This is a genomic window from Psychrobacillus sp. NPDC093200 (genome assembly GCF_050280345.1).
Classification (GTDB): Bacteria; Bacillota; Bacilli; order Bacillales_A; family Planococcaceae; genus Psychrobacillus; species Psychrobacillus faecigallinarum.
Window position 1 is genome coordinate 1 of the sequence record NZ_JBNNVC010000001.1, and the last position, 57671, is coordinate 57671.

58 protein-coding genes and 1 pseudogene are annotated in these 57671 nt (G+C 37.3%); 38 read left to right on the forward strand and 21 right to left on the reverse strand.

The window, feature by feature from the left end; translation table 11 throughout:
- The first annotated feature begins 639 nt into the window (after positions 1-639).
- Positions 640-1857, forward strand: a complete 1218-nt coding sequence (locus tag ACQKNZ_RS00005) for an alpha/beta hydrolase family protein (protein ID WP_427657353.1) — start codon at positions 640-642, stop codon at positions 1855-1857.
- Between the two features lie 103 nt (positions 1858-1960).
- Here the strand turns inward: ACQKNZ_RS00005 and ACQKNZ_RS00010 are convergent, their stop codons facing one another.
- Both ACQKNZ_RS00010 and ACQKNZ_RS00015 read right to left on the reverse strand, forming a co-directional pair.
- Positions 1961-2866 (reverse strand): EamA family transporter, encoded by a 906-nt coding sequence (locus ACQKNZ_RS00010; protein ID WP_144538268.1) that lies wholly within the window; start codon positions 2864-2866, stop codon positions 1961-1963.
- Positions 2867-2885: 19 nt separating this feature from the next.
- Positions 2886-3455 carry a GNAT family N-acetyltransferase gene (locus ACQKNZ_RS00015; protein WP_427657355.1) on the reverse strand — a complete coding sequence of 190 codons (570 nt, stop codon included), beginning with the start codon at positions 3453-3455 and terminating at the stop codon, positions 2886-2888.
- An 85-nt stretch (positions 3456-3540) separates the two neighbouring features.
- On the opposite strand from ACQKNZ_RS00015, the gene ACQKNZ_RS00020 reads away from it, so the two are divergent.
- From ACQKNZ_RS00020 to ACQKNZ_RS00045, 6 genes are all read left to right on the forward strand, one after another.
- Entirely contained in the window at positions 3541-3738 is a 198-nt protein-coding gene (locus ACQKNZ_RS00020; protein WP_225216048.1) for a PLDc N-terminal domain-containing protein, read from the forward strand.
- Positions 3735-4634: an ABC transporter ATP-binding protein gene (locus ACQKNZ_RS00025; protein WP_427657357.1), complete on the forward strand. Its 900-nt coding sequence runs from the start codon at positions 3735-3737 to the stop codon at positions 4632-4634. Before ACQKNZ_RS00020 ends, ACQKNZ_RS00025 begins: the two co-directional genes overlap by 4 nt.
- On the forward strand, positions 4631-5413 hold the full coding sequence (locus ACQKNZ_RS00030; protein ID WP_427657359.1) for an ABC transporter permease: 783 nt from the start codon (positions 4631-4633) through the stop codon (positions 5411-5413). The genes ACQKNZ_RS00025 and ACQKNZ_RS00030 overlap by 4 nt, the downstream gene beginning before the upstream one ends.
- 17 nt (positions 5414-5430) lie before the next feature.
- Positions 5431-6135: a CBS domain-containing protein gene (locus tag ACQKNZ_RS00035; protein WP_144538272.1), complete on the forward strand. Its 705-nt coding sequence runs from the start codon at positions 5431-5433 to the stop codon at positions 6133-6135.
- Between the two features lie 100 nt (positions 6136-6235).
- Positions 6236-6523 (forward strand): hypothetical protein, encoded by a 288-nt coding sequence (locus tag ACQKNZ_RS00040; RefSeq protein ID WP_229653977.1) that lies wholly within the window; start codon positions 6236-6238, stop codon positions 6521-6523.
- 121 nt (positions 6524-6644) lie between these two features.
- Positions 6645-7445, forward strand: a complete 801-nt coding sequence (locus ACQKNZ_RS00045) for a metallophosphoesterase (RefSeq protein WP_191697329.1) — start codon at positions 6645-6647, stop codon at positions 7443-7445.
- 52 nt (positions 7446-7497) lie between these two features.
- Here the strand turns inward: ACQKNZ_RS00045 and ACQKNZ_RS00050 are convergent, their stop codons facing one another.
- From ACQKNZ_RS00050 to putP, 5 genes are all read right to left on the reverse strand, one after another.
- Positions 7498-8097 carry a hypothetical protein gene (locus ACQKNZ_RS00050; protein WP_427657362.1) on the reverse strand — a complete coding sequence of 200 codons (600 nt, stop codon included), beginning with the start codon at positions 8095-8097 and terminating at the stop codon, positions 7498-7500.
- A 114-nt stretch (positions 8098-8211) separates the two neighbouring features.
- Positions 8212-8811, reverse strand: a complete 600-nt coding sequence (locus tag ACQKNZ_RS00055) for a response regulator transcription factor (RefSeq protein ID WP_144538275.1) — start codon at positions 8809-8811, stop codon at positions 8212-8214.
- 2 nt (positions 8812-8813) lie between these two features.
- Positions 8814-9944, reverse strand: a complete 1131-nt coding sequence (locus ACQKNZ_RS00060; protein WP_427657364.1) for a sensor histidine kinase — start codon at positions 9942-9944, stop codon at positions 8814-8816.
- Between the two features lie 86 nt (positions 9945-10030).
- Positions 10031-11071 (reverse strand): fatty acid desaturase, encoded by a 1041-nt coding sequence (locus tag ACQKNZ_RS00065; RefSeq protein WP_144538277.1) that lies wholly within the window; start codon positions 11069-11071, stop codon positions 10031-10033.
- Positions 11072-11226: 155 nt separating this feature from the next.
- Positions 11227-12720, reverse strand: a complete 1494-nt coding sequence (putP, locus tag ACQKNZ_RS00070; protein ID WP_427657367.1) for a sodium/proline symporter PutP — start codon at positions 12718-12720, stop codon at positions 11227-11229.
- A 146-nt stretch (positions 12721-12866) separates the two neighbouring features.
- On the opposite strand from putP, the gene ACQKNZ_RS00075 reads away from it, so the two are divergent.
- The 3 genes and pseudogenes from ACQKNZ_RS00075 to ACQKNZ_RS00085 all read left to right on the forward strand — a co-directional run bounded on the left by ACQKNZ_RS00075 (position 12867) and on the right by ACQKNZ_RS00085 (position 17622).
- Positions 12867-14033, forward strand: coding sequence for an exonuclease SbcCD subunit D (locus tag ACQKNZ_RS00075; protein WP_151111806.1), 1167 nt, complete (start codon positions 12867-12869; stop codon positions 14031-14033).
- The gene (locus ACQKNZ_RS00080; RefSeq protein WP_427657369.1) at positions 14030-17110 is read left to right on the forward strand and encodes an AAA family ATPase; all 3081 of its coding nucleotides are present in this window, start codon (positions 14030-14032) and stop codon (positions 17108-17110) included. Before ACQKNZ_RS00075 ends, ACQKNZ_RS00080 begins: the two co-directional genes overlap by 4 nt.
- Before the next feature lie 39 nt (positions 17111-17149).
- Positions 17150-17622 (forward strand): annotated as a pseudogene (locus ACQKNZ_RS00085) (nucleoside deaminase).
- A 591-nt stretch (positions 17623-18213) separates the two neighbouring features.
- Here ACQKNZ_RS00085 and ACQKNZ_RS00090 read toward each other — a convergent pair.
- Entirely contained in the window at positions 18214-19563 is a 1350-nt protein-coding gene (locus ACQKNZ_RS00090) for a M48 family metallopeptidase (protein ID WP_340843987.1), read from the reverse strand.
- Positions 19564-19685: 122 nt separating this feature from the next.
- Between ACQKNZ_RS00090 and ACQKNZ_RS00095 the strand changes: the two genes are divergently transcribed.
- The 4 genes from ACQKNZ_RS00095 to ACQKNZ_RS00110 all read left to right on the forward strand — a co-directional run bounded on the left by ACQKNZ_RS00095 (position 19686) and on the right by ACQKNZ_RS00110 (position 23099).
- Positions 19686-20513: an ABC transporter permease gene (locus ACQKNZ_RS00095; protein ID WP_144538283.1), complete on the forward strand. Its 828-nt coding sequence runs from the start codon at positions 19686-19688 to the stop codon at positions 20511-20513.
- Positions 20514-20517: 4 nt separating this feature from the next.
- The gene (locus ACQKNZ_RS00100; protein WP_144538284.1) at positions 20518-21297 is read left to right on the forward strand and encodes an ABC transporter ATP-binding protein; all 780 of its coding nucleotides are present in this window, start codon (positions 20518-20520) and stop codon (positions 21295-21297) included.
- A gap of 12 nt (positions 21298-21309) precedes the next feature.
- Positions 21310-22392: an ABC transporter substrate-binding protein gene (locus ACQKNZ_RS00105; protein WP_427657372.1), complete on the forward strand. Its 1083-nt coding sequence runs from the start codon at positions 21310-21312 to the stop codon at positions 22390-22392.
- Between the two features lie 260 nt (positions 22393-22652).
- Positions 22653-23099 carry a YaiI/YqxD family protein gene (locus ACQKNZ_RS00110; protein WP_340843989.1) on the forward strand — a complete coding sequence of 149 codons (447 nt, stop codon included), beginning with the start codon at positions 22653-22655 and terminating at the stop codon, positions 23097-23099.
- A 2-nt stretch (positions 23100-23101) separates the two neighbouring features.
- Here ACQKNZ_RS00110 and ACQKNZ_RS00115 read toward each other — a convergent pair whose 3' ends face one another.
- Complete coding sequence (locus ACQKNZ_RS00115) at positions 23102-23968, reverse strand: glycerophosphodiester phosphodiesterase family protein (RefSeq protein ID WP_427657374.1); 867 nt, start codon at positions 23966-23968, stop codon at positions 23102-23104.
- 220 nt (positions 23969-24188) lie between these two features.
- On the opposite strand from ACQKNZ_RS00115, the gene ACQKNZ_RS00120 reads away from it, so the two are divergent.
- From ACQKNZ_RS00120 to ACQKNZ_RS00150, 7 genes are all read left to right on the forward strand, one after another.
- A complete protein-coding gene (locus ACQKNZ_RS00120) occupies positions 24189-25319 on the forward strand; it encodes an ABC transporter ATP-binding protein (protein WP_427657376.1) in 1131 nt (376 codons plus the stop codon).
- A gap of 20 nt (positions 25320-25339) precedes the next feature.
- The gene (locus ACQKNZ_RS00125; RefSeq protein ID WP_144538572.1) at positions 25340-26251 is read left to right on the forward strand and encodes a carbohydrate ABC transporter permease; all 912 of its coding nucleotides are present in this window, start codon (positions 25340-25342) and stop codon (positions 26249-26251) included.
- Positions 26248-27060, forward strand: a complete 813-nt coding sequence (locus tag ACQKNZ_RS00130) for a carbohydrate ABC transporter permease (RefSeq protein ID WP_144538289.1) — start codon at positions 26248-26250, stop codon at positions 27058-27060. Before ACQKNZ_RS00125 ends, ACQKNZ_RS00130 begins: the two co-directional genes overlap by 4 nt.
- 34 nt (positions 27061-27094) lie before the next feature.
- The gene (locus ACQKNZ_RS00135) at positions 27095-28456 is read left to right on the forward strand and encodes an ABC transporter substrate-binding protein (protein ID WP_151111800.1); all 1362 of its coding nucleotides are present in this window, start codon (positions 27095-27097) and stop codon (positions 28454-28456) included.
- Positions 28457-28583: 127 nt separating this feature from the next.
- A complete protein-coding gene (locus tag ACQKNZ_RS00140; RefSeq protein ID WP_427657379.1) occupies positions 28584-29378 on the forward strand; it encodes an endonuclease/exonuclease/phosphatase family protein in 795 nt (264 codons plus the stop codon).
- Positions 29379-29741: 363 nt separating this feature from the next.
- Positions 29742-30686, forward strand: a complete 945-nt coding sequence (locus tag ACQKNZ_RS00145) for a rhodanese-related sulfurtransferase (protein WP_151111798.1) — start codon at positions 29742-29744, stop codon at positions 30684-30686.
- A 270-nt stretch (positions 30687-30956) separates the two neighbouring features.
- Entirely contained in the window at positions 30957-31394 is a 438-nt protein-coding gene (locus tag ACQKNZ_RS00150) for a GNAT family N-acetyltransferase (protein ID WP_342577801.1), read from the forward strand.
- Between the two features lie 72 nt (positions 31395-31466).
- On the opposite strand, the gene ACQKNZ_RS00155 is transcribed toward ACQKNZ_RS00150, so the two are convergent.
- Positions 31467-31670, reverse strand: a complete 204-nt coding sequence (locus tag ACQKNZ_RS00155; protein WP_144538294.1) for a hypothetical protein — start codon at positions 31668-31670, stop codon at positions 31467-31469.
- A 249-nt stretch (positions 31671-31919) separates the two neighbouring features.
- Here ACQKNZ_RS00155 and ACQKNZ_RS00160 point away from each other — a divergent pair, with 249 nt between their 5' ends.
- Positions 31920-32564, forward strand: coding sequence for an FMN-dependent NADH-azoreductase (locus tag ACQKNZ_RS00160; RefSeq protein WP_144538295.1), 645 nt, complete (start codon positions 31920-31922; stop codon positions 32562-32564).
- A 146-nt stretch (positions 32565-32710) separates the two neighbouring features.
- Here the strand turns inward: ACQKNZ_RS00160 and ACQKNZ_RS00165 are convergent, their stop codons facing one another.
- Complete coding sequence (locus ACQKNZ_RS00165; protein WP_427657382.1) at positions 32711-32938, reverse strand: hypothetical protein; 228 nt, start codon at positions 32936-32938, stop codon at positions 32711-32713.
- A gap of 50 nt (positions 32939-32988) precedes the next feature.
- Here ACQKNZ_RS00165 and ACQKNZ_RS00170 point away from each other — a divergent pair, with 50 nt between their 5' ends.
- Positions 32989-33372, forward strand: coding sequence for a GntR family transcriptional regulator (locus ACQKNZ_RS00170; RefSeq protein ID WP_144538297.1), 384 nt, complete (start codon positions 32989-32991; stop codon positions 33370-33372).
- Positions 33373-33374: 2 nt separating this feature from the next.
- The gene (locus ACQKNZ_RS00175; protein WP_427657384.1) at positions 33375-34484 is read left to right on the forward strand and encodes a DUF1648 domain-containing protein; all 1110 of its coding nucleotides are present in this window, start codon (positions 33375-33377) and stop codon (positions 34482-34484) included.
- A gap of 181 nt (positions 34485-34665) precedes the next feature.
- On the opposite strand, the gene ACQKNZ_RS00180 is transcribed toward ACQKNZ_RS00175, so the two are convergent.
- From ACQKNZ_RS00180 to ACQKNZ_RS00195, 4 genes are all read right to left on the reverse strand, one after another.
- The gene (locus ACQKNZ_RS00180) at positions 34666-34875 is read right to left on the reverse strand and encodes a YjcZ family sporulation protein (RefSeq protein ID WP_144538299.1); all 210 of its coding nucleotides are present in this window, start codon (positions 34873-34875) and stop codon (positions 34666-34668) included.
- Between the two features lie 130 nt (positions 34876-35005).
- Positions 35006-35197: a hypothetical protein gene (locus ACQKNZ_RS00185; RefSeq protein ID WP_144538300.1), complete on the reverse strand. Its 192-nt coding sequence runs from the start codon at positions 35195-35197 to the stop codon at positions 35006-35008.
- 376 nt (positions 35198-35573) lie between these two features.
- On the reverse strand, positions 35574-35747 hold the full coding sequence (locus tag ACQKNZ_RS00190) for a hypothetical protein (protein ID WP_186318151.1): 174 nt from the start codon (positions 35745-35747) through the stop codon (positions 35574-35576).
- Positions 35748-35970: 223 nt separating this feature from the next.
- Positions 35971-36411: a peptidylprolyl isomerase gene (locus tag ACQKNZ_RS00195; protein WP_144538301.1), complete on the reverse strand. Its 441-nt coding sequence runs from the start codon at positions 36409-36411 to the stop codon at positions 35971-35973.
- A gap of 237 nt (positions 36412-36648) precedes the next feature.
- Between ACQKNZ_RS00195 and ACQKNZ_RS00200 the strand changes: the two genes are divergently transcribed.
- From ACQKNZ_RS00200 to nhaC, 3 genes are all read left to right on the forward strand, one after another.
- The gene (locus ACQKNZ_RS00200) at positions 36649-36843 is read left to right on the forward strand and encodes a YwbE family protein (RefSeq protein ID WP_151111760.1); all 195 of its coding nucleotides are present in this window, start codon (positions 36649-36651) and stop codon (positions 36841-36843) included.
- Between the two features lie 53 nt (positions 36844-36896).
- Entirely contained in the window at positions 36897-38000 is a 1104-nt protein-coding gene (locus ACQKNZ_RS00205) for an amidohydrolase (RefSeq protein ID WP_427657388.1), read from the forward strand.
- Between the two features lie 128 nt (positions 38001-38128).
- Positions 38129-39532: a Na+/H+ antiporter NhaC gene (gene nhaC / locus ACQKNZ_RS00210; RefSeq protein WP_427658873.1), complete on the forward strand. Its 1404-nt coding sequence runs from the start codon at positions 38129-38131 to the stop codon at positions 39530-39532.
- 158 nt (positions 39533-39690) lie between these two features.
- On the opposite strand, the gene ACQKNZ_RS00215 is transcribed toward nhaC, so the two are convergent.
- Complete coding sequence (locus tag ACQKNZ_RS00215) at positions 39691-40923, reverse strand: transcriptional regulator (RefSeq protein ID WP_427657390.1); 1233 nt, start codon at positions 40921-40923, stop codon at positions 39691-39693.
- A gap of 87 nt (positions 40924-41010) precedes the next feature.
- On the opposite strand from ACQKNZ_RS00215, the gene ACQKNZ_RS00220 reads away from it, so the two are divergent.
- The 11 genes from ACQKNZ_RS00220 to ACQKNZ_RS00270 all read left to right on the forward strand — a co-directional run bounded on the left by ACQKNZ_RS00220 (position 41011) and on the right by ACQKNZ_RS00270 (position 53429).
- Positions 41011-42123, forward strand: a complete 1113-nt coding sequence (locus tag ACQKNZ_RS00220) for a mandelate racemase/muconate lactonizing enzyme family protein (protein ID WP_144538305.1) — start codon at positions 41011-41013, stop codon at positions 42121-42123.
- Between the two features lie 14 nt (positions 42124-42137).
- A complete protein-coding gene (locus ACQKNZ_RS00225; RefSeq protein WP_427657392.1) occupies positions 42138-42824 on the forward strand; it encodes a GNAT family N-acetyltransferase in 687 nt (228 codons plus the stop codon).
- A gap of 378 nt (positions 42825-43202) precedes the next feature.
- Entirely contained in the window at positions 43203-44438 is a 1236-nt protein-coding gene (locus ACQKNZ_RS00230) for an MFS transporter (RefSeq protein ID WP_427657394.1), read from the forward strand.
- Between the two features lie 449 nt (positions 44439-44887).
- Positions 44888-45844, forward strand: a complete 957-nt coding sequence (locus ACQKNZ_RS00235) for an ABC transporter permease (protein WP_144538308.1) — start codon at positions 44888-44890, stop codon at positions 45842-45844.
- Complete coding sequence (locus ACQKNZ_RS00240; RefSeq protein ID WP_144538309.1) at positions 45831-46787, forward strand: iron chelate uptake ABC transporter family permease subunit; 957 nt, start codon at positions 45831-45833, stop codon at positions 46785-46787. The genes ACQKNZ_RS00235 and ACQKNZ_RS00240 overlap by 14 nt, the downstream gene beginning before the upstream one ends.
- Entirely contained in the window at positions 46784-47548 is a 765-nt protein-coding gene (locus ACQKNZ_RS00245) for an ABC transporter ATP-binding protein (RefSeq protein ID WP_154311929.1), read from the forward strand. The genes ACQKNZ_RS00240 and ACQKNZ_RS00245 overlap by 4 nt, the downstream gene beginning before the upstream one ends.
- Positions 47549-47766: 218 nt before the next feature.
- A complete protein-coding gene (locus ACQKNZ_RS00250; protein WP_151111742.1) occupies positions 47767-48807 on the forward strand; it encodes a siderophore ABC transporter substrate-binding protein in 1041 nt (346 codons plus the stop codon).
- Positions 48808-49071: 264 nt separating this feature from the next.
- Positions 49072-50730 carry a hypothetical protein gene (locus ACQKNZ_RS00255; protein WP_427657398.1) on the forward strand — a complete coding sequence of 553 codons (1659 nt, stop codon included), beginning with the start codon at positions 49072-49074 and terminating at the stop codon, positions 50728-50730.
- A gap of 145 nt (positions 50731-50875) precedes the next feature.
- A complete protein-coding gene (locus tag ACQKNZ_RS00260; RefSeq protein ID WP_340863945.1) occupies positions 50876-51655 on the forward strand; it encodes an alpha/beta hydrolase in 780 nt (259 codons plus the stop codon).
- Positions 51656-51802: 147 nt separating this feature from the next.
- Positions 51803-52534 carry an SDR family NAD(P)-dependent oxidoreductase gene (locus ACQKNZ_RS00265; protein WP_191697312.1) on the forward strand — a complete coding sequence of 244 codons (732 nt, stop codon included), beginning with the start codon at positions 51803-51805 and terminating at the stop codon, positions 52532-52534.
- A gap of 73 nt (positions 52535-52607) precedes the next feature.
- Positions 52608-53429, forward strand: coding sequence for a squalene/phytoene synthase family protein (locus ACQKNZ_RS00270; RefSeq protein ID WP_225321611.1), 822 nt, complete (start codon positions 52608-52610; stop codon positions 53427-53429).
- Between the two features lie 120 nt (positions 53430-53549).
- On the opposite strand, the gene ACQKNZ_RS00275 is transcribed toward ACQKNZ_RS00270, so the two are convergent.
- The 5 genes from ACQKNZ_RS00275 to ACQKNZ_RS00295 all read right to left on the reverse strand — a co-directional run bounded on the left by ACQKNZ_RS00275 (position 53550) and on the right by ACQKNZ_RS00295 (position 57585).
- The gene (locus ACQKNZ_RS00275) at positions 53550-54884 is read right to left on the reverse strand and encodes an NAD(P)-binding domain-containing protein (RefSeq protein WP_427657400.1); all 1335 of its coding nucleotides are present in this window, start codon (positions 54882-54884) and stop codon (positions 53550-53552) included.
- A 71-nt stretch (positions 54885-54955) separates the two neighbouring features.
- The gene (locus ACQKNZ_RS00280; protein ID WP_144538315.1) at positions 54956-55402 is read right to left on the reverse strand and encodes a MarR family transcriptional regulator; all 447 of its coding nucleotides are present in this window, start codon (positions 55400-55402) and stop codon (positions 54956-54958) included.
- A 92-nt stretch (positions 55403-55494) separates the two neighbouring features.
- On the reverse strand, positions 55495-55914 hold the full coding sequence (gene arsC, locus ACQKNZ_RS00285; protein ID WP_427657403.1) for an arsenate reductase (thioredoxin): 420 nt from the start codon (positions 55912-55914) through the stop codon (positions 55495-55497).
- Between the two features lie 21 nt (positions 55915-55935).
- Entirely contained in the window at positions 55936-57231 is a 1296-nt protein-coding gene (locus ACQKNZ_RS00290; protein ID WP_427657405.1) for an arsenic transporter, read from the reverse strand.
- Between the two features lie 18 nt (positions 57232-57249).
- Positions 57250-57585 (reverse strand): metalloregulator ArsR/SmtB family transcription factor, encoded by a 336-nt coding sequence (locus ACQKNZ_RS00295; protein WP_340862350.1) that lies wholly within the window; start codon positions 57583-57585, stop codon positions 57250-57252.
- Positions 57586-57671 lie beyond the last annotated feature (86 nt).

Consider the following 57671-nt stretch of genomic DNA (forward strand, 5'->3'; position numbering starts at 1 on the left):
ATCTAAGCAAGTGTGCGAGAAAGCAGAGGGGCAAAGAGTTCGAGGAAGCAAGGAAGAGAGGCTCGGAGCGTATAGCATACGCGAGAACCGATCGATTGCGGCTGACGAAGAAATCTGCCGCCCATCTGCTTTCGCAGCCGCGCCGATGGTAGTTGGGGGTCCCCCTGCAAGAGTAGGACGTCGCTGGGCACTGGAAAAAGTCGTTACCGAGAAATCGGTGACGGCTTTTTTGTTTGTTCTATAAAGAAATTAGAAGTGCCGAAGGTACTAACCATTCCTAACTAAGCAAGTGTACGAGAAAGCAGAGGGGCAAAGAGTTCAAGGAAGCAAGGAAGAGAGGCTCGGAGCGTATAGCATACGCGAGAACTATCGACTGCGGCTGACGAAGAAATCTGCCACACCCATCTGTTTTCGCAGCCCAAGGAACATGCAAATTTAAACCATTTAAGTTTATGATGAATAATTTTAATAATTATTTTAAACTACAATTAAAATATTTACTCCTTTATGCACTTCTGTTATACTTAAAATAGAACAGATGGGGGGATGGAAATAATCAATAAAAAGGGCCTTATATTAACTTTAATATTTCTTTTTATAATACTTTCAGCTTGTAGTAACAAACAGGAGGTGAACGATGTGACCAAAGGTAAGGATGAATCAAAGAAAACTGTTTCCTTAGAGAATGTAGAAGGGATTTGGGAAGGATCTATTAATGTGCCTAATCAGCCGTTACCAATCACTATACAGTTTACAAAAGAAAAAGGTAGTATTAGTATCCCTATCCAGGGTTTAAATGATTATCCGCTTACCAATATTACTCTAAATGATACTGATATTACTTTTAACATGCCGCTGCCGGGACAAAAGATATCCTTTCTAGGAAAGCTGGATAATGAAAAAATCGCAGGGACGTTTACACAACAAGGGCAGTCGTTCCCGTTTGAATTGAGCAAAGTAAATGAACTTGAAGGAACTGCTGAGCATTTAGAAGAAATTGAAGTAATGGGTGGCAAAATGATTGGTCAAATAGAAGTTCCAGAGGGGGAAGGACCTTTTCCGCTTATGATTATTCTTGCAGGTTCAGGACCCACCGATCGTAATGGAAACTCCTTAGTTATGGTAGGGAAAAATAATAGCTTAAAAATGATTGCAGAAGAACTAGCAGCAGAGGGAATTGCTAGCATACGCTATGATAAAAGAGGAGTAGGACAAAACATTGATCTTGCCACAAAGGAAGAAGAACTAAGATTTCATCACTATATTGAAGATGCAGAAGCTTGGGCAAACTTTGCAAAAGATGACGAACGCTTTAGTGATATAGGCTTCATAGGTCATAGTGAAGGATCTCTTATAGGTATGGTTGCTGCAAAAGAGGTAGAAGCCTCTATATTTATATCACTAGCAGGTGCGGGAAGACCAATAGATGAGATATTAAAAGAGCAATTAAGCGCTCAGTTACCAAATAATCTTATGGAGGAATCTCAAAAAATATTAGAAAAGCTTAAGCAAGGTCAACAGGTGGATGAAGTCTCTAATGAATTACAAAGCATATTTCGTCCGTCTGTTCAACCATATATGATTTCATGGTTACAATACAATCCAGCTGAACAAATTCAACAATTAGATTCAAGAGTATTAATCGTGAACGGTACATTAGATATGCAAGTTCCAAGTAACGATGCAAAACTTTTACATCAAGCAAAGGGAGATTCTGAACTATTGATCATTGAGAAAATGAATCATGTATTAAAGGAATCCCCAGACGATGAAGCAGGAAATATGGCAACATATACAGATCCGAGCCTCCCGCTAGCAGATGGATTGGTTGAAGGAATCCTTAAGTTTATTAAATAAGAAAATGAAGGTATCTACCTTAAGTAAATGAGTGATAGAAAGCTATTCCTAAATCTTTTCTTATCATAAAAAAAACGCTGAACTAGTAGTTCAGCGTTTCAAGTTAAAATATAGCCTTCTGTTGTTTTTGTTTTCTTCGGATGTCTGCAATTGTAGGTATACACATACCTATCAATATGACAACGATTCCTAGTACCTGTAGCCAGGTAAGAGCTTCACTTAGAACAAGTACGGATACCATAACAGCAACTGGCAATTCCATAGCACTTAAAATAGATGAAACTGCACCGCCTACTTTTGGTACAGCAATTACGAAGAAATAAATTGGGATAATGATACCTAGTAATCCTAAGCCTAGTCCCAAGAAAAGAAGAGATTCTGTGAAAAGTTTCCCATTCCACATAATTTCTGGGCTTTGGAAAACCGAAATCATCAAAGCAGCGATAAAGGAAACCCATAGCAGACGAGTAGTAGTATTCATTCCCTCTACTTGTTTAGTATTGATGTTCATGTTAAGTGAGAAGGATACCGCGGCTGCGAAACCATAAACCCAGCCTCTCCAGTCGATTCCACTTAAATCGACGTCTAGTACACCTGCAGCTAGTAAAGTACCAGCAAATAAAATAATAAGAGAGATAACTTCTGCTCGAGAAGGTAATCTTTTTCTTATAATACAATCAATCAATGTGCCAATCCAAGTAAACTGGAAGAGCATGACTACTGCTAGAGAGGCTGGTAAATATATAAGAGCTTGTCCATAGACAATACCCGTAGTTGCTGTAAAAATACCTGCTAACAGTACAATTTTAAACCCGCCATAAAGGCGTGGTATTTTTCTTTGTGTAACCATGTAGATGAGTAATGCTAATAGGAAACCAACAATATATTGACTGGAAACAGCTTCAGAAGCTGTATATCCTTGTCCAATTGCTAACTTCACCATTGTTGATAAGGTCCCATAACAGCTGGCTGCGAAGACAACCATTAAAGGGTAAATCCATAATTTCATAACCTTGCTTCTCCTTCAATCAGGGGCCTACCGTTTTCACCATGTGATAGAAAGGCTCGCCGATAATGGTCCAAGGACAAACACTTTCAAATCCTAGACGATTATATAAGCGTATTGCAGCCTCTTTCTCAGTTTCTACATTCAAGGAGAGTTTCCCGCCACCGTTATTTTTAACTACTTGTTCAGCAAAATTTAACAGTTTCGTTCCAATCCCATGTCCACGATAGGTTGGGTCAACGACTACAGTATCTATATACCATTCTCCAGGTAACGTCTCTTTATCGATTGTAACCTGTGTTCCACTTTTGGCTGAAAGATACTTCTCTAAATTAGCATCCAAAGTAACTGCTTGTTCAGCAGTATAAAAAACTAGAACTCCAGCAACTTGACCTTCCATTTCTGCAACGTATGTATTTAAAAATGAATGACGATTGCTGGTTTGAGTAAATAAGTGAATGAATTCCTGGGTAATTGCTGATTCTTCAGTTTCACCAGTCATTTGCATAGAAATATCTCCGATTGCCTCCATGATCAGCGGAACTGAGGCTTCGGCGTCTTCTCTTTTAGCTTTTCTTATAATAGTTTCCATTCAATTCACCCCCCAATTTTTTATTATAACATAATTTATGAAACCTTTCTTTTATAAAGGTAGGAATTAAAAAGGAGGAACTATATTGAATTTTTCAACTATACCTTGGGAATTAGTATTACCAATTATTATTTTACAATTCATTTTAATGTTGGTAGCCTTTATTGACCTTATAAGAATATATGCAACAAATGGTCCTAAGTGGCTATGGGCAATAATTATATTAATATCTGGAATATTAGGTTCTATTTTATATTTTATAGTGGGGAGACGTAACGAATGACAATATTATTAAGCGTAGAATCACTAACAAAAGAATATGGAAGAGAAACAGTAGTTCGAGATGTATCCTTTTCATTGATGAAAAATACTTCTACTGCTTTGATTGGGCCTAATGGGGCGGGTAAAACGACTACTCTCTCTATGCTGACAGGTCTTGTGGAGCCAACATTTGGTGATATTAAGTTAGATGGAAATAAGAGTGATCCTAGGAGCATGATTGGTTTTTTACCCCAGTATCCTAAATTTTTTTCGTGGCTTACAGCACTTGAGTTTACCGAGATGACAGCAAAATTAAGTGGGATAGAGACGAGAACGGCCAAATTAGAAGCAGAGAAAATATTAGATTTTGTAGGTTTAGAAAAAGCAAAGAAGAAAAAAATAGGAACATTTTCTGGTGGAATGAAACAAAGGTTAGGATTAGCACAGGCTATTGTACACCAACCATCCCTCCTTTTGTTAGATGAGCCAGTATCGGCTTTGGACCCAGTAGGTAGACGAGAGATATTGAATCTCTTAAAGGAGCTTCAAGAAAAAACGACTATCCTATATTCCACGCATATTTTAAATGATGCAGAGGAAATGACAGATCAACTATTATTTTTAAGAAACGGAGAACTAGTCGAACAAGGATCTCTGTCGATGGTTCGTGAAAAGTATGCCAATCCAATGATTAAAGTCTTTTTCTCTAACGAGCAAGATTCTGGAAGGTTTGTGAGTAGTTCCCCATGGAAAGCCATTCAAAAAGGGAAATCTGTCTGGATTCCTTTACGAGGAATGGAGCCTGAAATGAGAGAGATTCTAGCGTATGTTGCCCTAGATGACTGGAATATCCAAAAGATAGAGAAGGCTGCAGCTAATCTCGAGGAAATATTTATGCAGGTGGTGAACAAACAATGAGGACATTTCTAGTGTTATTTCAAAAGGAATGGAGAGAAAATACTCGTAATTTCAAACTTCTATGGATTCCTCTCGTATTTGTTCTCTTTGGAATTACTGAGCCAGTAGCTAATTACTATATGCCACAGATTTTAAGCTCTGTTGGCAATCTACCAGAGGGTACAGTCATTCAATTCCCTCCAATGACGCCTGAGCAAATACTAATGTCCACCATTAATCAATATCAATTAATCGGAATGCTAGTAGTGACATTAGCGTTTGCAGGGCTAGTATCTAGGGAACGAAAAAATGGAACAGCTACTTTGTTATATGTTCGGCCTATTTCATTTACCGACTATGTAAGTAGCAAACTAGCAGTAATGAGTATAATCGTTGTAGGAAGTTTTATTATAGGAATTATGGCAAGTCTATATTATACGTCGATTCTTTTTGGAACAATTGAATTCTCCAGCTTCTTTGGATTTTTAGGTACTTATATCATATGGCTTTTATTTGTCGTAAGTATTGTTTTGTTTTCAAGCGCTGCATTCTCTACAGGGATTGCTTCTACCATATCTGTCATTTTGGTAATATTTGTTCAGTTTGTAGATGGATTGTTAGGCACATACTGGACTATCTCTCCATGGAAGCTACCGATGTATGCGGGGCTAGTCTTAAATGGGGATATACCACACAGTTCTTTCATGTGGAGCATGTTAATCACTATATTGGTAATTGGCATTTTACTGATTGGAGCAGTGTATTTTGCTAAAAAGAATATATTTAAAGCAAAAATATAATACGAGGTGACTAAAGCATGGAGTTACGTAACTCGGATCGTTTCATTACATCCTATAACCGTTTAGACAAAATCATGAGAGAGATGGTTGGTACGCAGGAGCACCTATCTTTTTTTAGGCTAATTGACTTCGCGAAAAAGAAGAACGCTATTATTAGAAGATATGAAGCAGATTTACGAGAGTATGGCGATTTAAGAAATGCCATTGTACATCATAGAACAACAATGGAATATGCTATAGCTGAACCTCATGAAGAGGTCGTAGCAAGGATGGAAGAACTAGAGGGCGCTCTTAGTAAACCTATAACTGTGGCTCAAATGTTCTCAGGTAATGTGACTACCTTTCAAGAAACAGATTCTTTAATCTATGCACTAAAGATTATTAAGGACAAAAAATATAATCAGTTTCCTGTATATAGTGATGATAAATTTAAGGGGCTCATTACACCTGTAGGGATTACTATGTGGATGGCAAGTGAGGCTGAATCCGAGAACTTCTCCCGAAAAAAAGCTACTTTGGGTGAAATTCTGAAGCATGAAAGTAATAGAGAGAATCATCGGTTTGTAGAAGCTGATATGTCTGTCTATGAGGCGCTGGAAATATTCAAATCTGCAATTGGAAGAGGGAAGAGATTAGAAGCTCTTCTCATTACCAAGAATGGAAAATTAAGCAATCAATTAATTGGAATTGTAACTCCAATGAGTATGATGAAAATTCAATAATTCTTTTCTATAATTAGATGACTATTTTACCTTTTATAACGTAAAATGGAAATAGACATGATTTTCTCATGTAATTATAATAGGGAATGGAGGAATTGATTTGAACACGTATGAAGAGGAGCAGCTACAAAAGTACAAACCAGAAGGCTCGACTTCAAAGACTTCTACTGAGATGTCCGTAGGAGATTGGCTAATCACTATGCTTATTATGATTATTCCAATCGCCAATTTAGTTATGCTGTTTATCTGGGGGTTTGGAAATCCAGATCCAAGACGTAACTATGCACGAGCAACACTTATTTGGATGGCTATTTCTATAGTGTTAACTATTTTGCTTTATGCTATTATATTTTTCTTTGTTTTTTCAGCCACTAGTGGAATGAACTAGCACTTATTTCCTGGGAAATAAGAAAAGTCGACAAATTTAGCAATCCCCATATAAATGTATGGGGATTATTTTGAATCTCACGTGAACAACCTCTTTGTACATACAAACTAGGAGATTTTAGATGAAAAAATGGATTTTTTTATTAGTAGTAATATTAGCTGTGTCGCTTTACATAGGGAACACTCGCGTAAGTATTAACGAAGTTACAATTGAATCAGAAAAGATTCCAGCTAGCTTTAATGATTGGACAATACTACAAATTTCAGACTTACATGATGCAACATTTGGGGAAAAACAAGTAAAACTCGTCAATAAGATTAAGGACATAAACCCGGACATTATTTTTATAACGGGTGATATAATTGACAGCAATCGCTATGACTTACAGAATAGTCTAGATTTAGTCAATCAAATTATTAATATAGCACCAGTTTACTATGTTACAGGGAATCATGAAATTGCCACCAATGATGTAAATCATATTAAAACTTCCTTACAGAATGTGGGTGTCCATGTTTTAACCAATGAAGAAGAAATGATGGAATATAACGGTGAAAAGATGCGTATTATCGGCATTGAAGACCCCTTAAGCGGTTTCTCGGTTAATGAGCAGCTTAAGCGGTTTGAAGATAGCGAGGATTATACGCTAGTGCTGTCCCACCGACCAGAGGTATTTCAAGACTATGTAGATTATAAAATGGATTTAGTGTTCTCTGGTCATGCGCATGGAGGCCAATTCCGAATTCCCGGATTAGGAGGTTTAGTTGCTCCTGGGCAGGGAGTGTTTCCTAAATATACATCAGGAACCTATGAAGCAGAGGATACAACAATGATTGTAAGCCGTGGTTTAGGTAACAGTTTGGTACCTATTCGTGTATTTAATACTCCTGAGTTAGTCGTTGTCACATTAAAAAGTAAGTAAAACCCCCTGCAAATTTCACATTTAGAGTGAATAAAAGCAGGGGGTTTTATATTTATTTATCTACTATTTGAAATGTCTCTAGTATACTTCGGAAATTCGAACCGTGACCTTCAGCAGCTTCTAGAAAATACTTCTGTGTAATAACAAAGCTGCCACCATTACCATTGTCAATGATATAAATGTCGCCGACCGGACTATCCCAATTAGTTAACCCCGTAGTATCATGGCTAATTGCGTGCAACCAGTATCCTCTCACTGGTTCTGTAACAGTCTCTGTTTCTTTCGGACTGGTATAATCCAATTCTATTTGTTTTTCTAAAATGGGGAGCAGCTCATCCGGTGTTTGATCTTTGATTTGTTCAATTTTCATAGAAACCTCTGGATACTTTTCCTCTAAAGGCTCTCTTGTTGTAAGAACGTCCGACTGGTCGCCTAAGATTAGCTTATAACGATCTTCGTCAAAGTTAATCGTGTAATGCACTTGCTTGTCGGTGCTTTCCTGTTCCCGCTCCGTCATAATTGCCTCTTGATTCTCCTGGGATACTTCCTTGTCGGGAGCTTCAACATTGCTAAATACATTTGGGACAAAAACAATTAATAGTACGACACATGCAATTAGGACAAGGGTTAAAATAAGATACTTTTTTTTCATATTTCACTCTCCTCCTTTTATTAAAGGATTATTGACTTGACTAGTACAATTCAAAAGTGTGTAAAGTATTAGACGCGAAATATGGAAAAAAGTAACTATAAAAATGGAGAATTATTATTTGAACCAACCTTTTTCTTTAAAACGAGAGATTGCTTCAATTCGATTACCCACTTGAAGCTTTTCTAAAATCACTGATATATAATTTCGGACAGTCCCTGTTGTAATGAAAAGCTCATTTGCAATTTCTTTTGTATTTTTGCCATCGGCAATTAGTTCAAGAACTTGGCTCTCTCTTTCGGTTAAAGGATTCTCTTCTTCAAAGGCCATATCTACTAATTCTGGAGCATAAATTCTGCGGCCATCCATAATTATACGGATAGAATTTGCGAGCTCCTCACTAGGACTATCCTTTAAAAGATAACCATTAACTCCTGCTTTACGTGCTCTTTCAAAATATCCTGAGCGGGCAAAGGTAGTTAATATAATTACCTTACAAGGGTTATCTTTTAACTCTTCCGCAGCATCTAGTCCACTTTTAATAGGCATTTCAATATCCATAATACAAATATCAGGTTGAAGCTGTTGAATAAGTTTAAGAGCTTCCTCTCCATTATTTGCTTTACCGATTACTTCCATGTCTTCTTCTAGATTGAGAAGAGAGCCAAGTGCCCCTAACACCATCCGTTGATCTTCAGCTATAACAATTCGTATCATGTCTAATCCTCCTGCCGTGTTTGTAATATTACATTTGGAACTCGTATATTGATGGTAGTGCCATTTTTTGAATAGATATCAAGACTGCCATTTACAAATTCCAATCGTTCCTTAATACCTTGCAATCCATGTCCTTTAATCCAATCCTTACTAAGATCTAAACCCTTGCCATTGTCATGTACCTTCAGTAGGGTTTCTTTAGCAGACTGCTTGAGAGAAATCGAACACGATGTAGCTCCACTATGTTTTACTACATTCGTGACTGTTTCCTTCAGACACATACTTAGCATATTTTCTACAATTGGAGGGAGTTTAACATTGTTGAGAGAACCACTAAATTTACAAGAAATTTCCGCAGCGTTTAATATTTGTTGCACTCGATAAATCTCATCCTCTAATTTAGTACCCCGCATGTTTGTAACTAATTCCCGTACTTCCTTCAAAACGGAACGTGCAGTCTGGTGAATATCTTGAATTTCATGCTTGGCTGCCTCAGGGTCCTTATCCATTAATCTTCCAGCTAAGTCGCTTTTTAATCCTATCATTGATAGCTTTTGACCAAGCGTATCATGTAAATCTCTTGCTATTCTTTCTCGTTCCTCTATAACCATATAATGAGCAATACGCTTATTAGCATCCTCTAATTGGCCCTCTAACATTTCTCGTTTATGTCGATTATAAGTGCTAAAAGGCAATAGGATTACACCAAGCATACATATGACTAAAAATGGCCATTGAGAGATAAATAGCTCTATTTCTACAAAGAAACCAATGATGACTACAGTTAAGGTAGCAACAATATTTAAGCTATATATCAAAAAGAAGCCTACCTTTTGTGTGATATTACCAATAAAGAAAGAAAGAAAAATAGAGAAGTATATATAGCCGTAAAAGAAGGTCATAAATAAGCTAATCGTTATTTCAATAGCTAAACAGACGTATAAAAACCAACCTGTAGACTTAAAGGAGAGACGATATGCAATAAAGAATATGCCGGTTAAAAGTAAGCCGAAAATAATTTCTGAAAGCTCATTGGAACGAAAGATGAAGAAGAAAGGGAAGATACAAAATACTACCCAAGCATAAATACTTAACCAGGGAGATTTAGGGAAAATTTGATACCACTTTGTCATTTATAAGACACCTCTCGCATATATGCTTTCCTATATTATAATAGAAAAACCATTCCCTCGTAAAAAGGAATGGTTAAATTAGGGATTTATTTTCCTTCAAATGTTGTATTTTTAGCATTTAGATTGGATTGCTTCAGCAAATGCTTAATCTCTTTAAAGCTTACAAAGCTTTTATTTTCTTCATCAAACAAACGGAAATGAATGGACTGTAAGCTAGTACGAAGATTGATGGTTGTTGCCTTGTGTAAAGGTGGTGTCGATTCATGTGCTTTTTCTAAATTGTAATTAGGAACTCTTGGACTTAGATGGTGCACATGATGAAAGCCGATATTGCCAGTTACCCATTGTAGTACACGTGGTAACTTGTAATAAGAGCTTCCTTCGATGGCAGCTTTCACATAATCCCATTCTTTCTCATCCTCGAAATAGGAATCCTCAAACTGATGTTGTACGTAGAATAACCAAATACCTAATGCTCCTGCTACAAAAAGAATAGTTCCTTGAATAATTGCAAAGGCTTGCCAGCCAATCATCCAAATCATGAAAGAATAAATTGCAATCACTGAAATGTTAATGATATACGTATTATTACGCTCTTTTCCTCGAGCGCCTTTGCGATTAAAACGATTACTTACTAAAAATAGTAATGCAGGTCCTAAGCCAAACATAACGATAGGATTGCGATATAGTCGATAAGAAAGTCGCTTCATAGGTGAAGCCTCTACATACTCTTCAACGGTCATCATCCAAATATCGCCGACTCCACGTTTATCTAGGTTACCGCTAGTTGCATGATGAATATTATGCTCGCGTTTCCACTTTTCGTAAGCAAATAATGTGATAATACCAGTGATAGTTCCTGTTATATTGTTAGCTTTTTTATTTTTAAAGAAGGATCCGTGTGTGCAATCATGAAAGATAATAAATATACGAACGACAAATCCTGCAGCAATGACAGACAATCCAACAGTCAGCCATACAGAAATGTCGAGGCTTAAATAGGCTAAAAACCAGAGGATAAAAAATGGTGGAATCGTATTAACCAACTGGACGATACTTTTCTTTAACTCGGAATTTTCAAATGGCTTTACATTTTTACGTAACTCGAGTGTTTTTTCTCTACTCATTATTATTCCTCCTACATATAAAACTTGTTAGGTTAACTATATAGAAGTGTTGGTATTAGGAGTAGGCATAAACGTCAAGTCAACACTATGACAAATATCATATAGGACAATATATAGAAAAAGAGCTAACCGTTGATATGCGGTTAGCCCTTTGCTTATTTTTTACTACGTTCTTCTTTTAACAATCTAACTGTTTCATCGAATTCTTTTTCGATCTCTGCATTAGGCTTGTAGGTTAACAAGCTTACTACAACAGTGAAAATAAGAGCTAAAAGGAAACCTGGAACAATTTCATATAATGCATCTGAAAGTGTTTCGTTAGTACCCCAAATGACAACAGTTATTGCACCGATGATCATTCCCCATACTGCACCTTGTGAAGTTAGCTTTCTCCAATACAAAGAAAGTAAAATAACCGGTCCGAAAGCAGCTCCAAAACCAGCCCAAGCAAAGGAAACAAGTTTTAAGATAGTAGACTCTTGATCCCAACCAATTACCAAGGCTATTATAGATACAACTAGTACGGCAAGGCGTCCATATAAAACATATGTTTTATCAGAAGCATCTGTTTTAATCACTGCTTTGTACAAGTCTTCTATTAGAGCCGAAGAAGTAACTATTAGCTGAGAAGAGATGGTACTCATTACTGCAGCTAAAATAGCAGCTAGCATGATGCCTGCAATAAATGGATGGAATATAATTTGCCCAAGAGCAATAAATACAGTTTCAGGATTATCTAAACTAAGGTTTGGGTTTTGTTGATAATATGCAACTCCAACTAAAGAAGTTCCAATTGCTCCAGCTAAACTTAGAATCATCCAACCGATACCGATGCGACGAGCTTGTTTAGTTTCTTTTACAGAGCTTATAGCCATAAAACGAACAATGATATGAGGCTGCCCAAAGTAGCCAAGTCCCCATGCAACGGCAGAAACAATTCCAACAAAGGTAGTACCTGCAAATAAGCTAAGATGAGTTGGATCTGCTGCTTTTATCGATTCTACAGTTTCACTTAACCCACCAGTTGTAAATACTCCCACTATTGGAACAGCAATTAAAGCAAGGAACATTAGAAGACCTTGAAGGAAATCTGTGTAACTAACTGCAAGGAAGCCCCCAAATAGTGTATAGGCTACTGTTACTCCCGATACAATTAACAGACCCGTGTGGTAGTCTAATCCAAAAGAGCTTTCAAAGAAAACTCCGCCTGAAACCATTCCTGAAGATACATAAAATGTAAAGAATAAAAGAATAATCAGGCCGGAAGCCACTCGTAATAAACGAGAAGATTGCTTTAAACGACTTTCTAAGTAACTTGGAATAGTAATGGAATCATTGGAAACTTGTGTGTATACACGTAATCGTGGTGCCACATATAACCAGTTTAAATATGCTCCAATGGTTAAACCAATCGCTATCCAAGCTTCTCCCATCCCACTAAGATATATTGCTCCGGGTAACCCCATCAATAACCAACCAGACATATCGGCAGCTCCTGCACTTAATGCAGTAACAGCTGGACCGAGTGAACGTCCGCCTAGCATATAATCTGTCAAATTAACCGTCTTTCTGTACGAATAATAACCAATAGCAAGCATGGCCACCATATATATGGCTATGGCTATTATTTGATAAGTTTCTGCTGACATATAACATCCTCCTCTGGTCATAATAATAACATTTTTACTATTTAACTTCATTAGGAAATCTTAGCAAGTTAATATAACCTGTTATTTATAAATGATAAAATAGATATAAATAAACATACTAACTTTATATAGGAGGGTATTTTCTCTTGAAAATATTTCACACAGCAGACTGGCATTTAGGCAAATTAGTACAAGGTATCTACATGACCGAAGATCAGAGACTTGTGCTAGCCCAATTTTTAAAAGCAATAGATGAAGAAAAACCAGATGTGGTGATTATAGCTGGTGATTTGTATGACCGAGCTGTGCCACCTTCTGATGCTGTAAATTTATTGAATGATATACTGGCTGATATCGTGTTAAAACATCAGACTCCTGTACTAAGCATCGCTGGAAATCATGACAGCCCAGGTCGTTTGAACTTTGGTAGCAACATTATGAAAGAAACTGGTTTACATATAGTGGGACAACTAACAAAAGAACTTACATCAGTGACAATAAATGATGACTATGGAGAAGTAGAGTTTCATCTAGTACCGTATATGGATCCTTCACAGGTTCGATTTATAATGGAGGATGAGACAATTACTAGTCATCAGCTAGCCATGAAAAAAATAGTGGAAGAAATAGAATTACAAATGGATTCTACTAAAAGACATGTATTAGTAGGACATGCCTTTGTTACACCTCAAGGACAAGAGGAGGAAAATACTAGTGAGTCAGAAAGACCACTAGCAATTGGAGGAGCCGAGTATGTCGACGCTTCTCTATTTAAGAACTTTCATTACACGGCATTAGGCCATCTTCATCAAGCACATTATGTGCAAAATGAAACCATTCAATACGCCGGATCACCTTTAAAATATTCAATATCAGAGGAACATCATAAAAAAGGTTTTTTAATAGTAGAACTTGATAAAGAGGGTAATTTAAAGGTAGAAAAGAGGCTGCTAATCCCTAACAGAGATATGCGTACAGTGGAAGGCTATTTAACTGACATTCTTCAGCACCCGACAAGTGAGGATTATATTTTTGTTAAGTTGCTAGACGATACACCAGTACTTTCGCCAATGGAGCAAATTCGAACTGTGTATCCTAATGCGATGCATGTAGAAAGAAAGGTATTTCAATCCATTGGATTAGGTAAAACAGAAGAACAGATAAGCCGCCATAAAATGGATGACTTTATGTTATTTGAATCGTTTTATGAGGAGATAAGGGGACAAGCTCCGGCAGAGGAAACTAAGGAGCTATTTAAGGGAGTGCTTTCTGGCTTAATGCTTGAAGAGAGAGAAGGAGGGAGCGGAGCATGAAGCCAATTCAATTGAAAATGACCGCATTCGGTCCTTATAAATTTACAGAAACCATTAACTTTTTGGATTTGAAGGACCATCGCCTATTTGTTATATCAGGAGCTACTGGAGCGGGAAAGACTACTATATTTGATGGCATAAGCTTTGCTCTATATGGCTCCGGAAGCGGGGAAGATAGAAAAGATACAAAAATGTTGCGAAGCGACTTTGCACTGGACAATACGCACACTTCTGTTGAATTGATTTTTGAAATATTTAATAGGAAATATCGTATTTTTAGACAGCTTCCTCATGTTAAAAAAGGAAATAAAAGCTCAACAGGTGAAAGATATGAGTTCTTTGAGATTAAGGAGACAGGAGAAGTACCTGTTGTCGAAAGACAAATAGTTTCAGAGATTAACAAAAAGGTTGAGGACATCATTGGACTTACGCAAGATCAATTCAGCCAAATCGTCATGCTTCCCCAGGGGGAATTTAGGAAACTATTAACCTCTTCTACAGAAAACAAGGAAGCAATCCTTCGAAAAATTTTTAAAACCGAACCTTATAGAATGATCAATGAAAGGTTAAAAGAGAAAAAAGTAGTCGCTGAAGCTGAGCTTAAAAAAGAAGAAAGTACTCGCAATAGTTATTCCGAACAAATTGTGGCTTCGTTTCCGAAACGAGAATCTAGACTTTTTGAGTTACTGGAGGATGGTCAATTTAATATCTTCCAATTACAAGATGCCTTGCAGGCGGAGACTAAGTTTTACTGCCAAAAGATTAAAAAAGATGAAGTTTCCAGTGAGGAAGCATATGAAAATCAAATTGCCAAGCAGTCTGCATACTACAGTGCTAAAAATACAAATATACAACTGGAAGAGCTAGAGTTCAAAGAGCAGAAGTTACAACAGCTTCTTGGGCAGGAGATTGCGTATGTAGAAGAAGGAAAAAAGTTAGAGGCTGCAGAGAGAGCAAGCTCAATAGAAGCAATCGAAAACTACTATAGAGAAACAGTGACGGAAGAAAATCTAAAGGCAAGCCTAATGGAGAAAGCAAAGGAAGAGCTAGCTTTAAAGGCTAATTTCTTTAGCCAAATGGAGAAAGAATTTCTTCAAGAATCAAACAGGAAACAAGAGCGAGAGCTAAGTGTAAAGGCTTTAATCCAGCTAAATGCTCTACTGCCATTAATGGAAGAGCTAGAGCAAAAGAAAACGCAATTAAAAGAAACTGATGATAGCCAAAATAAATTAAAAGCACAGCTAGATTTAAAAATAGGCAAGTACCAGCAAGCTAAGACAAGCATCCTTTTGTTGAAAGAAAAAAAAGAAGAACTAGAAGAGCGGGTCGATCTGTTAGATAACAAGGTTCAACAATATTCTCAGATTAAAGAGCATTATCAGCTAATGCAGGGATTTATACAGCAGGAGAAGACGTTTGAAGAATTGAAGCGTCTAGAAGAAACGGAAGAAAAAGTATATCTGGAAGCCAAGCTAACACTTCAACATGAAGAGGAGAAATGGCTAACTAGCCAAGCAAGTATTCTGGCCTCTAAGCTCGTTGACGGGGAAGCTTGTCCTGTGTGTGGCAGTACCGAACATAAGCCAACTAGTACGCGAATTCATGAAGATATATTAAACGATGTCCAAATGCAAATGCTTAAAGGTAATTTAACCCAAAAGGAAACTAGCTTTTTAACCGTCCGTACCAAAAGAGAAAATGCTCAGGAAAATGTAGAAAAAATATTAGAGCAATTAGAAGAGCTTCAATTATCTATTTTAGAAATAGAGCAAGTGAAGCTAGATGTTGAAAAGCTAGAAATAGAAATAGGAGAGCTGCGTTCCGATAAAGCAAACCTAAATTCCTTAAAAGAAGCATACAAAAAAAACTTAGAACAAATAGAGCAATTAGAAGATGAAAAAAATAATATAGAAAAATTATACCTTCAGATAAAAGGTGAATATGAGCAGGTAAAAGCAGTAGTAGATTCAAAACAGAGCTCTATTCCAAGTACAGTGGCTAATTTAGACGACCTACAGGACCAAATTAGAGCGGCTAAAAGATTTAAGGAGCAGCTAGAAGATACGTGGGAGCAAGTGCAAAAGAAATATAAAGAAGCTGAGGATTCGAATACGAAAGCTGAGATGAAGCTCGAGCATGCCATTCAATCTGCGAAGGAAGCCATACGCAAGAAAGAGAAGGCCGATCACCAGTTCAAAGAAGCATTATCTAAGGCGGGCTTTGAGACGATAAGAGCTTATGAGGAAGCAAAAATGGGTGAACGTGATCGAGAGACACTAAAGGAACGCTGTGAAGCTTACAAACAGGCAGTGCATACCTTTACTGAGCAAGTTAAGGATGGGCAGAAGAAGCTTGAAGGTAAAAGTAAGGCTGATTTAAAGTTACTTGAAGAGGAGCTAACTCACCTTAAAAATGCATACGAATCAGCGTTAAACACTCTAAACAGTACAAAGGAATACGTAAAAGCTGGAACAGAAATACAAGAAAAATTATCATTATCTAGCGAGCGTATAGCCAAATTAGAGCAACAAGTAGGTCATATCCTCGATTTGTATGAATTGCTTAGAGGGCAAAATCCTTTAAAGATCTCATTTGAACGATATATACAAATTGAGTACTTAGAGCAAATCATTCATGCAGCCAATGAGAGGCTGAAGTATTTATCGAATGGCCAGTACCAACTAATGAGAAGCGATAGACAGGAAACCCATGGGAAACAAAGTGGGCTTGGATTAGATGTATATGATGCCTATACCGGTCAAATTCGTGATGTAAAAACATTGTCAGGAGGAGAAAAGTTTAATGCCTCCCTATGCCTTGCTCTCGGTATGTCGGACGTCATCCAGGGTTATCGTGGAAGTGTAAGGATTGAAACGATGTTTATCGATGAAGGCTTTGGTTCTCTAGACGAGGAATCATTAAATAACGCAATAGATACACTAGTAGACCTTCAGAAATCAGGACGAATGGTTGGTGTAATTTCTCATGTTAGTGAGCTTAAGTCGGCCATTCCTGCGATTCTTGAAGTGGAAAAGCTAAAAGAAGGCTACAGCCAAACAAAATTTGTGATTAAGTAACGGGGGAGCACCATGGACATAGATCGACACTTCTTAGAGATGGCATTAGAGGAAGCAGAAAAAGCTTTAGAGGAGAATACCTATCCAGTTGGTTCGGTTATTGTAGATGAACATTTTAACCTCATTGCAAAAGGCAGAAACAGAGTGCATCCAAGTCAGGATATTACGGCACATGCTGAGATTGAAGCCATACGAAACGCAGGATCAGCAATGTTTGATGCTAAAATAAAAAACAAGAAGTTTACGCTTTATAGCTCACTCGAGCCATGCCCAATGTGTACGGGAGGAATATTGTTTGCTAAGATCCAGCGGGTAGTATGGCTACTAAATGATGACGAGGGATTCGGAGGATATAAGAGGCTAAGGGACACCTCCATCTCCTAGAAAAATTTGACCGTATTGAAGTGATGGAAGAACCGTTTGAGGATCTAAAGCAAAGACAAATGATATTAATGAATAGCTGGAAGACAAACATTAATAATGTAACATCATTACGTAATAATTTATCATAGAAGGAAAAAGACTTTAGCTCATGGAGGAAATGATGATGACTTTTCTAATGCAAAAGACGCTCGCAAAAATGCAATTAAGTTGAGTATCTTCCTTTTTTGAGTGAGACCTTTACTTTAAGCAGTAAAAACGAAGCGGAAATCGATTAAATACATTATTCTTAACTTAAATACTTTAGCTCAAATGCTTTTATAATAATGCAAAAAACAAATAATGAGCTAAATTACCAATAGCACTTTAACATTTCTACTTAATGCATGATTGTAGCGAAAGGCGGCGACTCCAGTGGGATGAGTGAGACAGATAAGACATCACAAACGCGCGTGTAGAGAGCGGTGATGGCTTAAAGCTCACCCCACGGAAAGCTATCATATTTGATTACTTAGCCCTTATTATTATTTATTAGTTGAAGAAAGAATATGGATGGCTTTATTAATAAAATTACCGAAAAAGGTGTCTGGTCATATCACGACCAGACACCTTAAATTTAAACGATAATGTTATATAAGAAGACTGTTTCAACTGAAGGCTTTTAAAGTTGCTTTTGTATTTCTCCTATCTCCAGTAGCGCCCTTTAATGGTCTACTATAAAATTATTCTGGTATTAACCCTTTTACTGTATCTGCGAATTGTTCCTCACTAACCCCTAGAATATTAGTCCCAGAGTATCCTTCTGGATCAATCTTAGTAGGATCGGCTCCATACACATGTAATAAGGCTGCCAATTCGTAGTTATCTTCATAAAAAGAAGCAGTTAGAGCGTTTGAATAGAGATCCTCTGTATTAGCGTTAGCTCCAGCTTCGAGTAAAATATATGCTAACCTGGTATCGTTTGCATATACTGCATGATGTAAAGCTGTTGTTTCTTCTGCATCTCGTTCCTCTAAATCAACTCCACTGGCTACAAGCTCCTGAACCGTTATATAATCGCCATTCACAACTGCTTCCATTAAAGGAGTCATATTAAGGGATTCCATTGGTAATGGTGCGGAGGATGCGTCAACTGTTGACTCCTCTGAAACAGAAGTATTTAATGCTGCTTCATTCTCAAAAAAATCTTCAGGGAAAATACTAGCATAGGTTAGAGATCCTGCTAGAACTATAGCTATGATTCCAAAATAACCAATGAAGAAAATACCAAACAGGGCACCAACTCCAAGAGCTATTTTGTTTGCGTTAGGATAATAGGTAGGAGTTCCTTCTACCTGCATAAAATGCCCGACTGCTTGGACTCTTTTAGGAGTTGTTGGATGGGAAGAAAGTATTTCACCAAGCCATGTAATTACGTTAGACTCCGTCGAAATTTGTTCTAAATATGCATCCTCATTTACCTCTTTATAAAGTTCCTTTCCAATACTCAAAATGGTCAGTCCACGCTTAGCTGCTGCCCCGTCTTGGATGAAATAAGCTGCTTGGCGGTCGCATGTATACTCACAAGCACGGCTATAAGCTTGTGAAAGAAATGGAAGTAATTGAGCTGGCATGATTAAAATGTTTTTCCATATATGATTTCGTTTAATATGTGTAAGCTCATGGGCGATGATAAAATCAAGCTCTGCTTCGCCCTGCTCTCTAGCAAGCTCAAAAACTTCTGAATATAGAACAACCATATTTTTTCCTAAAAAGCGTGTTGCAAATGCGTTAAATGCCCCCTCGGAATGAACCACAAATATATCCGGTACACGTTTTAGTTTCATATCGTGAGACATACGTGTTATGCGTTCATACACATCAGGAAATTGCCTTTCACTAATTCGAATTCCATTTGCCCTAACATAGCCGAGATGCATAATAAGTGCATATGTACTGATTAAAAACAAGACTACAAAAATAGCAATCCCAAAAATAGTTGCTATAGCTATAACATAAATTAGCAGACTAAATAGGATACATAAAATAAAATATGGCAATTCTCGGTTAGATCTTAACTGTTTGTCTGTCATATTCTTCCTCCTTTTGATGATATTAAATTAACAAATACTACAATTTAAGTCAATTTTCATTATAGGCTCTTTCACACATTTTCGCCATTCGACATATTATTTTTAGAAAGAGGTGGTGAAAGATGCGCGATGAAAAAGGGCTTGTAGACAGGGACTACGAGCCTTATGAAACGGAACAAAAGGAATGGAAAAAGCAACAACTAAGAGAACGAGGTAAGCAACTTTTAACAATTACTTCCCCAATACTCATCTTAATCCTTTGGGAGGTTTTTTCGCGAACGGGAATTTTAGATATTCGCTTTTTCCCTCCTCCTTCAGCCATAGTATCGACATTTTTTGAACTAGCTACAAACGGGATGCTCTGGACCCATGTATCAGTTTCGCTCTATAGAATTGCGATGGGTTTCCTGCTTGGTGTCATTCCTGGAGTGGTCATCGGGTTGTTAATGGGATTGTATGCACCTATTCGACATTTTATATCTCCAATTGTCATGGCTTTTATGCCAATTCCAACTCTCGCTTTAATGCCAATTATCATTATTCTTTTTGGTATTGGAGACTTCTCTAAAGTAGTAACAATTGCTGGAAGTGTATTTTTTCCTGTTGTTATTAATACAGTTGCTGGTGTGTTGAACATAGACCAAGTACATTTGGACGTAGCTAAAAATTATGGGGCAAGTCCAAAGAACTTCTTCGTAAAAATTGCTTTTCCTGGAGCCTTGCCCGTGATGCTAGAGGGCATTCAAATGGGGCAGGCAATCGCATTATTAACCATCGTTGCAGCAGAAATGATGGGAGCTACATCCGGTATTGGATTTTTAATATGGACCTCTTATAAGGCATTCATGTTAAAAGAAATGTTCGTTGGTTTAGTACTCATTTCTTTTTTTGGGTTTTTATTTTCCCTTCTCCTGCGTGGACTGCAAAAGAGAATCGTACCATGGAGGTGAGTAAATGAGTAGCAAAGTAAAAATATCTATTGATAACATGACTAAGGTTTTCTATAAAAAAAATAATAGTGTCACGGCTATAAAGAACATTTCCCTTCAAGTAAATGAAGGGGAATTCATCTGTTTAGTTGGACCAAGTGGATGTGGAAAGACAACTCTTCTACGAATTCTTGCTGGACTTGAAACACCGAGCTCTGGCTCTTTTTCAATTGATGCAGAGGCAGGCAACCGTCCTCTACAATCCATGGTTTTTCAAGAAAAAGGAGTTATTCCGTGGCTGACAGTTGAAGAAAACGTCGCCTTTGGATTAAAAATGAGGCATCTACCTCAGGAGTTTGTAAAGAAGCAAACTGACTATTACTTAAAAAAGGTAGGATTAATTAACTTTTCAACTCTTTATCCAAAGGAGCTTTCTGGAGGAATGAAGCAAAGGATTAGTATCGCTAGGGCTTTTGCCAATGACCCAGAAATACTTTTAATGGATGAACCATTTGCTGCTTTAGATGAACAGAACAAATTTATACTGCAGGAAGAATTATTATCTATCTGGTCTGAAAATAAAAAAACCGTTTTATTTATCACTCATAGCATTGATGAGGCATTGTTACTGAGTGATCGGATAGTATTATTAAGCTCTCATCCAGGTGAGATTGTCAGAGAGATAAAAGTTCCTATGCCAAGACCACGTACGATGGAGCAGGTTAGGGCAAATGCAGAGATGGCTGAACAATTTATATCTATATGGAATCATTTACAGCAAGAAGTTCAAAAATCGAGAAAATAAAGGAGGAAAGTTGTGAAGAAACGCTGGTTCATACTATTTGCGTCCATTATTCTATTACTTGGTGCTTGTAGTTCGAAGGAAAAAGAAAGTTCTGGCAGCAGTGACGATCAAGTCAGTAAGGATAACCCGTCTGGAGATTTAGCTCCACTGGATAAAAAAGCGAAAGTAATTATAGCCGAGGATGGTGCTGCATCAGGAGCAGGCTTTTATATTGCGAAGGAGAAAGGTTACTTTGAGGACTACAATATTGAAGTAGAGTTTGCCCAATTTGCAAATAGTGATGAGATGCTTCCTGCCCTTGCTTCGGGGGACGTAGATATCGCTGGTGGAGTTTCTACTGCTTCATTTTTTAATGCCATTGCGCAGGGAATTGATGTGAAAATTATTGCAGATAAGGGTCATAACGTCCCAGGTAAATCGTATTTCACTTTCGTCATTGGAAACCATATGAAGGACGTCATCAAGGAGTATAAGGATTTTGAAGGAAAGCGTATTGCCGTTTCCTCCAAAAACTCGATCGATGAATATATTTATCTAGAAATGCTGAAGCACGCAGGTTTGACGCAGGAAGACGTGGAATTTGTACTGCTTGGTGATTTCGGGAGCATGCTTGGTGCCATTGAAAATGGATCTATAGATGCTGCTCTTCAAATTGAACCATTAATCACGCAGGGAATTGAAAATGGATTCCATGAGCGTTTTGGAGATGCAACGGATTATGCACCGGAATCTCAAATAGCGATGGTTTTAGGATCCCCTCAATTTATGAGTGAGGAACAAGATGTATCCCTTCGATTCATGGCTGCTTATCTAAAAGGAGTTCGTGATTATAATGATGCCTTTATAAAAGGGGAAGGGAAAGCGGAAATCATTGAAATCATGACAAAGCATACTTCCTTAAAGGACCCTGCATTATGGGAAAAGGTATTTGTCACAGGCTTAGACCCTGATGGTAAAATGTTTTTAGATGATGTTGTTAAGCAATATGATGCATACAAAGAAAATGGTGCAATTAGTGGAGATGTAGACTTTGATAAAGCAGTAGATACCTCCATCACAGAAAAAGCAGTAGAAATACTTGGTGAATATAAGTAAATCCAATCGACAAAAGGTATGGAGATATACTTCTTCATACCTTTTTAACTTAAAAAGAATTGTAATGCTTTTTCTACTTTAAGATATAAAAAAGCCTGCTTGCCCAAGGAGTGGAGAGTTTCTGTAAAAGCAAAAATCAGAAATTTTGTAAGTAGATTCTAGTGTTTTCATAAGCTAAGCTAGAAGCGTTGTATACTAAATTCATAAAAATGCTCATTTAGTATACAATGAGGGATAAATAGCTGATAGGGGTGCTCGACATGGTGAATGTACTAGTGGATGCAGATGGTTGTCCAGTAGTGGACTTAACGATAGATATAGCAAAACAGTTCAATTTGAAGGTGACGTTATTATGTGACACCGCACATTATATGCAAAGAGAAGGTGCAGAAACAGTCATGGTGTCTAAAGGTGCAGATGCGGTCGATTTTGTGCTTGTAAATAAAGTAAAAAAGGGCGACATTGTTGTCACCCAGGATTATGGATTAGCAGCGATGGTTCTAGCTAAGCAAGGCTTTGCGATAGACCAAAATGGAAGATGGTTTACATCAGAAAATATAGATCAGCTGTTAGATAGTAGACATATATCTAAAAAAATCAGACAAGCAGGTGGTCGAACGAAGGGACCACGGAAACGTCAAAGAGAAGATAATGAAAAGTTTGAAATACATTTTAAGCGAATTTGTGAGCACGCTTTAAAGCAATAGATCTAATCCTCGGTATTTTGTAAAATGTCTATTGCTATATTAGGAGCATCTGCGAAAATACCATCAGCCTTGTAAATCAAGGCTTTTTTTATGTCTGCTTCACTTTTAAGGGAAAATAGATGAACCTTTAACCCATTTTCCTGGGCTTCATGAATAAAGGTGCCGTCCACGGCATTCACGTTTACACCTATGCCGCTAGCATAGGTGTTTAAGCTTTTAATCTCTTGGTTGGTTAGCTCTGCTTTCTCCTTATAGCCGAGCAATTGAATAAGAGGGATACTTGGCTCCAGCTCATGAAACTCTATTAAACTAGCACGATTAAAGGATTGAACGATCACTTTTGGTATTTCCGATTGGTGATTTAGCAAGTTATATTCCTCTAGCAAAGCAAGCAATTCTTCTTCCATGTCCTCATATATTTTGGGGGACTTCATTTCAATATAATAGTTTACTCTATCCCCAAAATTCTCAAATATTTCTCTTAGTGTGGGAACTCGAACCTTTTCATACACATCGTTAGCGAATTCTGGATACGCATCATTAAACCACTTTCCTGCATTCAATTCTTTTAATTCTTCTAATGTGAAGTCCTTTACTAAACCTTCCCCATCTGTGGTTCGGTCCACTTTTTCATCATGCATGGCTATTAGGGAGCCGTCCTTGGTCATTTGTAGGTCAATTTCAATATAGGTCGCACCTAGTTGCTCAGCAACTTCGTAAGCTACCATTGTATGCTCTGGTGCATAGGTGGATGCCCCTCTATGCGCGATGACAAAAAACTCATCTGAAGCAATAGGTGTTACTTCGCTCCCTTTACATCCACCAATGAGCACAATAAAAACCAATAAAATTAAACTACTTTTGCGCATAAATATGTCCTCCAAAGATGTTAACTTTTTATTTAAAATTAAATATTCTGTAAAAATTGTAAATTTCTTTACTTTAGAATATTCGGTTTAGTAATATAGTTATGAAAAGATAACATAACTATGGAAGCTGAATAGAATCATTTTTTGCTAGCTTTCATAGTAAACTCTATAAACCTAATGTTTATAGTTACATAATTGAATAGAGGATGGGGGAAATCTTTTGAAGCGAGTAGAACTGATTGACATCTCTAAGTCGTATGACAAACAATCTAGCGTTATCTCTAATATTAACGTAACGATTGAACCAGGGGAATTCTTTGTACTTGTTGGGCCATCGGGGTGTGGAAAAAGTACAATGCTACGAATGATCGCAGGACTAGAAGAGATAACGGGAGGAGTGCTCAAAATTGGTGAGCAGGAAGTGAATGATTTACCTCCAAGTAAGCGTGATTTGTCCATGGTATTTCAAAATTACGCTTTATATCCTCATCTAACTGTGGAGGAAAATATCCAGTTTGGTTTGCACGTAAAGAAAATTTCTAAAGAAGAACGGGCTAATCGGACAAAGGAAGTTGCTCAGATGCTTGGACTTTCTGATTACTTAAAGCGCAAGCCGAGAGAGCTTTCAGGGGGGCAAAGACAACGCGTTGCTCTTGCTCGCGCTATCGTAAACCAGGCACCAATTTGCTTAATGGATGAACCATTATCCAACTTAGATGCGAAGCTTCGCGCGCATATGAGATCGGAAATAAGACAGATTCAACGCAGACTTGGAATTACAATGATCTATGTAACACATGACCAAATTGAGGCGATGACTATGGGTGATCGCATTATGATTCTGCATGAAGGATCCATTCAACAGATAGGCAAGCCAATTGATATTTATAATAATCCAGCTAATCCATTTGTAGCTACTTTTATTGGTTCACCACCAATGAATATTGCCGAAGGCGTTGGAAGTAAAGAGAAGCAAGCTATTGTATTAAATGATTTAATTACTATCCCAGTGCCTGCCGAGGACGCACATTACCTCACAGACAATGTAATTGTTGGCATCCGTCCGGAACATATTAAAGCCGCAACTAAGGAATCAACTATTGAGGAAAAAGTAGTTGTCGAAATTGTAAATGTCGAGATTTTAGGAAATGAAACGGTGTTTTCATTTTTATTGAATGATCAGCAATGGCAAGTAAAATGGAGCGGCCAATGGCAAATAGCTGTAGGTGATAAAATCCCAGTAATTATGAATTATGATTCCTTCTGTTTCTTCGATAGCGTGACGAAGGAGATTATTAAAAAACCTTCTGATGTAGAAAACCATGTATTTGGTAAAGAGGTATTCGTATGACAGTAGTGAAATTGAAGCATATGACAGCCGCTAAATCTAAGCAAAAGAAAAGCATTTGGAAGCGTTCATTGGATGCCCGGACTGCTCTCCTATATTTATTGCCATCTATTATTTTATTTTCCGTGTTTGTTTTTTATCCGATGTTTCGAACAATTTATTTAAGCTTTTTCTTAACCAATCAAGCAGGAGAGGCTGCAGTATTTGTTGGTCTTGAAAATTATGCGTATTTGCTTGAATCGTCAGCATTTCTAAATAGTATAAAGGCCACATTCCTATTTGTATTGTATACAGTTCCTACGGGAATTATTATAGCGCTAGGACTCGCACTCCTTGCCAATGAAAAGCTAAAAGGAATTGGGTTCTTCCGTACGATCTATGCTTCTACTATGGGAGTTTCTGTGGCAGCGTCTTCTGTTGTATGGTTATTCCTATTCCATCCGAGTATTGGAATGTTCAACAAAGTGCTTGCCATTTTAAATCTTCCCCAAGTTGAATGGCTGCTAGACCCGACATGGGCATTGCTATCTGTGTCATTGACTACTATATGGTTGAACACAGGCTTCTGCTTTCTGATATTGCTAGGAGGACTACAAAATATTGATGAGCACTTATATGAAAGTGCACGTATTGACGGAGCAAGCTATTGGTATCGTTTGAGAAGAATAACTATTCCAATGTTATCTCCTACCTTGTTTTTTATCATTACTATCTCACTCATTAATGCATTTCAAACGTTTGGACAGGTGGATATTTTAACGAAGGGTGGACCTTCCCAATCTACTAATCTTATAGTGTATTCCATTTATCGAGAGGCATTTGTTAACTACCAATTCGGTACAGCAAGTGCGCAGGCAGTGTTCTTGTTTGTATGTATTTTAATCGTTACGATATTACAGTTTAAGCTAGGTGAAAAGAAGGTGCATTACCAATGAGAATATTTAAGCGCTCCGTCGTTTATTTTTTATTGATCATCACTGCCCTTATTATGTTTTTCCCAATTATCTATGCCTTAATGGTAAGCTTCATGACTGGAGGAGAAATTTTACAGGGAAAATTCCTCCCTTCTACCTTTAGCTTTGATAATTATGTGAAGGTGTTTGATCGCCTGCCTTTGTTAAATTATTTGATCAACAGCTTTATAGTTTCGTTTGGGGTCATGCTAGGGCAGCTAGTTGTTTGTAGTCTAGCAGCCTATGCATTTGTTTTTATCCCATTTAAAGGAAGGGACTTTGTATTCTTCCTGTTTATCTCCACCATGATGATACCTTGGGAAGCGACGATGATACCCAATTTCTTTACCATTCAAAATCTGAATTGGATTAACACATATCAAGGTATGACACTACCATTCTTTGCATTAGCATTCGGGACATTTTTACTCAGACAGCACTTCAAAACAATACCGAAGGAGCTACATGAGGCTTCTCAAATTGCTGGACTGAGCCGATTCGCTTTTTTCATACGTGTGATTCTACCAGTTTCTAAAACTAGTTTAGTAACACTAGGAGCTTATGGGTTCTTAACAACATGGAATATGTATTTATGGCCGCTGTTAGTTACAACCAATAATTCCGTTCGAACGGTACAAATTGGTTTGAAGCAGCTGCAGTCGCAAGAGGTTGCAACAGAATGGGGGGTGGTGATGGCAGGGGTAATCGTAGTTATTATTCCAACACTATTACTATTGTTTTTAGGACAAAAGCAATTGCAAAAGGGGTTAACGCAAGGGGCTTTAAAATAACAGTTGTTCCAAACTAAAAAAAGAGGTGTATGAAATGGGAAAGAAGTTTAAGTTTACGTGGTTGTTCATGATTTTATTAGGTATTCTAGCATTAGCTGCCTGTACAAATAGTGATGAGGGATCGTCAACAGAACCTGTGCAAAAAAGCGATGAAGATGTTGAAAAATCAGAAGAAGGTAAAACAGTCATTTCCTTCTGGCATGCTATGTCAGGATCAGGGCAGACTGCTCTAGACAGTCTTGTCGCAGACTTTAATGCATCACAGGATGACTATGAAGTTAAGGCAGAATTCCAAGGATCTTATGAAGAATCATTAACTAAGCTTCGTAGTGTTGGTGGTACTGCAGATGCTCCAGCCATAACGCAGGTGTTTGAGGTAGGGACTAAATATATGATTGAAAGTGGATTCATCGAGCCAATGCAAAAATTTATCGATGAAGATAACTATGATTTGTCTCAATTAGAGGAAAACATTTTAAATTATTATTCTTTAGATGGAGAATTATACTCTATGCCGTTTAACTCTTCTACACCGGTAATGCTTTATAACAAGGATGCTTTCAAGGAAGCTGGCTTAGACCCTGAAAATCCTCCTAAAACTTTCCAAGAGGTAATTGATGCAGCTGCTAAGCTTAAAACAGATGAAATGAAGGGCTTCTCTATGCTGACATACGGCTGGTTCTTCGAGCAGCTAGTAGCGACACAAGGTGGACTGTATGTAAATGAAGAAAATGGCCGCGCAGGTGACGCAACCGAAGCAGTTTTCAACGGAGAAGAAGGTCAACGTGTATTTGAATTCCTAAATACAATGAATAAAGCTGGCACATTTGGTAACTTCGGAACGAACTGGGATGACATCCGAGCTGCCTTCCAATCAGGGAAAGTGGCTATGTATATGGATTCTTCCGCAGGTGTACGTGGAATCATTGATAACGCACCATTTGAAGTAGGGGCAGCATACATTCCTTATGCAGATGAAGTAGATCGTAAAGGTGTTGTAATCGGAGGAGCATCTCTATGGATGTCTAAGGGAATCGCAGAAATTGAGCAAAAAGCGGCCTGGGAATTCATGAAATATCTAACTACTCCAGAGGTCCAAGCAAAATGGCATTTAGATACAGGTTACTTTGCGATCAACCCATCCGCATATGAAGAAGATATCGTAAAAAAAGCTTGGGAAGAGATGCCACAGTTAAAAGTAACGGTGGAGCAGCTTCAAAGCACAGAGCCTTCTATTGCTACTCAGGGAGCTTTAATCTCGGTTTTCCCAGAATCTCGTCAGCAAATCGTCACAGCTTTAGAGAATCTATACCAAGGGATGGATCCTAAAGAAGCGCTAGATGCTGCAGCAGAAGGAACTAATCGTGCAATCGATATAGCTAACAAAACAAAATAAATAAGAAAGCAAGCAGAGAGCAAAAGCTTTCTGCTTGTTTTATGGTTAAAGAGAGAATCAACTTAAGTCTAAACGAAGACATTCCTTTAAAAGTGACAGACAAATACAAAATACCATAGGAGAAGTAATGAGAATAGCGACCTTTAATATTTGGAATAAGCAAGTAATGTGGAAGGACCGATTAATAGCAATTTGTGAAGAAATAAAAAAAGTAAATCCTGATATTATTTCTTTACAGGAAGTAAAGGCGTGCATTGAAGAAGGTGAGAATTTAAATGTCGCTCAATATATAGCAAACACTATCGGATATCCATATGGTATTTTTAACGAATATCCTGATTCTCCAGATGAAGGACTAGCTATCTTGAGTAAATATCCAATAAGTAGTGAAGATGTTATTTGGAGCAAAAATATTAAGGAAACAAATTACTGTGCAAATAGAATTACTTTCAAATATGGATCCTACGAATATGGAATAACAAATGTTCATTTAAATTGGAAATCTACTATAGTAAGAGATGAACAGATTAGAGCGGTACATGAATGGATTTTAGAGGACAATAAATCATACGAGGTACTTTGCGGAGATTTTAATGATGAACCTAATTCAAGTATTCATCAATACCTAACTAATAATCACTGGATAGATGCAGCGCAGCTAAATGAAGAAATAAATAATATTAAAGCTCAGCCTACTTTAGACTATATAAATAATTCAAACATAAAAAACGAATCAAGTTTAAACATACAAGCTCGATATGACTGGATTTTATTAAAGCTACATAAGAATTTGAAACTTCCATCTATAAGTGTAGAAGTTTTTGGGAATAAACCAACTGCCAAAGCACAAATATTACCTAGCGACCACTATGGAGTGGTATTAGATATTATAAATGTTAATGAAAGAATGAAAAATCAATGAAAACAAGTAAAAGAATCCCGTTTAGACCCAGCGAGTATAGACTTATGACCGGATAGCAAGGATTTATGACCGTTCAACGAGGTTTTATGACCGGATAGATTTTTTTATGACCGTTCAGCAAGGACTTATGACCGGATAGAAATATTTATGACCGTTCAACGAGGTTTTATGACCGGATAAAATTATTTATGACCATTCACCAAGTTTCTTGGAAATTTTGTCGAGCGAACTTGAGATTCAAGCCTGTAGCATTACATGGAAAACTCCTCGTGGTCAAATTTTGATAAAACTAACTATTTAACTTCTCACATTTAATTTGTTATGATAAATTGATGGACAAAATTTGAAAAGGTGGAGTAAAAAATGGACACAAATGCATACAGAGTATTACTTTACTACAAATATGTCCCGATTGAAGATCCAGTAATATTTGCACAAGAGCATCTTGCTGCATGTAAGGAAATTGGGTTAAAAGGGCGTATTTTAGTATCGAACGAAGGTATTAACGGAACTTGTTCCGGAACAATTGAACAAACAGACGCATACATGGACATGATGAAAGCGGACAATCGTTTCGCGGATATGGTGTTTAAAATAGATGAAGCGGATGGACATGCATTCAAAAAAATGCACGTTCGACCTAAGCGTGAAATTGTTCATTTAGGATTAGAGGAAGACATCAATCCTAATGAATTAACAGGAAAATATTTGTCTCCAAAAGAATTTTATGAGCAAATGCAAGCAGAAGATACAATAGTGATAGATGCTCGTAATGATTATGAGTTTGACTTAGGTCATTTCCGTGGGGCAATCCGCCCGGATATTCGTAACTTCCGTGATCTTCCTGAATGGATTCATGACAATAAGGAATTGTTTGAAGGTAAAAAGGTATTAACATATTGCACTGGCGGAATCCGTTGTGAAAAATTCTCTGGCTGGTTAGTAAGAGAAGGATTTGAAGACGTTGCTCAATTACACGGCGGTATTGCTACCTATGGTAAAGACCCAGAGGTTCGTGGTCAGCTGTGGGATGGCCAAATGTACGTTTTTGATGAGCGTATAGCTGTGCCGATTAACCAAGTCGAGCATGTAGTGGTAGGGAAAGACCATTTCACTGGAGAACCTTGCGAGCGATATGTAAACTGTGCAAATCCAGACTGTAATGACAAAATTCTTTGTTCTGAAGAAAATGAACACAAATATCTTCGTAGCTGTTCACATGAGTGTCGTGTGCACCCAAGAAATCGCTATATTGTAGAACATAATTTAACTGAAGAAGAAGTAGAAGCTAGATTAGCTGCTATTTAACATAATTTTTGATCAACCATGCTATTTAATTAGCATGGTTTTTTTATAATATTTCATTTTTAGAGCAAGAAAGAATGTGTAAACATATTGTCTCCATTATAATGCGAAACATATGGAAAAACTGTACAAGAGGATTCACCATTGATGTATAATCTGTGACTGTATAATATAGTGGGAAACAAAATATAATAATAGGTATAAAGGGGTTTAGTGGTCTTATCTAGAAAGATACTAGGAGTTCGTTTTTTATAATAGAATGGAGGAACGTATATGGCAATCGAAGTGAGAAGAATTTCTGATTTGAAAGAGGTCGACGTATCCAAGCTAATTGAAGAAAGCGAAAAAGAAGGGTATCGTTTTGTCTCCAGACTGGCATCTGAATATGAGGATGGTACAAACAGATTTAGTGAACAGGGAGAAGCACTGTATGGTGCTTGGGAAGCAGAAGAGCTAGTTGCGATTGGTGGCCTGAATCGTGATATCTTGGGATCAGACTCTGCTAGATTACACCGATTTTATACTTTGCCTGATTACCGAAGAAAAGGAATCGGGAGTGAGCTATTTAAAGTAATTTTAGAAGACGCAAAGGGCCAATTCAACGAAATCACTACTAAAACTGAATCAACAAAAGCTGATGCTTTTTATCGGGCAAACGGCTTTATATTTGACCGAAGATCTCCGGACACAACTCATGTAATAGGATTATAATAACTCAAACCAATTATGGTGCTCTTTGTGAAGGTATTTACAAGGAGCACCTTTTCTATTTATTAACTCCATTTATTCCTCCAGCTGTTTTCCTTCTCGTATAGCTTTTCGCTCCAAAAGCATAAAAGCTTCATTTTCTAAACGCAAAAGCTCTATCTCTAATTCCTTTTGCTTATGCTGCTGTTGTTTTACTGTTACGTAGCCTCCAATAGCAATTACGCTAAGCAAGGATAAGCCAATAGCAGAAAAAATAAATATAGCAATAATATCCTCCAAGCATGGCACCTCCCTTGTATAAATAGTATAACAAATACAGGAATAGTTAAAGTTTCCAAATGGATGAAAAATAAGAATAATTTATTTGGTATAGCTGCAAATATTCTGGAGAAATCTATTGTAATGATCAAATAACTAACATGAGCTAACTTTTTGACAGTCACCTTATATTAATATAATATAGAGAAGTCTCGAAAGTGAGATAAATAAAACCTAAAAAAACATATAGATATATAGAGGAGTTTTAAAATGAACGTATTAGTAGTAAAAGCAAATAATCGTCCAGCAACAGAAGCAATTTCAAGTAAAATGTATGAAACATTCATGGCTGAGCTTGAAGGTAAAGACGTAAACGTAACTGTTTATGACGTATATGAAGAAGACACTCCATACTTTGGACAAGATCTTTTCAATGCTTTCGGTAAAGTACAAAATGGTGGAGAGTTAACTGATGTTGAATCTCGCTTGTTATCCGCTAAACAAAAAGCAATGGATTTATTAACTGCTGCAGATGTTGTAGTATTTGCATTCCCATTATGGAATCTAACTATTCCAGCTAAATTACAAACTTTCATTGATTATGTATATGCTGCAGGCTTTGCATTTAAATATGATGCACAAGGCAACATGATTCAATTGATGACAGATAAAAAAGCAATCTTCCTAAACGCTCGCGGTGGTATTTACTCTACACCTGAGGCAGCACCAATGGAAATGGCTGTAAACTACATGCGCGCAGTATTTGGTGGAGTTTTCGGTATGCAAATTATTGATGAAGTAATTATTGAAGGTCATAACGCAATGCCTGATAAAGCACAAGAAATCATTTCTTCAGGTATGGAAGAAGTAAAAGCTTCTGCTCAACGTTTAGTTGACTTAGCAGTTAAAGCCTAATTAATTATATAAAGCCGTCAAGGTCCTTAAGCGACCTTGGCGGCTTTATTTTTATGCGGAAATAAGCTAAGTGAAATGTAGGAAAGACGGTTGAGAGCGCTCATCATAGGAGGGGATTGTGCAAACTATCGGGTGATTGTAGTAAATCAGTGGCTAATTGTCGTAAAGTAAGCTCTGATTGTAGTAAACCAGGCGGAAGCGTTCGCCATCGAATGGGATTGTAGTAAACTATCGGTTGATTGTAGTAATCTAGTGTCTGATTGTCGTAAAATAAGCTCTAATTGTAGTAAACCAGTGATCAATTGTCGTAAAACAACCAGGAACCATCCAACTAACACAGGAGAATGATCAATTATTTTTGATATACTATACATAGAACAGTGTGTTATAATATTAATAGAACAACGTAAATAGGAGGCATAATATGTTTATAGAGATAAAACCAAATTCATCCGTACCGATCTATTTACAGTTAGCTCAACAATTGATAGAAGGCATGGCTAGGGGTGAGTTAAAGCCAGGGGATTCTCTACCATCTGTAAGAAGTTTTGCAGCAGATTTGGGGATGAATATGCATACAGTTAACAAAGCGTATCACCTTTTAGAAGAAAAGGACTTCATTCAAATTGTCCCGAAATCTGGGGTCATTGTGCGGCCAAAAGGAATGGAAAAAGCAACACAACTACAACAGCAATTACTTGCAGAACAGATTCGCCCATTATTAGCGGAGGGAATGGTATTACAGCTTTCAGAGGAAGAAATGGTTGTGATGGTAAGAGAGCTTGTTCAACATATTAAGGAGGGGTAATGATGATTTTATTGTTATTTGGATTTATTCTATTATTTATTACGATATTACAGGCATTCATTCCGGTATTTTTAAAGCCAACACTCATCTTCGGTATAAATGTTCCAGATCAGCATGCAAAGGATAAGGAAATAATTCTACTAAAAAAAAGATATACCGGAGTCGTTCTCTCGGTTGGCTTAGCTATCTTTGCGGTCTATCTAGTATGGGCGATCAGTCAAAAGCCTGCAGAGGAGACTCTTGCCCTTGTTAGTGTGGGGATTCAATTTGTTGTTCTTTTTTTGAGTATCGCTTATTACTTTATCATGCATACCAGAATGAAGAAGTTAAAAGAGGAACGTCGTTGGTACTCTGATAAAAACGAAGTGAGAGTAGTGGATTTGAAATTCCATGAAAAGCTTCAATTACTTCCAAAAATGGCTTTTATCGTCCCAATGGTTGTAACAATCGGACTTATCGTTTATACAATTATGAAATATCCACAGATGCCGGAATTGATTCCTACTCATTGGGGTCCAACAGGAGAAGCAGATGCATTTAGTAAGAAAAGTTATTTTACTGCCATTTCTCTTCCATTGATATTATTGGTTGTTCAGGGAATGTTTTTATTTACAAGCGAGGGGATTAAATTGTCAGGAACAAGTATAAGCCCTCGAAACAAAAAAACTTCTGTAAAGCAGCAGCTAGCATTTCGAAAATATTCAAGTTGGCTTTCTTTTGTCATGTCGGTAGGGATTACTTTGATGATGGGGTATTTTCAGTTACAAACCATTCATCCTGAAATAGCCTCCCCGATAGTTATGCTTGTCCTCCCACTTGGATTCTTGGTACTTGCTTTTGCTAGCGTTGCTATTTTTACAATAAAAATTGGGCAAGGTGGTTCACGTATAAAAGTAGTAGAGGATGAAGCAGAAGTAAATCGTCATATTACATCTGTAGACGATGATCAGTTTTGGAAGGGCGGTATTTTCTATATTAACAAAGACGATCCTAGCATTTTTGTGGAAAAACGCTTTGGAGTCGGTTGGTCCATTAACTTTGCAAGACCATTAGCCTGGTTATTTATTTTAGGTCCCATTCTACTCATTCTTGCAATTTCGTTTCTTCTATAAAACGATATCCCTAGAGTATAAAATGCTCTAGGGATTATTTTTATATTGCGCATATACAAAGAGACAAAGGATATAGGAATCCCCTTCGTTTATAACAATTATACTTTATGTAAATAGAGACAGGCTATAAGCCCGTCTCATGAATGAAAACGAAATAACTAGGAGGTACAGGAATCCTTACTTAGCAGGATTCACCGCCAACATTACCGCCGCCGTTACCATATCCAAAAGTACCAATTACGATAATTAAAAGAATAAATAATACTACTAATAAAGCGAATCCTGATCCGAAGCCGACTCCACCAACGTTACCGCCAGTGTTGCCACAGTAACCGCCATATCCGCCAGTATTACCACCACCATAGCCGCCACAATAATTTGAATAACTCATTATTAACACCTCCTCGCTAAGAGTTATCTTATTTTATGTGGGGAATTATGGTTAGACTGAGGAATATGTGGTAGTTCTCCATATTTTTTTAAATAGAAGAAAAAAATGAAAATAAAAAAACGAGCAGTTATTATAACTGTTCGTTCTTCGCCTCTTTCATATTTTCTGTAACCGTCCAATGTTTAGATGGAATAATATTTTGATTTAGCTTTTGGACGAAGTTATGTGCATCTTCATAGTTCGTAAAAGATTTATCTAATTGGCTATTGGAATTTTTCAAGGTCTCTGTTGTACCATTTGATTGACGGGTAATAAGAAACATAGGTACACCTCCGACTATGACTTTTTATGTATATAATTATATCAACAAAAATAATGGAAAGGAATAAATATACAAATTTATATTCTTATTGTTATTTTATTGTAATATAACGACCATTTATTTTAAAAACAAACAATTATAACTATGAAAGTAAATATGTTACAAAATGATATTTATTTTTAGTGATTAATGGAGAACTTTGTGTGTAGAATCAAAATCTACAGATTGGAGCTATGGAGGAGTTAAATAACGTTGTCTAAAATATGATATTACAAAGCAGGCTCTCGGAAGTTTAATAAGAGCCAATTAAGGATTCTCTATTCGGCTATTAATTTATGGTAACTGGTAGCAGTCGTTCACTTTTAAATATAGGCATCTATTGATTTTCCTTTTCCATCAGCTTTCGAACGTTTTCTTTCGGGTTCCAACAATTAAATTTATATGTGGGCGCAGTTTGAAAGCCCAACCGTTTGCATTTATAAAACATTCCGTTTTTTGTTTTTTCACTGATGAAATGAATACAAGTTGCACAGCAATGAAAATCCTTCATGCTAAAACCTCCTAAACGAAGTACTTGGTGGGGTAGAAATAATTATGTATATGAAATAGAAAAAAGAATGGTGCAGAAGGATCTTGCTGGGGGAAAGAGAACGTATGGAATAAAAATTACAGAGATGTTCATTTTTTGTATCTGTTCCCATACATCAAATAACTAGAAAAATGTAGGCTTTGGAACAAAAATTCCAAAGCCTAAACAGTTGTCTGTTATTTACTTACTCTTCGTCAAACACTTCAACTTTTTCCATTTTATCGCCATTTTTCATAGCTTTTGCAGCTTCTAAACCGCTTGTTACTTTACCGAAAACAGTGTGAACACCGTTTAAATGTGGTTGTGGTTCGTGCACGATGAAGAATTGGCTTGAGCCAGTGTCTTTTCCTGCATGAGCCATAGAAAGGCTACCTGCTTCGTGTTTGTGTGGGTTTCCAGCAGTTTCACATTTGATTGTTTTGCCGCTTCCGCCCATGCCTGTACCAGTTGGATCTCCACCTTGGCTTACAAAGCCAGGAATAACACGGTGGAATACTACACCGTTGTAAAAACCACTGTTAGCTAATTCTTCAAAGTTTGCTACTGTGTTTGGTGCTTCGTTTGGATATAATTCAAATTCAATTTTGTCCCCAGATTCCATAAGGAAATAACCTTTTTTCGCCATTATAAAACACTCCTTTTGTAATAAAAAATTCTTTCACAGTATAGCATGAACTCTAGCTTTTTCCAAAGAACATAACTGCAAAGCCGAGTGATTGGAAGCAAACAACATGGCTCAGCTGAAATTTATATAAATATCACTGATGGGTGTGGTAATCTCTTTCTTAAAATGTATATAGTATTAAACAAATGGATGTAAGCACAGCATGAAAGTGGTACGATACAAAAAGAGGTGAATTATATGAACGGACAAAATAGAAAAGATATTCATGCAGGACTAGAAGTGTATATAATTTTAAAAAAGGATCAGCGCTCAGGCAATAAAACAAAGGGAGTAGTTCAAGATATTTTAACGAATTCAACCTTTCATCCACACGGCATTAAAGTAAGATTGACGGACGGTCAAATAGGCAGAGTCTGCGAAATTATAAAATAAAGACTCAATAGGGGTCTATACATACATTAACAGTAAAGGGAGAGCGAGAAAAGATGCAGGTAGAATCTCAAATATTAGAGTGGTTTGAACATTTTCATAAATATCCGGAAGTAAGCTGGAAGGAATTCGAAACAACCAATAAAATTGCTGAAATCCTTGATTCACTAGAAGTTCCTTACCGACGTTTTGATGATGTAACAGGTCTCTTGGCAGAAATAGGCGAGGGAGAAGAAGTGATTGCAATTCGTGCAGATATCGATGCTTTATGGCAGGAGGTAGATGGAGTATACCAAGCAAATCATTCTTGTGGTCATGATGCGAATATTTCTATGGTTTTAGGAGCTCTTCTTTTATTGAAGGATGCAAAGCTGGATAAACGTATTCGCTTTATATTCCAGCCTGCTGAGGAAAAGGGAAATGGTGCGAATTCTATGATTGATAGAGGGGCACTAGAGGATGTTACCCATCTCTTTGGAGTGCATTTAAGACCCGTGGAAGAGCTACCTTTTGGTAAGGTGGCACCAGCGATACGCCACGGTGCAGCAATGTTCCTTGAAGGGAAAATTAAAGGGATTGATGCACATGGAGCTCGACCTCATCAAGGAAAGAATGCGATTGATGTAGCAGTTGCAATCCATCAATCCTTAAAAAACCTATACTTTTCTCCTTTTGAGGCATACTCTGCAAAACTGACGAAAATACAGGCTGGTGGGGAAAGTTCCAATATTATCCCTGGTACAGCAAGCTTCTCGATCGATGCACGTGCTCAAAAAAACAATGTGCTTAAACAAATGAAAGAGCAAATTGAGAAAAACTTACTTTCTCTTCAAGGGCTTTTTGATATAGAAATAGAATGGGAGTGGCAAGATATTACTCCTGGAGCAGAAGTTTCAAAAGAAGCCGCTTCAATAGCTAGAGAGGGTATCATTGAAGCGATTGGAACAGAGAACCTAGCAGAAGAGGTTATCACATCTGGTAGTGATGATTTCCATTTTTATACGATTAGACAGCCGAAATTGAAGGCTGCAATGATTGGCATAGGAGCAGACCTTTCTCCTGGTCTTCATCATCCTCATATGACTTTTGATCGCAAAGCCCTCTATATCGGTGCTCAAGTGCTTATGAAAGCGCTTTTAAAAATTGCTAAAAAAGATTGACGTAATTTTAATAAAAGATTAATATATCCCTAATAGCGACTAATAAACGACAATTGTAAATTGTTGAACAAGTCGCGAAGGGGTGAATTGGAATGGTAGAAGAAAAGAAACCATTAGAGAAAAAAGAAATGTCCTTGATATGGGCGATCACGCCTTTATTAGTAATGATTTTAACAATGATTATTACTGTAGTTAAGTTGGAGCAAGGACCTCACATTCCGTTAATAGTAGGAACTTCAGTGGCTGCCTTTGTGGCTTGGAGACATGGCTTCAAGTGGGAAGATATAGAGGAAATGATGTACAAAGGGATTAAGCTTGCGCTTCCCGCAGTCGTTATTATTATATTGGTTGGTCTTATTATTGGAGCCTGGATTGGTGGCGGTATAGTTGCTACCATGATTTATTACGGCTTAAAAATTATTACACCAGCATTCTTTTTAGTAACAATTTGTGTGATTTGTATGATAGTATCACTTGCTATTGGAAGCTCCTGGTCAACTATGGGGACAATCGGTGTAGCTGGTATGGGTATTGGTTTAAGTATGGGAATCCCTGCTCCAATTGTTGCTGGGGCTGTCATTTCCGGAGCTTACTTTGGAGATAAAATGTCACCTCTGTCCGATACAACTAATTTAGCGGCAGGTCTAACGGGGACAGATTTATTCGTACATATTCGTCACATGTTCTATACAACTATACCAGCAGCTGTCATAGCTTTGGTTGTTTACGGTCTTCTAGGAATGAAATACAAAAATAGTAGTATAGATCAAGAAAGCATTTTACAAACTATTGATATGCTCGAAAAAAGCTTCGTTATCTCTCCTTGGCTATTGTTAGTCCCTTTAGCGGTAGTTGTATTAGTTGCAATAAAAGTACCGGCTATTCCAGCTTTAGTAGTCGGTATTTTACTAGGATTCCTATCTCAAATTTTTGTACAAGGAGGAGACGTTGCATCAGCTGTTAGTGCTCTTCAAAGTGGATACGTTATTGAAACAGGTAATAAAATGGTAGACGAGTTGTTTAACGGTGGTGGATTGGATTCCATGATGTATACCGTTTCAATGACGATTGTTGCAATGACGTTTGGTGGAATACTTGAGTTTTCAGGGATGCTTCAATCCATTATGAATCAGATTTTAAAGCTTGCTAAGACTGCCTTTTCATTAGTTACTTCTACAATCCTAGCTTGTTTTACTACGAATGCCACTTGTTCAGAGCAATATATCTCGATCGTTGTACCAGCTAGAATGTTTTCTAAAGCGTACACGAATATGGGACTGCACTCTAAAAACTTATCACGAGCTTTAGAGGATGGAGGAACTTTGACATCGGTATTTATACCTTGGAACACTTGTGGTGTTTTCATATTAGGGACACTAGGGGTAGGTGCTTTTGAATATGCACCATATGCTATATTAAACTATACAGTGCCAATTCTATCTATTATCTATGCAGCAGTAGGTTTCTCCATTGTAAAAATCTCAGAGGAAGAAAAGCAAGAGATTTTAAACAAAGAGATTGCAGAAGCATAAAAAAGGAAAGTTCAGTGATAAGCTGAGCTTTCCTTTTCTTTTTAAGTGGCTTTTTAATGCCAAAAAGCTTTTTATGACCGGATAGAGGAGATTTATGACCGGATAAAAAAATTTATGACCGTTCAGCAAAATTACCTAGAACTCAGCAGGCTTTAAATTTAATAGGTAGGAAAGTTAAATTCATATACCGCTCGAGGTCGCCCCTGCTGATAGGTCATTTCTTCACCAACGATGGATGCATAACCGTGATCCGACAACTTTTTAAGAATCCTTTCAGTTGTTCGCCTGCTGACCTTTAAAAAGACTTCTAAATCATGTGCAGTAAACTCGACGGAATGGTGGATGCGACTAAATTGCATAATTTTAGAAAGATTAGCTGGGCTTAATTTTGTCTCTTTGGCTACTAAAACAAGCCTAGGGTCGTTCGTTCTTAAGTCGATTTTAGTTTCATTCTGAAGGAGTGGACCAGTTAGTTGTTTTTCTTGGTTCATTAGATAGATATTGTTTTTTGTAGCATGTCTTAAGGCATCCTTAGCGTTTTCACTAGCTTCTAACACTGTCGTGCCATACCCAAAGGCAATGCGGACGGGGGTGCTAAAAAGGTCGAACCAGCTATTCACCACGTTGCTCTCCAAGGCAAGTTGAACCTTTCCTTGAGTAGTGAAAAGCATATAAAGCAGGTCATCGACTTTAACAATCGAAGCGTCTATAGAATCTGTTACTTTATTCAAGGAGGTTGCTGAGCTAGAGTCCTCTTGGTCTAGTAAAATAGAGCAAACGGCAATTTTGGAGGCTTCACTTTTTGCGAGAATTGCTAATGAATTGGTTTCTTCAATCGCTTTTAAAATAGAGTTTTTTGGGTCAATCATTCGAACGACAGGTATTCCACTTTGCATCAAAGATTCATAAACAGCGTGGACAGAAGTAATTGCAAGCTTTGTTTTTCCGGCATTTTGTAGGCTAATATGAAAAGACACCACCTCTTCTAAAGAGAATGCAGGATCAATTTGCATAAGAAAGGGAACGGCAGCTGTTTGGTTGATATCCTGTAAGACACTTTCTACAAGCTTTGGTTCTATTAAGTCCATGGAAATTTGATGAATAGGAGTATGACAAGTTGCTAATAATGTAGTAGCAACGGAAGTACTGTCCTGCTTTAAATAATAGGAAGGTACAGGCAAGAGCTCTCTCTCTTTTTTCGCATATAGGTAGGGGAGCGAACCAGAGAAAAATACAGCGGCGCATGGTTTTATATTTTTTACTAGTTCCTTCGCCTCTTTTGGAGTATTATAGTGATAATAATCCAAACGGATAAAAGGCATCTCATGTTCGAAATGCTTCAAGCGATCTATAAAGTTTGTAGAGCCAAGAACTGCTATACGTGATTGCATGATATCCCCCTTTTTTTATGTATTTAACGACTATTTAACGACAACTATAACCAAAAAATAAAAATATGTAAAGGAAGTTAGAAAAATATGAAAATTAAAGAAATAGAAATATCTGCTATTAGATTACCATTAATCGATCCATTTATCATTAGTTATCATACGTACGATGATATGCCTTCTATCATAGTGAAGCTCACAACAGAAGAAGGTCTAGTTGGGTATGGAGAGGCAGTTGCAGACGAGCACGTAACAGGAGAAACATGGGAGAGTACATATGCTATGCTAAAAAATACTTTAGCACCAGCCTTAATCGGAGAAAATCCGATGGAATTTGAGCGACTTCATGAAAAGATGGATAAAGCTGTCTACCAAGCACCAGCAGCTAAAGCAGCCTTAGACATTGCTTGCTACGATGTGGTCGGTAAAAAACTAGGTGTTCCAGTATACCAATTGCTAGGTGGGCGTTATCATGAAAGATTTCCAGTTACTCATGTATTGAGCATAGGCTCCCCAGAATCTATGGCAGAAGAAGCAGAAAAACGTATGAAAGAGGGCTATACTTCATTTAAAATGAAAGTAGGAACAGAAGTACAGGCTGATGTAAAACGAATCCAAGCAGTTAGAGAAAAAGTAGGCAATGAGATTGCCATTCGCGTAGACGTAAATCAGGGTTGGAAGAATAGTGCTAACACGATTTCTGCGATGCGTCAGCTAGAGCATACAGGACTAGATTGGCTGGAACAGCCTGTAATGGCAGATGATTTTAACGGAATGGTGGAGGTCAAGGCAAAAACTAGTACCCCCCTTATGATGGACGAAGGCTTGAGAGGGCTTCGTGATATGCGTGAGTTAATAGAGAAGCAAGCTGCACACAAAGTGAATATTAAGCTGATGAAATGTGGCGGTATATATCCCGCTATGAAGCTTGCTCATATGGCTGAAATGGCAGGCTTAGAATGTCAAATCGGTTCTATGGTCGAGTCTTCCATTGGCTCAGCCGCAGGATTTCATGTAGCTTTCTCTAAAAAAGCATTTACGAGTGTCGAATTGACGGGTCCACTTAAGTTCTCGAAGGACGTTGGAAATTTGCGCTATGATGTTCCTTTTATTAAACTTAATGAGCGACCAGGTTTAGGTATAGACGTGGATGAAGAGATGTTAAAAGAGTTAACGGAGTTCTCCGATAAAGTAATGAAGTAAGAGGAAGTGCATCAATGAAAGAGTGGATAGTCAGTCTTGGGGAAAAAGAGTACCCAGCTCGAGAATTAACAAAGGACAATATAGAACAAATTTTAGCCTTACAGGACATTGTCTTGCAAAACTTAGATAATAAAGAGTTTTTACAGCCCCTTACAAAGGAGGAATTCGAAGACTCTCTAGAGCATCGTTTAATGGTAGGTGTATTTGCGGGTGAGGAGCTAATCGCATTTCGTACCCTTGCGATTCCAGCAATGGACAAGCATCATTTAGGATATGATATTGGTCTTTCGGAAGAACAATTAGGTGACGTTGTCTATCAAGAAATTACGAATGTCCATCCTGCATACCGCGGTTACGGTCTCCAAAGAAAACTAGCGGACCTTGTAATGGAGCTTATGCAGGATTCTACATACATCTATATTTGTGCGACGGTTGCACCATTTAACTTTGCCAGCTTAAAAGACAAGCTAAGCCAAGGAATGGTTATTAAAGCTCTCAAACGTAAGTATGATAATATGCTGCGTTACATATTTTACAAGAGAATCGATGGAAATGATTTTATAACATTTGGCGAAAAAGAGCTCCATATAAAAATGGGGGGCATAGAGGAACAGCAAAAATTACTAGCAGCGGGCTGGGTAGGCACAAGCATCTTCCAAAAAGATGAAGAGTGGTTTGTTGTATTTAAGGAAACTATATAAAGCGAGTAGACCCTTAATGAAAATTCATTAGGGAGTCTCTTATCCGCAAAGCTCCCTAAATAGTTTTGAAGTAACCAAAAGGTTTTATCTCACTTGAGGTCTTAAAATAATATGTAAGGCAAATACATCATTTTTATCTACTGGGATTACGACCCATTAAGGTAAAAATGATTTTTTTTATTAGAAAATTTTTCAAATTTTTTATGAAGTTCCTGTGCAGCCTTGTCACAAACAGGAGTATTGTGTTGGATGAAGAGCTACACCCTCTCTTTTCTTCAGTCAAATGTATGAGAACCATTCAAGACCTTTGACTGAATGCGCGATACTTCGATTCCCTTATATTTAAAATAGTAAGAATATTTTAAGGGGTGTTTGACGATGAAAACTTTATATCAGGATTCTCGATTTTGGCTAATTATATTTGCTAATATAGCTTCCTCAATTGGCTCAGGAATAACGATGATTGCAATTCCTTGGATGCTAGTGACGAGTGACGATGGCAACGCTGTGTTTGGGTACATTACAATTTCTATGACTATCATAAGTTTTATAATTACGCCCTTTGTAGGTTCTTTAGTGGATAGAATGTCCAGAAAAAAATTACTTTTAATCAGCGAAGTGGTTTGTTTAGTTGTATTATTGTTTTTTGCCTCTATTGGATTTTTAGGTTTATCCTATGAAATCTGGCACTATACACTAATTTATATGATAGGTAGTCTATATTACACCATTTTTTATCCAACCATGTTTGCGATGAATCAGGAAACTTTCCATAAGGATCAGTATAAGTCTTTAAATGGAACAATGGAGGTACAGGGCCAGCTTTCTAGTATGATTGCTGGGGGAGTGGCGAGTATTTTACTGATGAAATGGGATTTACATTATATTTTATTATTAGATGTATTGACGTACGGAGCAGCGATATACTTTTATGTTAAGCTACCTTACACAAGAGCGAAACGATCGAAGGCAGAAAAGGTGGAGAAAGGTAAAACGTGGGAAGGCTTAGTTTATATGTTGGCTCGTCCAACCATGTTTGTCTTTTTAGTATTTTCTTTTATGCCTTTTATAGGGGTCATGCTAACAAACTATTTGTTTCCTGTTTATCTAGTTGAAGTGTTAGACGCGGATGCAAGTGTATATGGTTTAGAGGGGATGATATATGCTGCTGGTGCAGTGCTAGCAGGTATTGTTGTTCCTATTCTGGCGCAAAAACTAGGAAATGAGAAGACAATCATTTTAGGAGTGCTTATTTATACGGTTGCGATTTCCATGATAGTCTTTGTTGAACTACCTATTTACTTAACATTAATGTTGTTTTTAGCGATTGGAAACAGTGGAGCTCGGGTTGCGAGGAATTCCTTCCTGATGGATCAAATTCCAAACGAAATCATTGGTAGGGTTGATAGTTTGTTTCGTTCCATTGGTTTACTCATTAGAATTTTATTGCTAGCCCTTTTTACTGGAATGGTTTCTTCAGGTCTAATCGTCATGTGTTTCTATGTTCTAAGTGGCGTATTGGTCGTGTCTGCCTTTATGGTGACGATCAGCTGGAAGAGGGGCTTTGAGGTTAAAAAGAAAAAGACTATATGTCTAGAGGAAGTTAGTATGTAGAAGTATACATTTCAAATAATAAGTTGTAAGTTTGGGGGCTCAGGGTAATGGATGAAGTCCCAAATGATGAACGAGCAAAGGGGTTCCGCTGAAGAATCGCAACCTTGGAGAAGCTTATAAGATTTACATTTGAAACAGGATGATAGAATTTTAATAAGTAATTAAATGCTACTGCAAAAAGTTAATAAGTAATACAACTGCCTAATAAAAATGGGCAGTTTTTTTATATTCGCCTGATAGGGAAAGTAAGCGCGAGTCGAGTTGCCCTTCTTCCATATCTTATTATAAATTCTCATAATTTTAGAGTACAAAGAATAGTGAAAATTAATAGTGTTATCGAGTAGAACAGGTTGATTTTACTATATTCGTTGTTTATAATGAAAGACGACTCAATAATGATAATCGTTATCAATAAAATTGAGAAAAATAATTTTTTATGGGGATTACAAATGAGATTATGGATATTAGTAGTAGCAACTATTATCCTATCCTTTATTTCGCTATTTATAGGAGCCATTGATATTAAACCGAGTGATCTGCTTGATTGGGACTCCCAAAAGACCCAAATCTTTTTAATGAGTCGATTGCCACGCTTAATGGCAATTATATTAGCTGGTGCAGGAATGGGTATTGCGGGCTTAATTATGCAAAGCTTAAGCCGAAACAAATTCGTATCACCGACAACGGCTGGTACACTTGATGCAGCAAAACTAGGTGTTATAGTTTCGATGATATTCTTTACCAATATGTCTTATATGGGACAGATTTTCTTTAGTTTTACATTTGCTCTAATTGGAACTTTTATCTTTATGCAATTGCTTGAGCGTATTAAATTTAAGGATGTTATTTTCGTACCTTTAATCGGTATTATGTACGGTAATATCATTGGGGCCATCTCAACATTCTTAGGATATGAAGCAGATGTTTTACAAAACGTTGAATCATTCTTTTTAGGGAGCTTTACATTAGTTGTCTCTGGGCGCTATGAATTACTATACGTAGCTGTACCAGCGATTATTATTGCTTATATTTATGCAAATAAATTCACTGTAGCTGGTATGGGTGAGGATTTTGCAAAAAACTTAGGTCTAAGTTATCGTACAGTGTTAAATATAGGTCTTGTTATTGTAGCGATAATTTCTACAACGGTTGTTTTAACAGTAGGTATTATCCCATTCTTAGGTTTAATCGTTCCTAACCTTGTTTCTTTGTATCTGGGAGATAATTTACGCAAGACAATACCGCATACTATTTTCATGGGTGCTGCATTCTTACTCGCATGTGATATTATAAGCCGTTTAATTGTCCATCCATACGAAATTCCGGTAAATACAACAGTCGCCGTAATTGGCAGTGCGATCTTCTTAATTATGTTGTTTAGGGGGAAAGCATATGCGAAAAAATAGTACCAAGCTAATTATTTTAGCTGTTATTGCATTAATATTTATGGCGTTGTTTGCATTTTATAATATTCAGGGTGGTTTCAGTTATGCCTTTCCAAAGCGTTTAGAGCGTTTAGCTGCGATGGTTATTACTGGAACGGCAATTGCATATGCGACGGTTATATTCCAGACTGTAACACATAACCGTTTATTAACACCTTCAGTAATGGGTATTGACTCTATGTATCAAGTAGTGCAAACGGTAATATACTTTACAGCAGGTTCAGCTTCTGTTTTCGTCGTAAGCCGTTACTTAAACTTTAGTGTATCTATTATTGCGATGGTAATTTTCGCTTTAATCTTATATCGTTTTTTATTCCGAGCAGATAAATATCCAATTTTCCTTCTATTGTTAGCGGGTATGATTATTGGAACCTTGTTAGGAAGTCTAGTAACATTCATGCAAGTTATTATTGATCCTGTAGAGTATGAAAGTCTACAAGCTCGATTGTTTGCAAGCTTTATGAATGTGAAAACAGAATTGTTACTTATTGCAATAGTTATACTGGGGCTGGCATTTTTGTATGGTTCTCGATTGTTGAGAGATTTGAATGTTGTATCATTAGGTCGAGATAATGCCATCAATCTAGGTGTTAACTATGACAGAATCGTACTACAAGTTTTAATATTATCTTCTGTGTTAATAGCTACTTCAACAGCGTTAGTTGGACCTGTCACATTCTTAGGTTTAATTGTAGCGAATGTAGCGTATCAATATTTAGACACCTATAAACATTCTGTATTAATTGTTGGGGCGAGCTTGATTAGTATTATAGCGCTTGTCGGAGGACAATTTCTCGTGCAGCATATATTCCATTTGAATACAACCATTAGTGTAATAATTAACTTTGTCGGTGGGATTTACTTTATTTACTTATTACTAAAGGAAAGTAGGAAAGCAGAATGATTGAAATTAAAGAGCTTTCTAAAAGCTTTGGGAAAAAAACGGTCGTTGAAAATGTAACATTAAAAATTCAACCAAAGGCTATCACTTCTTTTATTGGCCCAAATGGTGCTGGTAAATCCACCTTGTTATCAATGGTGAGCCGACTATTAGATGCTGATACAGGGGAAGTATTTTTAGATCAAACGGACGTAAAGAAAATGAAGTCAGATACTTTTGCAAAGCGAGTAGCTATTTTAAAACAGGCAAACCACTTAAATATCCGTTTAACTGTTCGCGAGCTTGTTTCCTTTGGTCGCTATCCGTATTCCAAGGGGCGACTAAATGCAGAGGATGAAAAATTGGTCGACCAAGCACTGGAATATATGAACTTAACCGAAATGCAAGATAATTTTTTAGATGAGTTATCGGGTGGTCAAAAGCAGCGTGCATTTATTTCAATGGTTATTGCTCAGGATACAGAATATATTTTATTAGATGAGCCCTTAAATAATCTAGATATGAAACATTCTGTACAAATTATGAAAATTTTACGCAAGCTTGTAGATGATTTAGGGAAAACTGTAGTCATTGTATTACATGACATTAACTTTGCTTCTGTATACTCTGATCGCATCGTAGCATTAAAGGATGGCCGTCTTGTAAAGGATGGTCCAACGCATGAGATTATTAACTCGGAAGCTTTACGTGATGTATATGATATGGATATTCCTGTACAAGTGCAAGATGGTTGCCGTATTTGCGTATACTTCAATTCCCATTAATTTTCAGCAAAATGTTTTATCTCTAATAGGTAGAAGATTCAATATGCGTGCATGAGTCTAGTCACTTATGCACGTATTTAATGCGGTTTAAATGAGAATGAGAATTAATTACAAAAATGAGTTGACAAATTTTGTGCGTTTCATTTAAACTGATTACAGACGAATGAAAATGATAATCATTTTCAATTAAAGATAGTATTTCTAGGAGGAAGTAAAAGATGAAGAAATGGAAATTTTTAACTGCGTTAGCAGCTTTAACATTAATGCTGGGAGCATGTAACTCAGATGACGAATCATCAGCTGGAGAATCTACTGATAAAGAAACACCTGTTGCAGAAAATGAGGTTGCGGAAACTTCTGCATTCCCAATGACAGTATCTTCCTTAACTGCTTCACGTGAAGATGAAGAAAAAGGTACAACAATCACATTTGAAGATGTTACATTAGAAAAAATGCCTGAACGTATTATCACATTGGACTATGGTTTCTTAGATACACTTGATGCTTTAGGTGTGGAAGGTATCGTAGGAATCGCAGCTGGCGGTGGTAAAGGTAACATCCCTCCGCACTTAAAAGAAAAATATGTTGTTGACGGTGTTGCTGATGTTGGTACATTAAAACAAATTGACTTTGAAGCAGTAGCAGCTGCTGAACCAGATGTTATTTTTATCTCTGGTCGTCAATCTCCATTCTATGAAGAATTGAAAGAAATCACACCGAACGTAGTATTCATCGGTTCTGATAACCAAAACTATATTGATGCTGTAAATGAAACAGTTGACTTAGCAGCTCAAATCTTTGATAAAGAAACAGAAGCTAAAGAATTAAAAGCAGCGTTACAAGAGAAAGTAGATGCTGTGAAAGAAAAAGCAGCAGGTTATGAAAACGCATTAGTAGCAATGTACAACGATAAGAAAATCTCTGGTTTCGATAACGGGGCAGATTCTCGTTTTGCTTACGTATATAATGACTTTGGCTTTAAACCAGCGACTACTGATATTGAAGCTTCATCACACGGTTCTGATTTCTCTTACGAGTCAATCCTTTCTGTTGACCCAGAAGTATTACTAATTATTGATCGTACTGCTTCTGATGTAGAAACAATTAAAGCAGACATCGAAAATGATATTATCAAACAAACTCGTGCTTACAAAGAAGGCAAAATCGTATACCTAGACGGTGTTAACTGGTACTTCTCAAGCAACGGTGTAACAACAGAAACAGAGAAATTAGATGAAATCTTAAATGAATTAAAATAATTTTTTGAATCTCAACAAAAGGTACCCTATAAGATAGACACTTTGAAAAAAGGTCATCTTATAGGGTATTTTTGTTTTAAAGAAAATCCTATATGAGAAAAAATAGCTATGAAAATCGTATGAAGAACGTATAGAAACGGTAAAATGGCGGCAATTTATCAGCTCTTATGGCTACTTTCAAAAATCAATATAACGAAAAGCTTGAAACTATTTCTTCTTACGACCGTATAAAGAAGTATGAATAAAAGAAAGAAGGATGGATAAATGGCTTATGTATTTATTATTTCAGCCGTAGTCGCAATTGTTACTGCATTATTAGTAGTCCCACTCGGCGGCGATCGAAAAGATAAAGTTTCTTCAATTGCTTTACTAACAATCCTAACATTCGTTGTAGTTGCAATTATATACTATGTAACCAATTTGGATAGAAACTGGACTGCCTTATGGCCATGGCTAGTGATTATAACTTTTGCAGGAACATTTTTGGCAAGAGGCGTAGAACAAAAGGTAAAAGGAGTTCTTTTACTAGGTAGCTTAGCTCTAACGATTTATATGCTTTCAGCTCCAGTTTGGAATGCTGATAAAAAGTACGAAGTAGCGAAAATGGATGAACAAGTGGAAATCGAAGCATTCGATGAAACAAAGACACCAGCTAGTGTTCCTCCTAAGTTTGCTCGTAATAAAATGAAGAAGGCATTTGGGCAAGTGCCAAACACAAGCTATTATGAATTGGGTAATTTACAAATTCAAAAAGTAGATGGCAAGTACGTTTATATTGCACCCGTAGAATTTTCAGGATTCTTCAAGTGGTGGAATGGGGATGTTACTCCAGGGTATTTTACAATGAGTGCAACCGATTCGGCGGATAATCCGAAATTTGTAAAAGCAGACATGACTTATACACCATCATCATATCTTCATAAAAACTTGGAAAGACATATGCGTATGAAGCATCCGAATAAAATCTTTTATGGAGAAGCACAATTAGAAATTGATGAAGATGGTAAGCCATATTATATTCGATCATATGGTAAATTCATCACAGCTCGTAACGGTTTTGATGTAGAAGGTATTGTCGTTGTAGACCCTTCAACAGGCCAAACAGAATCGTTTGCGCTTGCAGATGTCCCAGAATTTATCGATGGTGCGGTGTCACCAGAGACGGTTAGCTTACAAAATAGCTATTACGGAAAATATGTACATGGGTTTATCAATAGCTTGATTGGTAAAAAGGACGTGAGGCTACCTTCAGATGAGGGAACAGAGGCAAACGTCAGCCCAATCTTCACTGAAAATGGAGAAATGTATTATTTTACAGACTTTACGAGTCCAAAAGAAGGTGTAGATTCTATGCTTGGCTATTCCTTGACGGACGGGCGAACAGGCAAAGCGACCTACTACACTGGAAACCTTGAGGATTCCTATATGGACTCGCAAGGGGCACTTCAAATTATTGAAAAGAAATTTATTGAAAAGAAATGGTCCGGTGAAATGCCAGTTCTGTATAATTTCTACGGAGAGGCAAGCTGGCTAACACCAGTACTGGATTCAAACGGATTCTTACAGAATTACTTTATCGTCTCAGCCGCTAACCCAGAAATATCGGTATATGGTAATACACCGAATGAGGCATTAAAACTCTATAAAACAGCAATTCAGCGTGGAGGAAGTACAGTAGATGGCAGTTCAAGCGCTGAGGAAAAATCAGTCTCTGGCACAGTAGTACGTGTATTTAAAGAACGTGTGGGAGACTTCACGCAAGTATCGTTCTTGCTAGACAATAAAATAAATTACATTGTCTCTTCAGAAATGGCGCCATTCGTTGTTTATATGGAAGTAGGCGACAAGGTACAGGTGAAGTACTTAGAAACTGGAGAGTTATTCTTGCCAGTGAAGGAAGTAACGATAGAAGGTATTGAATAACTGAATAGAGAGTGACTTACTCTTAATAGCTGCGCCCATTCTATGCCCTCCCAAGGCTAGAATGGGACTTTTTATGTCAAAAGTAACTCATGTCTAATGAGATGAATACGCTAATGAAAATCAATTGAACAATGGAGGAAGTAGTATAGGGTATTTTGTAAACGTAGAACCAGGTGTGAATTTATATGTGGAAGACATAAATCCTACCGGCTCAAAAACCATCTTGTTTGTTCATGGCTGGCCGTTAAGTCACAAGCAGTTTGAGTATCAGTTTGATGTGCTCCCACATATGGGGTATCGCTGTATAGGTCTGGATTGGAGAGGATTTGGCCAGTCTGATAAACCAATAGACGGGTACACGTATGATAGGCTGGCGGATGATATTCTAGCAATAGTGGATGCACTTCAATTAGATGATTTTGCACTAGTAGGTCATTCAACAGGAGGGGCAATAGCTATACGCTATATGTCTAGGCACAATGGAAAAGGTGTTACTCATCTTGTTTTAGTGGATTCTGCAGCACCAACAGGTTTTACAAAAGACACAGCTGACCATTTTTTACATTTAGCATTGAATGATCGACCTAAGATGATGCGAGAAGTAACGGATAGTTTCTTTTTTCAATATGCTACGGAGGAGTTTTGTGATTGGTTCTTTCACATGGGATTGCAAGCAGCTGGGTGGTCTACAGCAGCAGTCATCGAGTTACTTAGAGATGAAAATGTTCAACAGGATCTACGCCAAATAGTTTCACCAACGATTATTGTACATGGCATCCATGATAGGGTTATCCCTTTTTCTCAAGCTGAGGAAATTCATCAGCAAATTTCAAACTCACAATTGTTGCCGTTTTACTACAGTGGTCATGGTCCCTTCTGGGAGGAAAGAGAAAGGTTTAATAGCTTGTTAATGGACTTTATTTAATGAAAGCTTGCTGGTGATTCTGACTAGACCTAGAAAAATATTTTCGAGGTCTTTTTTTATTTTCTCCAAACTTGTACATAAACATAATTGAAAGTAGCTAAAAGGAAAGATATGCTAATAGTAATAGCAATTGAAGGGGGAAATGAAATGGATGTATTTATCGTAACGGGATCAACTAACGGTATTGGACAAGAGTTAGTAAAGCAATTACTAGACAACAATAAAGTGGTATATGGGATTGCTAGAGGAGAAAGTAAATTTGAGCATTCTAATTATCATCACTTCATATTAGATTTAGCTAAAACTGAAAAAATAGCGGAAACTATGGAAGAGTTGATGAATGAAGTCATAGAGGGTGCAACGACTATAACACTTATCAATAACGCAGGAACAATTGAACCTATCGGGACAGCGGGAGATATAGATAACAATTTAGTGGCAAAAAGTATTGCAGTAAACTTAACTGCGCCTATGATTTTGACGGGAACATTTATAAAGATGACAGAACAAAAAGAAATTCCAAAGAAGGTTATGCAAATCTCTTCTGGCGCGGGCCGTAAGGGATATGAGGGGTGGAGCAGCTATTGTGCTGGGAAGGCTGGTCTAGATCGATTTACTGAAGCAGTTCAGCTGGAGGAGGCAAGCAAATCTAATGGAGTGAAATTGGTTTCGATTGCTCCAGGAATTATTGATACAAATATGCAAGGTAGAATTCGGGAATCCACGGAAAGTGAGTTTCCATTAGTAGATCGTTTCAAGGAATATAAGAATACCGGTCAGTTAAGTAGTGCGGAGGAAGTTGCTTCCAAACTAATTAGATTTGTGGAAAGCGAACAATATTATACAAGCGAAGTTGTAACAGATTTACGACAACTGTAAGGAGTCGTTTTATCTTTTTGTGAAAATCCGATACAATAGAGGATAGAGTAGATTGTGAAATGGAGGCCTAGTTGTGCGTGAAGTAGCAACATTACAAAAAGAAGCAATGGATATGCTGAAGAAAACAAGCAGAACCTTTTATATACCAATTACTTTTTTAGAACCTACTCTAAAAAAGGCGGTTGCCTCTGCGTATCTCTGTATGCGTGCAATTGACGAGATTGAAGACCATGAAACATTAGATTCACAAGCAAAACAGCGTTTACTATTAGAAACTAGCAAAATGCTGGTAAATGATTTTGATAAAAAAGAATATGAAATGCTTGTAGCTCCATATCAAGAAACTCTGCCAGCAGTTTCCTTAAGACTGGGAGATTGGCTTGAAATTTGTCCGAAAGATCTAGTAGAGACTGTTAAGACCTATACTGCTGAAATGGCAGAAGGAATGGCAAAGTGGACAAAGAAGGAATGGCAAGTAAAAACAAAAGAAGACTTGGACGAGTATACGTACTATGTAGCTGGGCTTGTTGGTGTAATGCTTTCTGACCTATGGAAATGGAATGCTGACATTGAAACAGACCGTGATTTAGCAATTGCTTATGGTCGAGGCCTACAGGCGGTAAATATTTTACGTAATAAGGAAGAGGATAGTGAGCGCGGGGTTCAGTTTTTCCCAGAAGGATGGACACGAGCAGATATGTTTGAATATGCTGAGGGCAACCTAGCTAAAGCGGATGAATATATTAAAAGCATTAATCGCAAAAGCATCCTATTATTCTGCAAGCTACCTCTTGCATTAGCTCATAAAACATTAAAAGCACTAAAGAATGGACAAGAAAAAATGTCTCGTTCGGAAGTTGAAGAAACCGTTGTAGAAGTACAAGCGGAAGTTTAAATATACGTAAAATCCCGAGACATAAGTTCTCGGGATTTTTTTAAAGAGATATATTTTTGTGAAGTTTAGTATAGCTTCTTGATTCTATATTAGAAAAACTATAGAGCCTACACGCTTTTCCTAGCAACAAGTAGATGCTGGGTCATTCAAATTCACACTACAAACACCGGTTTCTGGCAAATCTAACTCAACATTTTTGGCAGAAACCAAATCTCCCGTCAGATATGCTACGATAGAGCGCACTTGCTCATATCCTGTAGCCATTAGAAATGTAGGTGCTCGACCATAGCTTTTCATACCAACAATGTAATATCCCTTTTCAGGCTGTCGTAATTCTTCTTCTCCATGAGGACGAACTGTTCCACAGCTATGAAGATTAGGGTCGATTAACGGAGCCAGAGCCTCTACGCTCTCGGTAGCAGTATCAATGCTTAATCGAATCTCTCTTGTCATGGAAAGGTCTGGACGACTACCTGTATTAGCAATTATTTCATCGACAGGTGGGAGAACCATCTCTTTGCTCGCGAATTCTCCACCAATCTCAATACCTTTCTCTGTCTTGATAAGCTGGTGGATGTGGAATGGTGTAAATACTTGAATCTTGCCTGAATCGATTAACTGGTGAATTTTACTTCCTAATTCCCCTCGAGCTGCAAGTGCGTCCTTTTCCTCTCCTCCATATGCAGATTCTACATTTTTCTTTCTCATAATCCATGTGATTTTCACATCCTCTTTTAACTGAGCGAGCTCTAGAATTGTATTGATAGCCGAATGACCACCACCAACAACCGCTACTCGTTTTCCTTTGTATTTTTGTAAAGCTGATCCAAGAATATGAGGAATTCCATAATATATATGATCTTTTAAATCTTTTTCCGTATTAGTCCATATATTGTCTGCATTAATGGGATTTGGATTGGACCAAGTTCCAGTTGCATCAATAACAGCTCTCGCTTCGATTCTATTCGATAGTCCGCCTTGCTTCGTGTAAAGTATGAAGGGGGCATCTGATCGATTAGCAGTCTTCATTTTATCTAATCCCTTTTTGCTAATAGATAATACTCTCGTATTAAGGAAAAGATAGCTCTTTATTTCTGGGAGACTAGCTAAAGGCTCTAAATAATTGCTAACCAGTTCTTGACCTAGAGGAAGTTCCTCAGGATTTGGAGCAATCCACCCCTGTTTCTCCAACAATTTCTTCGCAACTTTATCCACGTTATATTGCCATGGGGAAAATAAACGAACATGCCCCCAAGAAGTAATATGGTGGCCAACATTTTGACCTGACTCAAGAATTATGAAACGTTCTCCTGCATTTACCAAATGAGCAGCAGCAGCTAAACCAATTGGTCCAGCACCAATAATGGCAATAGGTAAATCTTTGCTCGGTTCAACTTTTTCAGAAGGAGAACAACAGCATCCAGTGCTAATAGGCTTTAATTGTATTTGATTCATTTAAATAACCTCCAATATATTATTTGTAAATTGCAAGTAATTACTATTTTTTTAAGCAAGCTTTCACTTGCTTAAAGTAGTGGGGTACAACAAACAGTTGATTTGGCCATCGCCTGATTCAATAATTGAATCGAGCGTATGACAGTTTCTTTTTCAAAATCATTCATATGGGAAAATACTTCTTCTAAATAGTCATTCATCGATTGGTCTATAGTTGTAGCGACGAACTTGCCTTGAGTTGTTAAAGAAAGTAGAAAAACTCTTTTGTCCGTATGTGATGGTGTTTTCTTTACTAATTCCATCTTAACTAATGTTTGAATTTGTCTACTAAAGGTGGTGATATCTACTGCAAGAGCTTCAGCAATTTGTTGCATGGACCTTTCTGGCTGTTTATCGATTTCATAGAGAATATGGCTTTGTATGGTGGAAACGTCCACAGCCCCTATTGTACAGCAATTTTTATTTAATAATCCAAATCTACGTGTAAGTATTTGAAAAAGCTCTCGTTTATTATCCATGTGTTTCACCTCTGAATATAGCATATGCTAGTTATTTGTAAGATGCAAATATTTTCTGTATAACTCCGAGCTTTTTATGATCGAAGTTATATTTACTTTCCGTATTCGCTAAAGTGCTTAATTCTTTCTCCAATTTCATCACGAATTCGCTGGAAGGTGCTCCATTTTTGTGCTTCAGAGCCATCTGCTTTGGCAGGATCATCAAACCCCCAATGCACTCTCTTTACGTGAGGAGGTGTGACGGGGCATTTATCTGCAGCATCTCCACATAGAGTGACAACTAGTTCTGCTTGATGAAGTGTTTCCTCATCAATAATATCCGAAGTGTGGTTAGAAATATCAATGCCAGCCTCTTTCATGGCTTTTATAGCGTTGGGATTAAGACCATGAGCTTCAATTCCAGCGCTTTTTACTGTCCAGTCTTTGCTTAAATAGTGTTTAGCCCAGCCCTCTGCCATTTGACTTCTACAGGAATTACCCGTACACAAAAAGTAAATTATTTTGTTGGTCATATTAGATCTACTCCTTTAGTTTTAGTAGGCTATTAAGGACAAATATAATCCTAAGAGTGTAATGAATAATATAGGAATTGTTAAGATAAGACCTGTTTTAAAATATACTCCCCAAGAAATCTTAACGCCTTTTTGTGAAAGAACATGAAGCCAAACAAGGGTTGCGAGTGATCCGATAGGTGTAATTTTAGGACCTAAGTCGGAACCTATTACATTGGCATATATAAGTGCCTCCCTAATCGTGCCCGTAGTATTCGTCTCGGCTATAGCTAAGGCATCGACCATTACAGTAGGCATATTGTTCATGATTGATGATAAGAATGCAGCAATGAAGCCCATAGACATCGTTGCAGTAAATAATCCGTGTTCTGCTGCGCCCTCAATAATCTTTGCCAAAGCATGTGTCAAACCAGCATTTCCAAGGCCATAAACGACTACATACATACCAATAGAGAAAAAGACAATATTCCAGGGTGCTCCTTTTACTACAGCTCGAGTATCCACAACCGTACTTTTTCTTGCCATAACAATAAAAAATATTGCAACCAAACCTGCTACAAATGAAACTGGAAGTCCTATAAATTCGCTTGTAAAGTAACCAACTAATAAAATAGAAAGCACAAACCAGGATAGACGAAACATTTTCTTATCTTTTATAGCTTCTTTAGGCTCTTTTAACTTCGTTAAATCATACGTTCTTGGAATACTTTTTCTAAAATAAAACAACAATACAAGGATAGTTGCAGCTAAAGAAAATATATTCGGTAGAATCATTCGAGAAGCGTATTCTATAAAACCAATGCCAAAGAAATCAGCAGAAACAATGTTTACCAGATTACTAACGACAAACGGTAAAGAAGTCGTATCTGCTATAAAACCACTTGCCATGATAAAGGGGAATATCATTTTCTCCGAAAAATTCAAATTACGAACCATTGCCAATACAATTGGCGTAAGGATTAGAGCAGCTCCATCATTAGCAAAGAAAGCTGCTACTATTGCACCTAGGAGACTGACATAGACAAACATTTTAATACCGTTGCTTTTTGCTGCTCTAGCCATATGAAGAGCAGCCCATTCAAAAAGTCCAATCTCATCCAAGATTAAAGATATAAGGATAATGGCAATAAAGGAAAGGGTCGCATTCCAGGTGATATCTATAACTTCTAGGACATCATTAAATCCGACGACCCCAACTAACAATGCCACAATTGCTCCTGCGCAGGCAGACCAACCAATATTCAAGCCCCTCGGCTGCCAAATGACAAAGATAAGTGTGACGATAAAAATAATCGTTGCTAAAATAAGTGGTGACAATCTATAAACCTCCAATAATTACTTGCATGAAATACGTCGTCCTTGTTCCTCTAGCTGCTTCAGGTTAAAGTCTTGATTCGGCAGATGTGCAAGAATGCTCTTCACAAGCGAAAAGAGTTCATTATCTCTATTTAGTGAATAGATAATCCATTGGCCCCGTCTAGACTCTCGAACTAACTCGGCATCCCTTAATTTTTTTATGTGCTGACTAATGGCAGGCTGGCTAGTTTTGAATATCTCCACAAATTCACAAACACAATAATCTTGAGATTCAAGCATCTTAATCATGCTGAGTCGTGTTTTATCACCCAACAGCTTGAATATATTCGCTGCTCGTTCTATTTCCTGTGTCATATGATATTTCTCCTTTTGTATATAAGTAATCGCTTATATAATACTTTGCTTATATATTAAATGCAACTAAATTTTACAGCAGAAGA

Excerpts from the sequence above, each read along its gene's own strand:
- ACQKNZ_RS00010 (WP_144538268.1), bottom strand. The coding sequence starts at position 2,866 with ATGAAATTATGGATTTACCCTTTAATGGTTGTCTTCGCAGCCAGCTGT.
- ACQKNZ_RS00015 (WP_427657355.1), bottom strand. The coding sequence starts at position 3,455 with ATGGAAACTATTATAAGAAAAGCTAAAAGAGAAGACGCCGAAGCCTCA.
- ACQKNZ_RS00025 (WP_427657357.1), top strand. The coding sequence starts at position 3,735 with ATGACAATATTATTAAGCGTAGAATCACTAACAAAAGAATATGGAAGA.
- ACQKNZ_RS00030 (WP_427657359.1), top strand. The coding sequence starts at position 4,631 with ATGAGGACATTTCTAGTGTTATTTCAAAAGGAATGGAGAGAAAATACT.
- ACQKNZ_RS00035 (WP_144538272.1), top strand. The coding sequence starts at position 5,431 with ATGGAGTTACGTAACTCGGATCGTTTCATTACATCCTATAACCGTTTA.
- ACQKNZ_RS00045 (WP_191697329.1), top strand. The coding sequence starts at position 6,645 with ATGAAAAAATGGATTTTTTTATTAGTAGTAATATTAGCTGTGTCGCTT.
- ACQKNZ_RS00050 (WP_427657362.1), bottom strand. The coding sequence starts at position 8,097 with ATGAAAAAAAAGTATCTTATTTTAACCCTTGTCCTAATTGCATGTGTC.
- ACQKNZ_RS00055 (WP_144538275.1), bottom strand. The coding sequence starts at position 8,811 with ATGATACGAATTGTTATAGCTGAAGATCAACGGATGGTGTTAGGGGCA.
- ACQKNZ_RS00060 (WP_427657364.1), bottom strand. The coding sequence starts at position 9,944 with ATGACAAAGTGGTATCAAATTTTCCCTAAATCTCCCTGGTTAAGTATT.
- ACQKNZ_RS00065 (WP_144538277.1), bottom strand. The coding sequence starts at position 11,071 with ATGAGTAGAGAAAAAACACTCGAGTTACGTAAAAATGTAAAGCCATTT.
- putP (WP_427657367.1), bottom strand. The coding sequence starts at position 12,720 with ATGTCAGCAGAAACTTATCAAATAATAGCCATAGCCATATATATGGTG.
- ACQKNZ_RS00080 (WP_427657369.1), top strand. The coding sequence starts at position 14,030 with ATGAAGCCAATTCAATTGAAAATGACCGCATTCGGTCCTTATAAATTT.
- ACQKNZ_RS00090 (WP_340843987.1), bottom strand. The coding sequence starts at position 19,563 with ATGACAGACAAACAGTTAAGATCTAACCGAGAATTGCCATATTTTATT.
- ACQKNZ_RS00095 (WP_144538283.1), top strand. The coding sequence starts at position 19,686 with ATGCGCGATGAAAAAGGGCTTGTAGACAGGGACTACGAGCCTTATGAA.
- ACQKNZ_RS00100 (WP_144538284.1), top strand. The coding sequence starts at position 20,518 with ATGAGTAGCAAAGTAAAAATATCTATTGATAACATGACTAAGGTTTTC.
- ACQKNZ_RS00110 (WP_340843989.1), top strand. The coding sequence starts at position 22,653 with ATGGTGAATGTACTAGTGGATGCAGATGGTTGTCCAGTAGTGGACTTA.
- ACQKNZ_RS00115 (WP_427657374.1), bottom strand. The coding sequence starts at position 23,968 with ATGCGCAAAAGTAGTTTAATTTTATTGGTTTTTATTGTGCTCATTGGT.
- ACQKNZ_RS00125 (WP_144538572.1), top strand. The coding sequence starts at position 25,340 with ATGACAGCCGCTAAATCTAAGCAAAAGAAAAGCATTTGGAAGCGTTCA.
- ACQKNZ_RS00130 (WP_144538289.1), top strand. The coding sequence starts at position 26,248 with ATGAGAATATTTAAGCGCTCCGTCGTTTATTTTTTATTGATCATCACT.
- ACQKNZ_RS00135 (WP_151111800.1), top strand. The coding sequence starts at position 27,095 with ATGGGAAAGAAGTTTAAGTTTACGTGGTTGTTCATGATTTTATTAGGT.
- ACQKNZ_RS00140 (WP_427657379.1), top strand. The coding sequence starts at position 28,584 with ATGAGAATAGCGACCTTTAATATTTGGAATAAGCAAGTAATGTGGAAG.
- ACQKNZ_RS00145 (WP_151111798.1), top strand. The coding sequence starts at position 29,742 with ATGGACACAAATGCATACAGAGTATTACTTTACTACAAATATGTCCCG.
- ACQKNZ_RS00150 (WP_342577801.1), top strand. The coding sequence starts at position 30,957 with ATGGCAATCGAAGTGAGAAGAATTTCTGATTTGAAAGAGGTCGACGTA.
- ACQKNZ_RS00160 (WP_144538295.1), top strand. The coding sequence starts at position 31,920 with ATGAACGTATTAGTAGTAAAAGCAAATAATCGTCCAGCAACAGAAGCA.
- ACQKNZ_RS00165 (WP_427657382.1), bottom strand. The coding sequence starts at position 32,938 with ATGTATAGTATATCAAAAATAATTGATCATTCTCCTGTGTTAGTTGGA.
- ACQKNZ_RS00170 (WP_144538297.1), top strand. The coding sequence starts at position 32,989 with ATGTTTATAGAGATAAAACCAAATTCATCCGTACCGATCTATTTACAG.
- ACQKNZ_RS00175 (WP_427657384.1), top strand. The coding sequence starts at position 33,375 with ATGATTTTATTGTTATTTGGATTTATTCTATTATTTATTACGATATTA.
- ACQKNZ_RS00180 (WP_144538299.1), bottom strand. The coding sequence starts at position 34,875 with ATGAGTTATTCAAATTATTGTGGCGGCTATGGTGGTGGTAATACTGGC.
- ACQKNZ_RS00185 (WP_144538300.1), bottom strand. The coding sequence starts at position 35,197 with ATGTTTCTTATTACCCGTCAATCAAATGGTACAACAGAGACCTTGAAA.
- ACQKNZ_RS00190 (WP_186318151.1), bottom strand. The coding sequence starts at position 35,747 with ATGAAGGATTTTCATTGCTGTGCAACTTGTATTCATTTCATCAGTGAA.
- ACQKNZ_RS00195 (WP_144538301.1), bottom strand. The coding sequence starts at position 36,411 with ATGGCGAAAAAAGGTTATTTCCTTATGGAATCTGGGGACAAAATTGAA.
- ACQKNZ_RS00200 (WP_151111760.1), top strand. The coding sequence starts at position 36,649 with ATGAACGGACAAAATAGAAAAGATATTCATGCAGGACTAGAAGTGTAT.
- ACQKNZ_RS00205 (WP_427657388.1), top strand. The coding sequence starts at position 36,897 with ATGCAGGTAGAATCTCAAATATTAGAGTGGTTTGAACATTTTCATAAA.
- nhaC (WP_427658873.1), top strand. The coding sequence starts at position 38,129 with ATGTCCTTGATATGGGCGATCACGCCTTTATTAGTAATGATTTTAACA.
- ACQKNZ_RS00215 (WP_427657390.1), bottom strand. The coding sequence starts at position 40,923 with ATGCAATCACGTATAGCAGTTCTTGGCTCTACAAACTTTATAGATCGC.
- ACQKNZ_RS00220 (WP_144538305.1), top strand. The coding sequence starts at position 41,011 with ATGAAAATTAAAGAAATAGAAATATCTGCTATTAGATTACCATTAATC.
- ACQKNZ_RS00225 (WP_427657392.1), top strand. The coding sequence starts at position 42,138 with ATGAAAGAGTGGATAGTCAGTCTTGGGGAAAAAGAGTACCCAGCTCGA.
- ACQKNZ_RS00230 (WP_427657394.1), top strand. The coding sequence starts at position 43,203 with ATGAAAACTTTATATCAGGATTCTCGATTTTGGCTAATTATATTTGCT.
- ACQKNZ_RS00235 (WP_144538308.1), top strand. The coding sequence starts at position 44,888 with ATGAGATTATGGATATTAGTAGTAGCAACTATTATCCTATCCTTTATT.
- ACQKNZ_RS00240 (WP_144538309.1), top strand. The coding sequence starts at position 45,831 with ATGCGAAAAAATAGTACCAAGCTAATTATTTTAGCTGTTATTGCATTA.
- ACQKNZ_RS00245 (WP_154311929.1), top strand. The coding sequence starts at position 46,784 with ATGATTGAAATTAAAGAGCTTTCTAAAAGCTTTGGGAAAAAAACGGTC.
- ACQKNZ_RS00250 (WP_151111742.1), top strand. The coding sequence starts at position 47,767 with ATGAAGAAATGGAAATTTTTAACTGCGTTAGCAGCTTTAACATTAATG.
- ACQKNZ_RS00255 (WP_427657398.1), top strand. The coding sequence starts at position 49,072 with ATGGCTTATGTATTTATTATTTCAGCCGTAGTCGCAATTGTTACTGCA.
- ACQKNZ_RS00265 (WP_191697312.1), top strand. The coding sequence starts at position 51,803 with ATGGATGTATTTATCGTAACGGGATCAACTAACGGTATTGGACAAGAG.
- ACQKNZ_RS00275 (WP_427657400.1), bottom strand. The coding sequence starts at position 54,884 with ATGAATCAAATACAATTAAAGCCTATTAGCACTGGATGCTGTTGTTCT.
- ACQKNZ_RS00280 (WP_144538315.1), bottom strand. The coding sequence starts at position 55,402 with ATGGATAATAAACGAGAGCTTTTTCAAATACTTACACGTAGATTTGGA.
- arsC (WP_427657403.1), bottom strand. The coding sequence starts at position 55,914 with ATGACCAACAAAATAATTTACTTTTTGTGTACGGGTAATTCCTGTAGA.
- ACQKNZ_RS00295 (WP_340862350.1), bottom strand. The coding sequence starts at position 57,585 with ATGACACAGGAAATAGAACGAGCAGCGAATATATTCAAGCTGTTGGGT.